The sequence below is a fragment of the Rhizobium sp. Root1212 genome (genome assembly GCF_001424985.1).
Lineage (GTDB): Bacteria > Pseudomonadota > Alphaproteobacteria > Rhizobiales > Rhizobiaceae > Pararhizobium.
This window is the reverse complement of sequence record NZ_LMDA01000014.1, coordinates 1-57,671: the sequence shown is the minus strand read 5'-3', so window position 1 is coordinate 57,671 and position 57,671 is coordinate 1. Positions and strand designations below refer to the sequence as shown.

The 57,671-nt window shown below is 63.3% G+C and carries 46 protein-coding genes and 2 pseudogenes (1 of these 48 running past the window's edge); 29 read left to right on the top strand and 19 right to left on the bottom strand.

The window, feature by feature from the left end; all coding sequences use genetic code 11:
• The 4 genes and pseudogenes from ASC86_RS15510 to ASC86_RS15495 all read right to left on the bottom strand — a co-directional run.
• The coding region annotated (locus ASC86_RS15510; RefSeq protein WP_210170358.1) for a tetratricopeptide repeat protein crosses the window boundary (this coding region is incomplete at its 3' end): on the bottom strand, positions 1-101 show 101 of its 453 nt. The annotated region extends 352 nt beyond the left edge of the window.
• 179 nt (positions 102-280) lie between these two features.
• Complete coding sequence (locus tag ASC86_RS15505) at positions 281-2,779, bottom strand: DNA translocase FtsK (RefSeq protein ID WP_244477622.1); 2,499 nt, start codon at positions 2,777-2,779, stop codon at positions 281-283.
• A gap of 397 nt (positions 2,780-3,176) precedes the next feature.
• A pseudogene (locus ASC86_RS15500) lies at positions 3,177-4,453 on the bottom strand (L-fuconate dehydratase).
• A gap of 63 nt (positions 4,454-4,516) precedes the next feature.
• On the bottom strand, positions 4,517-5,251 hold the full coding sequence (locus ASC86_RS15495) for an SDR family oxidoreductase (RefSeq protein WP_056322934.1): 735 nt from the start codon (positions 5,249-5,251) through the stop codon (positions 4,517-4,519).
• 260 nt (positions 5,252-5,511) lie between these two features.
• On the opposite strand from ASC86_RS15495, the gene ASC86_RS15490 reads away from it, so the two are divergent.
• Together ASC86_RS15490 and ASC86_RS15485 are read left to right on the top strand one after the other, a co-directional pair.
• A complete protein-coding gene (locus ASC86_RS15490) occupies positions 5,512-6,306 on the top strand; it encodes an IclR family transcriptional regulator (RefSeq protein ID WP_056322932.1) in 795 nt (264 codons plus the stop codon).
• A gap of 82 nt (positions 6,307-6,388) precedes the next feature.
• Positions 6,389-7,225 (top strand): amidohydrolase, encoded by an 837-nt coding sequence (locus ASC86_RS15485; RefSeq protein ID WP_056322928.1) that lies wholly within the window; start codon positions 6,389-6,391, stop codon positions 7,223-7,225.
• A 15-nt stretch (positions 7,226-7,240) separates the two neighbouring features.
• Here the strand turns inward: ASC86_RS15485 and ASC86_RS15480 are convergent, their stop codons facing one another.
• Positions 7,241-8,716: a mannitol dehydrogenase family protein gene (locus ASC86_RS15480; protein ID WP_056322925.1), complete on the bottom strand. Its 1,476-nt coding sequence runs from the start codon at positions 8,714-8,716 to the stop codon at positions 7,241-7,243.
• Between the two features lie 225 nt (positions 8,717-8,941).
• On the opposite strand from ASC86_RS15480, the gene ASC86_RS15475 reads away from it, so the two are divergent.
• Together ASC86_RS15475 and pepT are read left to right on the top strand one after the other, a co-directional pair.
• On the top strand, positions 8,942-9,451 hold the full coding sequence (locus tag ASC86_RS15475; RefSeq protein ID WP_056322988.1) for a regulatory protein RecX: 510 nt from the start codon (positions 8,942-8,944) through the stop codon (positions 9,449-9,451).
• Between the two features lie 67 nt (positions 9,452-9,518).
• Positions 9,519-10,751 carry a peptidase T gene (gene pepT / locus ASC86_RS15470; protein ID WP_056322923.1) on the top strand — a complete coding sequence of 411 codons (1,233 nt, stop codon included), beginning with the start codon at positions 9,519-9,521 and terminating at the stop codon, positions 10,749-10,751.
• A gap of 25 nt (positions 10,752-10,776) precedes the next feature.
• Here pepT and ASC86_RS15465 read toward each other — a convergent pair whose 3' ends face one another.
• The 3 genes from ASC86_RS15465 to ASC86_RS25290 all read right to left on the bottom strand — a co-directional run bounded on the left by ASC86_RS15465 (position 10,777) and on the right by ASC86_RS25290 (position 12,966).
• Positions 10,777-11,454, bottom strand: a complete 678-nt coding sequence (locus ASC86_RS15465; protein WP_056322920.1) for an SMC-Scp complex subunit ScpB — start codon at positions 11,452-11,454, stop codon at positions 10,777-10,779.
• A complete protein-coding gene (locus tag ASC86_RS15460) occupies positions 11,451-12,401 on the bottom strand; it encodes a DUF1403 family protein (RefSeq protein ID WP_056322917.1) in 951 nt (316 codons plus the stop codon). Before ASC86_RS15460 ends, ASC86_RS15465 begins: the two co-directional genes overlap by 4 nt.
• A 418-nt stretch (positions 12,402-12,819) precedes the next feature.
• Positions 12,820-12,966, bottom strand: a complete 147-nt coding sequence (locus ASC86_RS25290; protein WP_082510214.1) for a DUF1127 domain-containing protein — start codon at positions 12,964-12,966, stop codon at positions 12,820-12,822.
• Positions 12,967-13,662: 696 nt separating this feature from the next.
• Here ASC86_RS25290 and ASC86_RS15455 point away from each other — a divergent pair.
• The 5 genes from ASC86_RS15455 (at position 13,663) to ASC86_RS15435 (ending at position 19,089) form a co-directional block, all read left to right on the top strand.
• Positions 13,663-13,944, top strand: a complete 282-nt coding sequence (locus tag ASC86_RS15455; protein WP_056322915.1) for a XapX domain-containing protein — start codon at positions 13,663-13,665, stop codon at positions 13,942-13,944.
• Positions 13,944-15,926: an amidohydrolase gene (locus ASC86_RS15450; protein ID WP_056322913.1), complete on the top strand. Its 1,983-nt coding sequence runs from the start codon at positions 13,944-13,946 to the stop codon at positions 15,924-15,926. The genes ASC86_RS15455 and ASC86_RS15450 overlap by 1 nt, the downstream gene beginning before the upstream one ends.
• Positions 15,927-15,936: 10 nt before the next feature.
• Entirely contained in the window at positions 15,937-16,371 is a 435-nt protein-coding gene (locus ASC86_RS15445) for a DoxX family protein (RefSeq protein WP_056322911.1), read from the top strand.
• Between the two features lie 152 nt (positions 16,372-16,523).
• Positions 16,524-17,360, top strand: coding sequence for an alpha/beta hydrolase (locus tag ASC86_RS15440; protein ID WP_200943823.1), 837 nt, complete (start codon positions 16,524-16,526; stop codon positions 17,358-17,360).
• Between the two features lie 82 nt (positions 17,361-17,442).
• Positions 17,443-19,089 carry an MFS transporter gene (locus ASC86_RS15435; RefSeq protein ID WP_056322906.1) on the top strand — a complete coding sequence of 549 codons (1,647 nt, stop codon included), beginning with the start codon at positions 17,443-17,445 and terminating at the stop codon, positions 19,087-19,089.
• A gap of 5 nt (positions 19,090-19,094) precedes the next feature.
• Here the strand turns inward: ASC86_RS15435 and ASC86_RS15430 are convergent, their stop codons facing one another.
• The 3 genes from ASC86_RS15430 to ASC86_RS15420 all read right to left on the bottom strand — a co-directional run bounded on the left by ASC86_RS15430 (position 19,095) and on the right by ASC86_RS15420 (position 23,743).
• Entirely contained in the window at positions 19,095-20,114 is a 1,020-nt protein-coding gene (locus ASC86_RS15430) for a GlxA family transcriptional regulator (protein WP_056322903.1), read from the bottom strand.
• Positions 20,115-20,276: 162 nt separating this feature from the next.
• A complete protein-coding gene (locus tag ASC86_RS15425) occupies positions 20,277-21,902 on the bottom strand; it encodes an ABC-F family ATP-binding cassette domain-containing protein (protein WP_056322901.1) in 1,626 nt (541 codons plus the stop codon).
• 74 nt (positions 21,903-21,976) lie between these two features.
• Entirely contained in the window at positions 21,977-23,743 is a 1,767-nt protein-coding gene (locus tag ASC86_RS15420; protein ID WP_056322898.1) for an SLC13 family permease, read from the bottom strand.
• A 209-nt stretch (positions 23,744-23,952) separates the two neighbouring features.
• On the opposite strand from ASC86_RS15420, the gene ASC86_RS15415 reads away from it, so the two are divergent.
• Together ASC86_RS15415 and ASC86_RS15410 are read left to right on the top strand one after the other, a co-directional pair.
• Positions 23,953-24,630 carry a FadR/GntR family transcriptional regulator gene (locus ASC86_RS15415; RefSeq protein ID WP_056322985.1) on the top strand — a complete coding sequence of 226 codons (678 nt, stop codon included), beginning with the start codon at positions 23,953-23,955 and terminating at the stop codon, positions 24,628-24,630.
• Entirely contained in the window at positions 24,627-25,901 is a 1,275-nt protein-coding gene (locus ASC86_RS15410) for an MFS transporter (protein WP_056322895.1), read from the top strand. Before ASC86_RS15415 ends, ASC86_RS15410 begins: the two co-directional genes overlap by 4 nt.
• A gap of 10 nt (positions 25,902-25,911) precedes the next feature.
• Here the strand turns inward: ASC86_RS15410 and ASC86_RS15405 are convergent, their stop codons facing one another.
• Entirely contained in the window at positions 25,912-27,261 is a 1,350-nt protein-coding gene (locus ASC86_RS15405; protein ID WP_056322892.1) for an MFS transporter, read from the bottom strand.
• Positions 27,262-27,570: 309 nt separating this feature from the next.
• On the opposite strand from ASC86_RS15405, the gene cyoA reads away from it, so the two are divergent.
• The 6 genes from cyoA to ASC86_RS15375 all read left to right on the top strand — a co-directional run bounded on the left by cyoA (position 27,571) and on the right by ASC86_RS15375 (position 33,687).
• The gene (gene cyoA / locus ASC86_RS15400) at positions 27,571-28,743 is read left to right on the top strand and encodes a ubiquinol oxidase subunit II (RefSeq protein ID WP_056322889.1); all 1,173 of its coding nucleotides are present in this window, start codon (positions 27,571-27,573) and stop codon (positions 28,741-28,743) included.
• Positions 28,744-28,766: 23 nt separating this feature from the next.
• Positions 28,767-30,770, top strand: a complete 2,004-nt coding sequence (gene cyoB, locus ASC86_RS15395) for a cytochrome o ubiquinol oxidase subunit I (protein ID WP_056322887.1) — start codon at positions 28,767-28,769, stop codon at positions 30,768-30,770.
• 1 nt (position 30,771) lies between these two features.
• Positions 30,772-31,395, top strand: a complete 624-nt coding sequence (gene cyoC, locus ASC86_RS15390) for a cytochrome o ubiquinol oxidase subunit III (protein WP_056322884.1) — start codon at positions 30,772-30,774, stop codon at positions 31,393-31,395.
• A complete protein-coding gene (gene cyoD, locus ASC86_RS15385) occupies positions 31,392-31,799 on the top strand; it encodes a cytochrome o ubiquinol oxidase subunit IV (RefSeq protein ID WP_056322881.1) in 408 nt (135 codons plus the stop codon). The genes cyoC and cyoD overlap by 4 nt, the downstream gene beginning before the upstream one ends.
• A gap of 97 nt (positions 31,800-31,896) precedes the next feature.
• The gene (locus ASC86_RS15380) at positions 31,897-32,568 is read left to right on the top strand and encodes an SURF1 family protein (protein ID WP_082510222.1); all 672 of its coding nucleotides are present in this window, start codon (positions 31,897-31,899) and stop codon (positions 32,566-32,568) included.
• Positions 32,569-32,664: 96 nt separating this feature from the next.
• The gene (locus tag ASC86_RS15375) at positions 32,665-33,687 is read left to right on the top strand and encodes an LLM class flavin-dependent oxidoreductase (protein WP_056322876.1); all 1,023 of its coding nucleotides are present in this window, start codon (positions 32,665-32,667) and stop codon (positions 33,685-33,687) included.
• Positions 33,688-33,690: 3 nt separating this feature from the next.
• On the opposite strand, the gene ASC86_RS15370 is transcribed toward ASC86_RS15375, so the two are convergent.
• Together ASC86_RS15370 and ASC86_RS15365 are read right to left on the bottom strand one after the other, a co-directional pair.
• A complete protein-coding gene (locus ASC86_RS15370) occupies positions 33,691-34,899 on the bottom strand; it encodes an MFS transporter (RefSeq protein ID WP_056322982.1) in 1,209 nt (402 codons plus the stop codon).
• A gap of 28 nt (positions 34,900-34,927) precedes the next feature.
• Positions 34,928-35,626, bottom strand: a complete 699-nt coding sequence (locus ASC86_RS15365; RefSeq protein WP_056322872.1) for a DUF899 domain-containing protein — start codon at positions 35,624-35,626, stop codon at positions 34,928-34,930.
• A 92-nt stretch (positions 35,627-35,718) separates the two neighbouring features.
• On the opposite strand from ASC86_RS15365, the gene ASC86_RS15360 reads away from it, so the two are divergent.
• The 8 genes from ASC86_RS15360 (at position 35,719) to ugpC (ending at position 45,471) form a co-directional block, all read left to right on the top strand.
• Positions 35,719-36,939: a hypothetical protein gene (locus ASC86_RS15360; protein ID WP_056322868.1), complete on the top strand. Its 1,221-nt coding sequence runs from the start codon at positions 35,719-35,721 to the stop codon at positions 36,937-36,939.
• Between the two features lie 35 nt (positions 36,940-36,974).
• Positions 36,975-37,607: a PQQ-binding-like beta-propeller repeat protein gene (locus ASC86_RS15355; protein ID WP_056322866.1), complete on the top strand. Its 633-nt coding sequence runs from the start codon at positions 36,975-36,977 to the stop codon at positions 37,605-37,607.
• 171 nt (positions 37,608-37,778) lie between these two features.
• A complete protein-coding gene (locus ASC86_RS15350; RefSeq protein WP_280136982.1) occupies positions 37,779-38,846 on the top strand; it encodes a LacI family DNA-binding transcriptional regulator in 1,068 nt (355 codons plus the stop codon).
• 131 nt (positions 38,847-38,977) lie between these two features.
• Positions 38,978-40,246, top strand: coding sequence for a sugar ABC transporter substrate-binding protein (locus ASC86_RS15345; RefSeq protein WP_056322861.1), 1,269 nt, complete (start codon positions 38,978-38,980; stop codon positions 40,244-40,246).
• Between the two features lie 167 nt (positions 40,247-40,413).
• Positions 40,414-41,310 carry a sugar ABC transporter permease gene (locus ASC86_RS15340; protein ID WP_056322859.1) on the top strand — a complete coding sequence of 299 codons (897 nt, stop codon included), beginning with the start codon at positions 40,414-40,416 and terminating at the stop codon, positions 41,308-41,310.
• Positions 41,307-42,116 carry a carbohydrate ABC transporter permease gene (locus ASC86_RS15335; RefSeq protein ID WP_056322856.1) on the top strand — a complete coding sequence of 270 codons (810 nt, stop codon included), beginning with the start codon at positions 41,307-41,309 and terminating at the stop codon, positions 42,114-42,116. Before ASC86_RS15340 ends, ASC86_RS15335 begins: the two co-directional genes overlap by 4 nt.
• A gap of 9 nt (positions 42,117-42,125) precedes the next feature.
• Positions 42,126-44,372 (top strand): glycoside hydrolase family 2 TIM barrel-domain containing protein, encoded by a 2,247-nt coding sequence (locus ASC86_RS15330; RefSeq protein WP_056322854.1) that lies wholly within the window; start codon positions 42,126-42,128, stop codon positions 44,370-44,372.
• A 10-nt stretch (positions 44,373-44,382) separates the two neighbouring features.
• A complete protein-coding gene (gene ugpC, locus ASC86_RS15325) occupies positions 44,383-45,471 on the top strand; it encodes a sn-glycerol-3-phosphate ABC transporter ATP-binding protein UgpC (protein WP_056322851.1) in 1,089 nt (362 codons plus the stop codon).
• A 186-nt stretch (positions 45,472-45,657) separates the two neighbouring features.
• Here the strand turns inward: ugpC and ASC86_RS15320 are convergent, their stop codons facing one another.
• The 4 genes from ASC86_RS15320 to ASC86_RS15305 form a co-directional block, all read right to left on the bottom strand.
• Positions 45,658-50,310 carry a hypothetical protein gene (locus ASC86_RS15320; protein ID WP_056322848.1) on the bottom strand — a complete coding sequence of 1,551 codons (4,653 nt, stop codon included), beginning with the start codon at positions 50,308-50,310 and terminating at the stop codon, positions 45,658-45,660.
• Positions 50,311-50,530: 220 nt separating this feature from the next.
• Positions 50,531-51,820 carry an FAD-binding oxidoreductase gene (locus ASC86_RS15315; RefSeq protein ID WP_056322845.1) on the bottom strand — a complete coding sequence of 430 codons (1,290 nt, stop codon included), beginning with the start codon at positions 51,818-51,820 and terminating at the stop codon, positions 50,531-50,533.
• Positions 51,821-51,832: 12 nt separating this feature from the next.
• Entirely contained in the window at positions 51,833-53,167 is a 1,335-nt protein-coding gene (locus tag ASC86_RS15310) for a glutamine synthetase family protein (protein WP_244477621.1), read from the bottom strand.
• A gap of 118 nt (positions 53,168-53,285) precedes the next feature.
• The gene (locus ASC86_RS15305; protein ID WP_056322839.1) at positions 53,286-54,623 is read right to left on the bottom strand and encodes an aspartate aminotransferase family protein; all 1,338 of its coding nucleotides are present in this window, start codon (positions 54,621-54,623) and stop codon (positions 53,286-53,288) included.
• Between the two features lie 144 nt (positions 54,624-54,767).
• Between ASC86_RS15305 and ASC86_RS15300 the strand changes: the two genes are divergently transcribed.
• The 4 genes from ASC86_RS15300 (at position 54,768) to ASC86_RS15285 (ending at position 56,985) form a co-directional block, all read left to right on the top strand.
• The gene (locus ASC86_RS15300; RefSeq protein ID WP_056322836.1) at positions 54,768-55,316 is read left to right on the top strand and encodes a cupin domain-containing protein; all 549 of its coding nucleotides are present in this window, start codon (positions 54,768-54,770) and stop codon (positions 55,314-55,316) included.
• 127 nt (positions 55,317-55,443) lie between these two features.
• Positions 55,444-55,590, top strand: coding sequence for a hypothetical protein (locus ASC86_RS25865; RefSeq protein ID WP_156387071.1), 147 nt, complete (start codon positions 55,444-55,446; stop codon positions 55,588-55,590).
• A gap of 25 nt (positions 55,591-55,615) precedes the next feature.
• Positions 55,616-55,834: a hypothetical protein gene (locus ASC86_RS15290; protein WP_056322831.1), complete on the top strand. Its 219-nt coding sequence runs from the start codon at positions 55,616-55,618 to the stop codon at positions 55,832-55,834.
• Positions 55,835-55,947: 113 nt separating this feature from the next.
• The gene (locus ASC86_RS15285; RefSeq protein ID WP_056322829.1) at positions 55,948-56,985 is read left to right on the top strand and encodes an Ldh family oxidoreductase; all 1,038 of its coding nucleotides are present in this window, start codon (positions 55,948-55,950) and stop codon (positions 56,983-56,985) included.
• A gap of 204 nt (positions 56,986-57,189) precedes the next feature.
• On the opposite strand, the pseudogene ASC86_RS15280 reads toward ASC86_RS15285, so the two are convergent.
• Positions 57,190-57,671 (bottom strand): annotated as a pseudogene (locus tag ASC86_RS15280) (hypothetical protein); the annotation flags it as partial.

Below are 57,671 nucleotides of genomic sequence, written 5' to 3'. Positions count from 1 at the left end.
ACCGCGCTCTGTTCAACACCCTGAGCATTTGCGGCGAGCACATTGACTGCTCCAAAAGGAAACGTCGCGAGCATGGTTCCGAGAATAAGGAAATTCTTCATTTGCTCTCCTCAAAGATACATAAAAAATAACTAACAATGATCGCGGAAGCTATAGGAGCCTATCTCACCCGTCCAGCTTCCACGCTTCAGTTCAAGTAAAGGTGAAGCGGAAAAGCCTGCCGTTGGTGGACGGCAGGCCTGCAGAGAAAATTAACGGGAAAGATGGTTACGGGCTTCTTTCACATCTCCATATCCGCGCCCGGCACCTCAGCCACATCCCGGCCGCCGGCAATGATCGAGCGTTTACCGACGTGGTTGGCGGGGCCGACGAGGCCTTCCTGTTCCATGCGTTCAACCAGCGAAGCCGCGCGATTGTAGCCGATCGACAGGCGGCGCTGGATATAGGAGGTGGAGCACTTCTTGTCGCGCATGACAACCTTGACGGCCTTGTCATAGAGATCGTCGCCGTCGTCCTCGCCCATCGCGGTCTTGTCGAAGACGGCTGCATCTTCTTCCGCCGCGTCCTCGATTTCGTCGGCATCCTCGGTGACCGTGCCGAGATATTCCGGCCGCCCTTGAGTCTTCAGATGCGCGACAACCTTTTCGACTTCCTCGTCGGAGATGAAGGGGCCGTGGACGCGGGCGATGCGGCCGCCGCCCATCATGTGCAGCATATCGCCCTGGCCGAGCAGATGCTCCGCGCCTTGTTCGCCAAGGATGGTGCGGCTGTCGATCTTCGACGTCACCTGGAAGGAGATGCGGGTCGGGAAGTTGGCCTTGATCGTGCCGGTGATGACATCGACCGAGGGACGCTGCGTTGCCATGATCAGATGGATACCGGCCGCACGCGCCATCTGCGCCAGCCGCTGGATCGCGCCTTCGATCTCCTTGCCGGCCACCATCATTAGGTCGGCCATCTCATCGACGATGACGACGATATAAGGCATCGCCGCGAGGTCCATTTCTTCCTGCTCGTAGATCGGCTCGCCGGTCGAACGGTCGAACCCGGTCTGGACGCTGCAGAGGATGGTTTCGCCCTTGGCGCGGGCGGTTGCCGCACGGGTGTTGTAACCGTCGATATTGCGCACGCCGAGCCGCGACATCTTGCGATAGCGGTCTTCCATCTCGCGCACCGCCCACTTCAGCGCCATGACGGCCTTCTTCGGGTCGGTCACAACGGGCGTCAGCAGATGCGGGATGCCGTCATAGACGGACAGTTCCAGCATCTTCGGATCGACCATGATCAGGCGGCACTCTTCCGGCTTCAGGCGGTAAAGCAGTGACAGGATCATCGTGTTGATGGCGACCGACTTGCCCGAACCGGTGGTGCCGGCGACGAGCAGATGCGGCATCTTCGCCAATTCGGCCACGACCGGCTCGCCGCCGATGGTCTTGCCGAGGCAAAGGGCCAGCTTCTGGCGGGTCTCGGTATAATCACCGGACTCGATCAGTTCGCGGAAATAGACGGTCTCGCGCACCGGGTTCGGCAGTTCGATGCCGATGACGTTGCGGCCGGGCACCACGGCGACGCGGGCCGAGAGCGCCGACATCGAGCGGGCGATATCGTCGGAAAGGCCGATGACACGTGAGGATTTGACGCCCGGAGCAGGCTCGAATTCATAGAGCGTGACGACCGGGCCGGGGCGCACGTCGATGATCTCACCCTTGACGCCGAAATCTTCCAGCACGCTTTCGAGAAGGCCGGCGCTCTGCTCCAGGGCCTCCGGCGACATGGTGGTGGTTTCCTGTATCCGCGGCTCCTGCAGCAGGTCGATCGGCGGAAACTCATATTCGCCTTCGGAAAAGACGACATCGCGATTGAACGGCAGAGACGACTGCGGCTTGATCAGCGGGCGCATCTCGATCTTCGGCTGAGCCTGTTCGACAGGTTCAGGCACGACCGGGAGGACGGTAACCGGCTCGGCAACCGCGACGGCGACTGGCTCGGCAACGGCCGGAGCTTCCACCGATACCAGCGGGCGGCAATCAATCTGACGGTAGAGGGCGGCGACGGACATTTCCGGCGCGGCGAAGACCGGCAACGGCAACGTCGGCTTTGCCGCAACAACGGGTGTGGCGATGATGGGCGTGACGGTAACAGGGGCGGTCAGTATCACCGGCGCGGCGATGGCGGGTGCCGGAACGATCGGGGCCATGGCCTTTGCCGCAACGGGCTCGGGAAGGTCTTCCGCCTCCGGAGTACCGATCGCTTCCCAGAAGGCATAATCGGAGAGATGGCTGCCGACATTCGGAAGGATCGAGGCGGGAACGGAAACCGGCTCCACCTCCGCCTCAAGCGGGAAGCAGGCGATATCGATCTGCTCTTCGACGCTTGCTTGCGGCGGCGTGTCTACCGCAGCCGGAATTTCGGTGGCATGGCCATCAGCCTCGCGGTTTTCTTCGACGGCACGCGCCTCTTCTTCCAGCCGGCGGGCCAGTTCGCGGCGCAGACGGTAGGACAGCGCAAGGGCGCCGACCGGCTGCGGGATGATTTCCGGCTTGGCGATCTGCGGTTCGGCCGGCGGGCGCTTGACGATCAGCGCAGGCGGGCGTTCGGCCGGGACAATGGCCTCCGGCACGATTTCGACGGCTTCTGGCTCGGCCGGCGGCGTTTCCGCGGCTGGGCGCTTGGCAAAGGCGCTTTCGGGCGTGCGGGTAAAGCGCACGTTCGGGCCGAGCACGAAGGCGCTCTGCCAGACGGGCATGTCGCCGCGCCCCTCGATGCTGTTTGCCGCCATAGCGTCGGCATCCTGGCGCATCTGCGGCGCCGGTGCCTGAGTTTGAGACGGCGTTAACGGCCGGCGGGCGACCGCGGCCGGGTCGGGCGCATGGCCCTTATCACCCTGCTTTGCCTTTTCCTCCCCTATGGCATTGACGGAATTATTGAAATTGGACCGGGAAAGATTCATGGCAACCTGTACACTTGACGAAGACGGACAATTGGCACTCCTCTTTTCAATAGAAAATAAAGGTTAACCTCCCCTTGCCAACGCCTCCCGGAGGCTGAAATTTCCCCCGCGACGCGCGCCCGAAAAACGCCAAATCCGCCCCCTGCAGGCCCAAGAGACGGATTCGAAAGAGGAATTTTTTCTTGCGATTTTTTGTAGGTGTGACGGCAAAAGCGTCGCCAATGGCTCAGCCGGCGAAGGTGTAGCCGGCGATCGATTCGGGCTTCATCTCGATCGAGAAGCCCGGCCGCTCCGGCGGCCTATAGGCAGCGTTTTCGATCACGCAGGGATCGACGAAATGCTCGTGCAGATGGTCGACATATTCGATCACCCTGCCCTCCTTGGTGCCGGACACTGCGATATAGTCGATCATCGACAGATGCTGGACATATTCGCAAAGGCCGACGCCGCCGGCATGCGGCCAGACGGGCAACTCATATTTCGCCGCCATCAGCAGCACTGCCAGCACCTCGTTCAGCCCGCCCATGCGGCAGCTATCGATCTGGACGATATCGATCGCGCCTTCGGCGATGAACTGCTTGAACATGATTCGGTTCTGGCACATCTCGCCCGTCGCGACCTTCACCGGGCCGATCGCCCGGCGGATCTTGCGATGGCCGGCGATATCGTCGGGGCTGGTCGGCTCCTCGATGAAGAAGGGATCGGCGAAGGAAAGCTTCTTCACCCAGTCGATCGCCTGATCGACCTCCCAGACCTGATTGGCATCGATCATCAGGTAACGATCCGGGCCGATGACCTCGCGGGCGATGGTGAGGCGACGGATATCGTCTTCGAGATCACGGCCGACCTTCATCTTCACATGGTTGAAGCCGGCATCGACGGCTTCTTGGCAGAGACGCCGCAGCTTTTCTTCGGAATAGCCGAGCCAGCCGGCCGAGGTCGTGTAGCAGGCATAACCTTCGCGCTTCAGCGTGGCGATGCGCCCGGCCTTGCCGGGCTCGGCTTTCTTCAGGATGGCGACGGCCTCATCGCGGGTCAAAACATCCGTCATGTAGCGATAGTCGACGATGTCGGCGATCTCTTCCGGGCTCATCTCGGAAACGAGCTGCCAGACGGGCTTGCCCGCCTGCGTGCCAGAAGATCCCAGACGGCATTGACCACCGCACCGGTCGCAAGGTGGATCGCGCCCTTTTCCGGGCCGATCCAGCGCAGCTGGCTGTCGCCTGTCAGGTGACGCCAGTATTTGCCGGGCGCGGCGCGGACGGTGTCAAGATCGGTGCCGACGACCAGATGTTCCATGGCGCGGATCGCCGTGCAGCAGATGTCGTTACCGCGGCCGATAGTGAAGGTCAGCCCGTGGCCTTCCAGTCCCACCTCGTCCGTGCCGAGGATAACGTAGGCTGCGGAATAGTCCGGATCGGGGTTCATCGCATCCGAACCGTCGAGGCTCTGCGAGGTGGGAAAGCGCAGGTCGAAGACGCGCATGCTGGTGATACGGGCCATCAGGCGAGCTCCGGTTTCAGGCCTGCCGCACAGCGGCAGGCAGACAAATGCGGAATCGGGTGGTCAGAGCGACCAGCCGCCGTCGATATTATAGGCTTGGCCCGTCGTGTAGGTCGCGCCGGCGATATAGACGGCGAGGTCGGCGATCTCCTCCGGCGTCCCGATCCGGCCGATGGGCTGGCGGGCGATGAAGGCGGCGCGGGCGGTCTCGAAATCACCCTGGGCGCGCAGGCGATCCTGCAGTGATGGGCTTTCGACCGTACCGGGGCAGATCGCATTGCAGCGAATGCCCTTGGCGACGTAATCGGCGGCAACCGCCTTGGTGAGGCCGATCACGGCCGCCTTGGTGACGCTATAGGCAAAGCGGTTCGGCACGCCCTTCACGCTGGAGGCGACCGAGGCCATGTTGATGATCGCGCCATCCTTGCGCTCCAGCATGCCCGGCAGCACGGCGCGGATGGTGCGGACCATCGCCTTGACGTTGAGGTCGAAGGCGAATTCGAGGTCCTTGTCCGGCATTTCGAGGATCGAGCCATTGTGGACGACACCGGCGCAGTTGAAGAGCACGTCGATCGCTCCTATCCCGGCGGTGAGCGCCTTGACGGCCGCCTCATCGAGCACGTCCAACTTATGGGTGACGATGCCGTCGGTGCCGGAAATCTCCGAAAGCACATCCATATTGATATCGGTCGCGTGAACCTTCGCCCCGGCTTTCGCGAAGGCGAGCGCCGAGGCGCGGCCGATGCCTTGCGCGGCCGCCGTGATCAGCACCGTCTTGCCCTGCAGATAGTCCGTCATGTTTCCTGTCCTTTGTTGGCCCTGCACATGGCCGCTTCGGATCGCCCTCGTGAAGCGTAAGCGATCATAACCATAAGAATAAGCAACCTGGTGATCCGCGGCGCCTCCTCATCGTCTCCGCGGTGATCGGCTTTCCATCCTACCCCATATGTAAGTTGTTAATTCATATACAGACAACATTTCACTGATCGTCAAGCGTGAACTTCGTTTGAAGTGCGACCGCTATTCGTATACGAATACCAATATTCACGGAGGGGCCAATGACGACAGACAACGACGAGTCCGACCGTTACCGCGCGCCGGCTCTCGACAAGGGGCTGGATATTCTGGAACTGCTGGCCGGCGTCGATGGCGGCTTGACCCAGGCGGAGATCGCCAAGAAGCTTAATCGCAGCCCCAATGAATTCTACCGCATGCTCGACCGCCTCGTGCGGCGCGGCTATGTCACCCGCATCGACGGGGACCGTTATTCGCTGACCCTGAAACTGTTCGGCCTTGCCCAGTTGCATGCGCCGGTGCGCCGCCTCGCCTCCTATGCCACGCCGCTGATGCGCGAGCTGGCGCAGCGCTCGAAGCAGGCCAACCAGCTTGCCGTGTTCGACCGCGGCTCGGCCGTCGTCGTCGCGCAGCAAGAAGCCCCGGATTATTGGGGAATCTCGATCCGCGTCGGCTCGCATATCAGCCTGTTCGATACCGGATCGGGCCACGTGCTGCTCGCCTTCCGCTCGCCGGAAGAGCGCGAGATGATGATCTCGGAGCATGTGAAAAGCCGCAGCGAGGTTTTGCTCCCGCTGGAATTCTACACCCGGCTCGACCAGATCCGCGAGCGCGGCTACGAGATGATGGCGAGCGCCCAGACCGCCGGCGTCTACAACCTTTCGGCCCCGATCCTCGGACCGGATGGCAAGGGCATCGCGGCGCTGACCGTGCCCTACATCACTCTCGTCAACAATCCCGCCGCCCCGGAGATCACCCAAACCATTGCCATGCTGGTGGAAACGGCCGCCCAGCTTTCGCTTCTGGCCGGATCGGATGTGCAGCCGCCGCCGGCATAGGACGGCTTGCAAGGATAAATTCTTATTTGAAGATTTGATTTTCTTGTGAGAGGTTTGATCGCGAGCGAAGAGGAGCCGCGTCATGATCATCGATACCCACCTGCATCTCATCGACAAATCCGCGCTCCGCTATCCCTGGCTCTCCTCCACACCCGCCCTCGACCGCGATTTTCTCTACGGGACCTATGCGCAGGAGGCCCGGCGCGCGGGTATCGGCGCGGCGCTGCATATGGAGGTGGATGTCGAGCCGGCCGACATGGAGAAGGAAACCGGAGAGATAAAGCGGCTCTCCGAAATGCCGGGCAGCCTGCTCAAAGGCGCGATCGCCGCCGGCCGGCCGGAAAACACCGATTTTCCCGAATATCTGGAGCGGCAGCAGGCCAACCCTTTCGTCAAGGGCTTCCGCCGCGTGCTGCACGTCGTGCCGGATGATGTCTCGGAAGGCGCGGCTTTCCGCGAAAACATCAAGCGGCTTGGCGGCTCGCGCTTCACTTTCGATCTCTGCGTCCTGCCACACCAGATCCCGAAGGCCATCGCGCTTGCCGATCTCGCGCCCGATGTGCGCTTCATCCTCGATCATTGCGGCGTACCCGGCATCAAAGAGGGGCAGGATCATCCTTGGCGCGGCCATATGAGCGAGATCGCCCGCCGCCCGAACGTCACGGCCAAGATTTCCGGCGTGATCGCCTATGCGGATGCGGAGAGTTGGGATGTCGAGACGCTGCGCCCCTATGTCGAGCACACGATCGGCGCCTTCGACTGGGATCGCGTCGTCTGGGGCAGCGACTGGCCGGTCTGCACTCTGGGCGGCACGCTTTCGACCTGGGTCGCGGCCACCCACGCGCTGATTGCCGGCTGCTCGTTGGAGGAGCGCACGAAGCTGCTATCGGGCAACGCGCGGCGCATCTGGGGGCTGTGAGGCGGACGCCTTTGGTCAGTCGTGGCCGAAAGATGCCACGACGGCAGCCGCGCCTTCCAGCATCAGGCGCGAAAGTGCCGCCGTCAGCGTATCCCGGAAGGCCGCATCCTTAGCGAGATCATCGCCAAAGACCTCGGACAGGCTGAGATACGCATCGACGATCCGAGCCGGTGCACTCAACGGCTGCGTCATGGCCGCAATCCTGCCGGCCAGCGGATCGCGGACATCGATGGCATTGCCACGCTCATCGAGCCCGCGCGCATAACGCATCCAGGCGGCAACGCCGAGCGCCAGCCGCCCATAGGCCTCGCCCGCCGCAATCCGGTCGCGGATGGTGCCCAGCAGGCGTTGCGGCAGCTTTTGCGATCCGTCCATGGCGATCTGCCATGTCCGGTGCCTGAGCGCCGGATTGTTGAAGCGCGCAATGAGATCGGCGCGGTAATGTGTGAGGTTGATGCTGAGCAGCGGCGGCAGCGTCGGGATCGCCTCCTCGCGCATCAGACCCTCGACCAGCGCCTCCATGCCCGGCAGCCGCATGGCTTCGGACACGGTTTCGGCCCCGGCGAGATAGCCAAGATAGGCCAGGGTCGAATGGCTGCCGTTCAAAAGCCGCAGCTTCATCAGTTCGAAGGCCGAGACGTCTTTGACGAAGACCGCGCCGTCCGCCTCCCAGCGTGGCCGGCCCAACGGAAAATCCTCTTCCAGCACCCATTGTTTGAAGGGCTCGGTGACGACCGGCCAGGCATCCGCAACCCCGAGTGCCGCTGCAACCGCCCCCCGGTCGGCATCCGTGGTCGCCGGCACGATGCGGTCGATCATGGTCGAGGGCGAGGCGATGCCGGCGACATAGGCGCCCAGTTCCGGGCCACGCAGCTCGGCAAACCGCTGGACGACGCGCTTCAGCACATGGCCGTTGGCAGGGAGATTGTCGCAGGAGAGCAGCGTAAAGGGTGAAAGCCCCGCCGCCTGCCGCAGCGCCAGCGCCTCGACGATGAAACCGACAGCGGATTTCGGCCGTTCGGGATGGGAAAGGTCGTGGCGGATATCGGGATGGGCTTCATCCAGCCGCCCGGTTGCGGGATTGTGGCAGTAGCCCTTTTCCGTCACCGTCAGCGAGACAATGCGCGTTGCCGCGGCCGCCATGCGCGAAAGCACCTTTTCGGGATCTTCCGTCGCGACAAGCACCTCCACGATGCTGCCGATGACCCGCAGCCGCTCGCCGCCGCCATCCTGCACTTTCAACGTATAGAGGCCATCCTGCGGGGCCAGCGCATCGCGCGTTTCCGGGCTGCGCAGCGAGACGCCGCAAATACCCCAGCCCGGATCGTTCGAAAGCACGCTATCGGTAAAGACGGCCTGATGGGCGCGGTGAAAGGCGCCGATGCCGAGATGAACGATGCCGACGGAAAGCGCGGCCGGATCATAAGTCGGCCGCTCGACGGAGGCCGGCAGGTGGGCGAGCGTTTCGCGCGACAGCATGTCCCTCACCATATCGCGGCACCGCCAATGGGGGACCTGCGCGGCGGGACGATGGTGCGTTTCATGGGGCGACTCCGTCTTCGATCGACGCCCAGCCTATCGCGCAATGACACTGTCTTCAATCGTATGACAAATGAACAGACTTGCCCTGTTGCTGCCCGATTGCATAGAAAACATGGGCGAAACAATGAGGCTGGCGTGAACGAAAGCGAAGAACCGAAAAGCCTGACGCCGCGCATGCTGAAATGGGCGCAGAATTCGGCGCTCTACCGGGTGAGCCGGCAGATGCTGTCGCGCCGCCAGTTGCACGACGCGGTGCTGCGCAAGGCGCGGGAGAAATTCGAGGATATCGGCAACGACGAGGCGCGCGCACTCGCCGAAGCCGCCGTCGCCTTTGCCGAAACCATCGGCGGGCTGGACGATGAAGCCTTCGCCGAGGTGAAGACGCGCTCTGCCGTCCGCAACGGCAAATCGCGGCGGATGATTGCCGTTTCGCTGGCCCGCAAGGGCATCGACAAGGAAACCGCACAGGCAGCGCTGACAGAGCAGGCCGACGATCTTGCGGCAGTCGTCGCGCTCGCCCGCCGCCGGGCCTTCGGGCCGTTTCGCCGCGCCGACGCCGACGAAGCCCGCAAGGACAAGGAACTTGCCGCCATCCTGCGACAGGGCTTTAACTTCGAGCTTGCCCGGCGGGTCTCGGCCATGTCGCGCGAGGAGGCGGACGATATTCTCTCCGGGCTGCCCTGAGCGGCATTTTCGCCAGAGGGCGAAGCGCCTATAGCTATCGATCAAAACAAGGAATGGAATCAACGTTATGACCGAAACCGTCGTCGACCGCTTCCTGCGCTATGTCGTCATCGACACACAATCGGATGCCGCGTCGTCCACCCAGCCCTCCACCGAAAAGCAGAAGAACCTTGGCCGCATGCTCGTGGAAGACCTGCTGGCGATCGGCGTCAAGGACGCCCATCTCGACGAGAACGGCTATGTCTACGGCACCATTCCCGCCAACACCGACAAGTCGGTGCCGGTCATCTGCTATTGCTCCCATATGGATACGGCGCCGGATTTCACCGGAACCGGCGTGAAGCCGCAGATCCTGAAAAACTACCAGGGCGGCGATATCCGCCCGCCCGGCAGTTCGGGCCTCGTCATCCGCCGCGACGAGCACCCGGCGCTGGCCGACCAGACCGGCAACGATATCATCACCACCGACGGCACGACGCTGCTCGGCGCCGACGACAAGGCCGGCCTCGCGGAGATCGTGACGGCCGCCGATTACCTCTTATCCCACCCGGACATCCCCCACGGCACGATCCGCATCTTGTTCACCACCGATGAGGAGATCGGCCGCGGCGTTGACAAGGTCGACCTTGCCAAGCTCGGCGCCGCCTTCGGCTATACGGTGGATGGCGAAACCGCCGGCCATATCGAGGACGAGAGCTTTTCCGCCGATGGCGCCCGCATCGAGATTTCCGGTGTCGCCATCCATCCCGGCTTCGCCAAGGACAGGATGGAAAACGCGATCAAGATCGCCAGCCGCATCATCGACCGCCTGCCGAAGGACATGGCGCCGGAAATGACCGAAGGCCGCGACGGCTTCCTGCATCCGACCGGGCTTGAAGCCACCATGGAAAAGGCGACGATCAACCTCATCCTGCGCGCCTTCGACGAGGCGGGCCTTGCCGAAAAGCAGAATGTGCTGCGCGGTATCGTCGATGCCGTCATGGCCGATTTTCCCGGTTCGACCGCCACGGTGACGGTCAAGCAGCAATACCGAAACATGAAGACCGTCCTCGACCGCAACCCCGAGATCGTCGAAAACGCGCTGGAAGCGATCCGCCGCGCCGGCATGACGTCGGTTCGCGGCAGCATCCGCGGCGGCACGGATGGCTCGCGCCTCTCCTTCATGGGCCTTCCCTGCGCCAACCTCTTCGCCGGTGGCCATGCCTTCCATTCCCCGCTGGAATGGGTCAGCCGCCAGGATATGGAAAAGGCCGTGGCAACGCTTGTGGAGCTTGCGAGGGTCTGGGAAGAGCGGAGCTGAGACAGGGCCGTTCCCTATACCTCAATCACTCTCCATCCTCATCCGCCGTCGCCTGCCGTTCATCGGCAGAAACGGCCTCCGTCATGCCGCGCCGGCTCAAGAGACCCGCATCCTCCAGCATCTCGATATCCGGCAGGTCCCGCAGGGTGTCGAAGCCGAAGGCCGAGAGGAACTGGCGGGTGGTGACGTAGGTGTAGGGCGCGCCGGGTGTGGGGCTGCGCGGCCCCGAGGCGAGGAAGCCGGCACTGCGCAGGTTCGCCATCGTATCGCGGCTTACCTCCTTGCCGAAGATCTTCGTCAGTTCCGCGCGGGTGACCGGCTGGAAATAGCCGACCGCCATCATGACGGCAGCCTCGTGATCCGAAAGGGATGCCGACACCTGCCGTACCGATGCGGCAGAAGCGCGGATTGCCGGCCCATAGACAGGCCGCGTGCGATGCTGCCAGCCGCCCGCCACCGAAACGATGTCGTAGGGGCGGCGGCGCAGTTCATCGCGGATATCGTCGATCAGCAGATCGATGCTGCATTCCCGGCCGACGACGCGCGCCAAGGTCTCACGGGTCACCGGCTCGGCCGAGGCGAAAATCACCGCTTCCACCCGCAGCATCCATTGGCGCCAGCGCAGCTCCGGCGGCAGATCGTCCAGCTCGCGATCGAACAGGGTTTCGGATTGCTGTCTGCGCCCGGTTTCCGCCATGGTCATAACCCGAAAACACGAAAATTCGGGCGGCCGGACAATTCCCGAATGGCGCCAAAACTTTCCAGCCGTTCGAACAGACGGCGGCTGGCCCAGCGCGAGAGATTGCTGCCGGGGGCGGACGCCGCCACCGCATCGTCCTCCAAAAGCTGCCGGATCACGGCGGCAGCGCCCTTGGTGCGCACTTTCGGCGCCACCTTCACGAGATGCGCCGCCCGCCGCTCGGTTTCCCCGGCAACGCGCAGCGCCTCGTTCGTCGCCTGCACGAGAGCTAGGCAGACCGCGCGGGAAAAGCCATCCTCGCCGGGGCGCAGGCGCCCACGGCCGCCGATGGTGCGAAAGGCCGGGCCATAACGTTCCGCCATCAGCAGCGGCACGGGACGCTCCCAGCCAAGCCGGGCGGCGAGCACCCAATCGGCGAGCCACCAGGCAAGCACCTCGGCATCCGGGCGGGCGGAGACGATCTGCGACACGAGATCGGCAGCGATGAAGGGGGCGGAACGGGCAAGCTGCAGCTGATCGTCGAGCACGGCGGAAAGATCGGCCAGCCGCTCGTCCCAGCCGATGGAAAGCTGCTCGCACAGCGCCTGCAGCGTTTTCGTATCGATCCGGCCGGTTTTCGCGGCCAGCCGGCGATAGGCAAGGAGCACGTTGCCGGCCGGACCGGCGCTGTCGCCGGGCGCCGTCAGCACCACGGCATCCCGCAACGCCGGCTCCTCGTCGGTCCAGCCGAGGAGGCGCACGGCCGAGGCCGCACAGCGTAGTGCAAGCCGCTGGCGCCAGCAGCCCGCCCAAACGGGCTGCGCCCGCACCACGCTATCGAGAAGGCTCAGCGCACAGCCCGCCGCAAAGGCCGCATCCGCCTCGTTGCCACCGCCGCGCGGCATAGCCCAGCCGGGCACGACGGCGGAGGGAAGGATCGAAGGGAGAATGTGAGGCACAGGCGATTCCATCGCCCAAGCATAGAGGAGCGGGGCGCTAGCGCCTATGATTTCGAGGAAAACCGCACAGAATAATAAAAGAGCCCCGAAAACGAAAAAGCCTGCCGCGGGAGGAGGTGCGGCAGGCTTTTCCTAAAGAACCGAGCAGCGACTTGGGAGGAGGAGTGCCGCTGCTCCTACAGACGCCCCTGGGAGGAGGAGTGGGCCGTCTGAAACTCGAAGCACCGCGGGAGGAGGAGCAGTGCTTCGATGAAAATGATCATACAGGAAGATCCTCCGATTCCTAGGCTTTATGTTGCAGTGCAGCTATGCAGGAAATGCATGGCCCGCTTGCGAGGCCGAAAGGAACGGTCACGAGCCGTAAAACAGGCCATGAAACGCAAAAACGCCCGCGGATGCGGGCGTCTGCAATCAGTTCGCTTTGAAGCTCTTAGCGAGCCAGCGAAGCGCGGGCAACGCTGCGGATGTCTGCACGGTCGATGCCGAGGTCCTGCAGTTCGCGGTTGCTCATGCGGCCAAGCTCGTTGATCGTCTGACGATACTTGCGCCAGTTGTTGAGAGCACGTGCTACGTTCATGATAAATCCCCTTTCCTGAGGCGTACCCGACGTCAGCGCCCCTTGCGCTTCCGTCGTTTTTCATGAGGGCGATATAATCGTTTGAAGGTGGTGCAAAAAGCGACAATGTCTCACACCACCCATGCGCTCTATGCAATGGTAAGCGAAATTTTACGAACCAAAATCAGGCCAATTCCTTCCGTTAACGTCAATTGCCGCCAGGTTTCTACCGCAACTGCACACAACCGCCACGGAACAACCTTCAAAATCCTTTTGAGGGGTCGAGGGAACCGCGAAAGTGCCGGAGGTAGCATCACGCCGCTATCGGCAACTTTCGGAAATCGCTTGTGACGGCATCCCACGGCTTCGATTCACATCGAAAGGGATTTTGTTCAAAAGTGCCTCTTTTGCGACAAGACCGCCCCGCCCGGCTGAGCGATCTTTGCCGGGATCGAACAGCGCTGTGCTGACATTTCGGGGGGAAGGCATGCCTATCGACAACCTCGCCGCATTTCATGTCGGCAGCGCCGTATTTCCTGTCGACGCCGCGCGCCTGACGCTGCGGCACAAGCGTAGGTCTCGCCAAAATGCCCGGCCTCGCCTATGGTTTCGGCATCCTCTACGCCCAAACCATGTTCGAGACCCGCAAGGGTCGATGCCGGTGCAACGGCGGCCGTTTCGGTCGCCGACGTTTCAACCGCAGGCGAGGTTACGCCGATGAAGATCTATGTCGTATCGCTGGCTGTCGGCCTCCTGGTCGGGGTGATCTACAGCCTTCTCAATGTCCGGTCCCCGGCGCCGCCGGTCGTCGCGCTCGTCGGTCTGCTTGGCATTCTCGTCGGCGAGCAGATCCCGCCTTTGATCAGGCACTTGTGGAACAGAGAGCCCGTCACCGTTTCCTGGCTGCATCAGGTCAAGCCTCATATGTTCGGCCATCTGCCGAAAGCCACCCGGCCCGAGGCTGACGAGAAGCCGGCAATCGAGCGAGGGCAGAGCTGATGCCGACACGCCGCCATTTCCTCGGGGCCGCCGCTTCCGGCCTTGCCTTCCCCGGCCTGTTTTCGCCCGTCCTTGCCAATGATCCGAACACCGGAGCCAGCACCATGACCCCCGACCTCATCCTCCACAACGGCCGCTTCACCACGCTTGATCGCACCAACCCGACCGCATCCGCCGTCGCGATCAAGGACGGTACCTTCCTCGCCGTCGGGCGCGACGAGGAGATCTTGCCGCTGAAAGCCGCCTCGACGAAGGTGATCGACCTTCAGGGCCGCCGCGCCCTGCCCGGCCTCATCGACAACCACCTGCACATCATTCGCGGCGGCCTGAACTTCAACATGGAACTGCGCTGGGACGGCATCCGTTCGCTGGCCGACGCGATGGAGATGCTGAAGCGGCAGGTGGCGATCACGCCGCCGCCGCAATGGGTGCGTGTCGTCGGCGGCTTCACCGAGCATCAGTTTGCGGAAAAGCGCCTGCCGACCATCGACGAGATCAATGCCGTCGCACCGGATACGCCGGTCTTCCTGCTGCATCTCTATGATCGCGCCCTGCTCAATACCGCGGCCTTACGCGCTGTCGGCTATGACAAAAATACGCCGGAGCCGCATGGCGGCGAGATCACCCGCGATGCCAACGGCAATCCGACCGGCCTGCTGATCGCCAAGCCCAACGCCGCCATCCTTTATGCGACGCTCGCCAGGGGGCCGAAGCTGCCCTTCGACTATCAGGTCAATTCTACCCGCCATTTCATGCGCGAACTCAACCGCCTCGGCGTGACCGGCGCGATCGATGCCGGCGGCGGCTTCCAGAACTATCCCGAAGATTACGCCGTCATCCAGAAGCTTTCGGACGAAGGCCAGATGACCATCCGCCTCGCCTACAATCTCTTCACCCAGAAGCCGAAGGAAGAGAAGAACGACTTCCTGAACTGGACCAAGACCTCGAAATATAAGCAGGGCACCGACTATTTCCGCCATAACGGCGCCGGCGAGATGCTGGCGTTTTCGGCGGCCGATTTCGAGGATTTCCGCCAGCCGCGGCCGGATATGCCGGCCGAGATGGAGGATGATCTGGAAGGCGTGGTGCGCGTTCTGGCCGAAAACCGCTGGCCCTGGCGCATGCACGCCACCTATGACGAGACGATCTCGCGGGCGCTCGATGTCTTCGAGAAGGTGAACAAGGACGTCCCGCTTTCCGGCCTCAACTGGTTCTTCGATCATGCCGAGACGATCTCGGATCGATCGATCGACCGTATCGCGACGCTTGGCGGCGGCGTCGCCGTGCAGCACCGCATGGCCTTTCAGGGCGAATATTTCGTCGAGCGTTATGGCGCGGGGGCGGCCGAAGCCACGCCGCCGATCGCCCGCATGCTGGACCGGGGCACGAAGATTTCCGCCGGCACGGATGCGACTCGCGTCGCCTCCTACAATCCCTGGGTCTCGCTCTCCTGGATGATCACCGGCCGCACGCTGGGCGGCATGCGGCTCTATCCCGAACGCAACTGCCTCGACCGCGAAACGGCGCTTCGGATGTGGACGGAAAACGTCACCTGGTTTTCCAACGAGGAAGGCAAGAAGGGCCGGATCGAGAAGGGCCAATTCGCCGATCTCGTCATTCCTGACCGCGATTTCTTCTCCTGCCCGGAAGACGAGATCAGCCATATCAGCTCGGAACTGACAGTGGTTGGCGGCAAGGTGGTCTGGGCCGCCGACAGCTTCTCCAGCCTCGACGAAGGCCAGGTGCCGCCACCCATGCCGGACTGGTCGCCAGTCAGAACCTTCGGCGGCTATGCCGGGTGGGGCGAACCACAGGGGGCCGGCAAGAATTCGCTGCGGATGAAGGCGGCGTCGCTCTGCGGCTGCGCCTCCAGTTGCGGTGTGCACGGCCACGACCATGCTTCGGCCTGGTCGAGCAAGCTGCCGATCTCGGATTTGAAGGGCTTCTGGGGCGCGCTCGGCTGCGCCTGCTGGGCCGTGTGAGGACCTGAGCATGATGGAACTGGAACGGAAACTCGCCGGCATCGCCCGACCGCTCCTGCAATCGAAAGCCGTTTACTGGGTCGCATTGCTCGGCCTTTGCTCCGCCTATCTGCAGGGCAGCCTGATGAAGCTGTTCGATTTCCAGTCGGCGATCGGCGAGATGGACCATTTCGGGCTGTCGCCGGCGCCGGTCTTCGCCGTCCTCGTCATCGCCTTCGAGCTTGTCGCCTCCACCATGATACTGGCCGGCATCTTCCGCTGGCTGGGGGCGCTCGGCCTTGCCGGCTTCACTCTGATGGCGACCTTCGTCGCATTGCGTTTCTGGGAAATGCCTGATGGCATGGACCGGATGATGGCGACCAATGCCTTCTTCGAGCATCTCGGCCTCGCCGGCGCCTTCATCATCGTCGCGGGGGTCGATCTTTCCGCCCCGGCCAACCGATAGGAGTAACCATGTCGTCTGCCGATCCATTCGATTTCAGTCTGTCGCGGCGCGACACGCTGCTTGCCGGTGCGGCCCTTGCCGCCGCCGCGGCGCTTCCCATGTCCCATGCGGAGGCGCAGGCCTCCCCCACCCCGCAAAAAGGAGAAAGCAACATGAGCTACGTTACCACCAAGGACGGCGTCGATATCTTCTACAAGGACTGGGGTCCGAAGGACGCGCAGCCGATCGTGTTCCATCACGGCTGGCCGCTGAGCGCCGACGACTGGGATGCCCAGATGCTGTTCTTCGTTTCCAAGGGCTTTCGCGTCGTCGCCCACGATCGCCGCGGCCACGGCCGCTCATCTCAGGTTTCCGATGGCCATGACATGGACCATTATGCCGCCGATGCCTTCGCCGTCGCCGAGGCGCTCGACCTGAAAAAAGCTGTCCATATCGGCCACTCCACTGGCGGCGGCGAAGTCGCCCGTTATGTCGCCAAGCACGGCGAGCCGGCCAGCCGGGTCGCCAAGGCGGTGCTCGTTTCTGCCGTTCCGCCGCTGATGCTCAAGACCGACGCCAACCCCGAAGGCCAACCACTGGAAGTCTTCGACGGTTTCCGTTCCGCCCTTGCCGCAAACCGCGCCCAGTTCTTCCGCGACGTTCCCGCCGGCCCCTTCTACGGCTTCAACCGCGAAGGCGCCACGGTGCATGAAGGCGTTATCCAGAATTGGTGGCGACAGGGCATGATGGGCAGCGCCAAGGCCCACTACGACGGCATCAAGGCCTTCTCGGAAACCGACCAGACGGAAGACCTGAAGGCGATCTCGGTTCCCACGCTGGTGCTGCACGGCGAAGACGACCAGATCGTGCCGATCGCCGACGCCGCGCTGAAGTCGATCAAGCTCTTGAAGAACGGCACCCTGAAGACCTATCCGAAGTTCTCGCACGGCATGTTGACCATCAATGCCGACGTGCTGAACGCCGATCTGCTGGCTTTCATCCAGTCCTGATGCTTGAGACCGCCGCAGGCGTCACGCTTGCGGCGGTTTTTCCGATGACGTGAAAGCGGTATCCGGCCGCGGGAGGCCAGCCATGACCCAGCACCACGCGGAACCCGAAACCGCGCCTCCACGGCCCGCTTCCTCCAGCGGCTTTGCGCCGCTTGCCCAACCGGTCTTCGCGGTGCTCTGGGCCGCGACCGTGCTCGGCAATACCGGCACCTTCATGCGCGATGTCGCAAGCTCCTGGCTGGTGACGGATCTTTCGGCCTCGCCGGCCGCCGTTTCGCTGATCCAGGCGGCGGGCACGCTGCCGATCTTCCTGCTCGCCATTCCCGCCGGCGTGCTGTCGGATATTCTCGACCGACGCAAATTCCTGATCGGCATCCAGCTGCTGCTCGCCAGTGTCAGCATCGCGCTGATGATCCTTTCCCACACCGGCATGCTGAATATCGGCCTTCTCGTGGGCCTGACTTTCATCGGCGGCATCGGTGCGGCCCTGATGGGGCCGACCTGGCAGGCGATCGTGCCGGAGCTGGTGCCGAAGAAGGACATCAAGAGCGCAGTGGCGCTCAATTCGCTCGGCATCAACATCGCCCGCTCGATCGGCCCGGCCGCCGGCGGCCTGCTGCTGGCCGCCTTCGGCGCCGCACCCACCTATGGCGTCGATGTCGTGAGCTACGTCTTCGTCATCTCGGCGCTGATCTGGTGGCCGCGCGCCAAGGACGCCGACGACGCGCTATCGGAACGTTTCCTCGGCGCCTTCCGCGCCGGCCTGCGCTACACCAAAGCCAGCAAGCCGCTGCATATCGTGCTCATGCGCGCGGCAATCTTCTTCGTTTTTGCCAGCGCCGTCTGGGCGATGCTGCCGCTTGTCGCCCGCAACCTGCTCGGCGGCGATGCCGGCTTCTACGGCATTCTGCTTGGTGCTGTCGGCGCGGGCGCGATCCTCGGCGCGATCGTCATGCCGAAGCTGCGCGACCGTTTCGATTCCGATACTCTGCTGCTTGGCTCCGCCGTGCTGACGGCGATCGTCATGGCGGCACTTTCGGTGGCACCGCCGCAATGGGTCGCGATCCTGCTTCTGCTCGTGCTCGGCGGCGCGTGGATCACTTCACTTACCACCTTCAATGGAGCCGCCCAGGCGATCCTGCCCAACTGGGTGCGCGGCCGGGCGCTCGCCGTTTATCTCACGGTGTTCAACGGCGCGATGACGGTCGGCAGCCTCGGCTGGGGCGCCATCGCGCAGGAGATCGGCGTGCCCATGGCGCTCCTCGTCAGCGCCGCCGGCCTGCTCGTCGCCGCCGTCCTCATGCACCGGATCAAGCTGCCCGGCGGCGATGCCGATCTGGTGCCCTCCAACCACTGGCCGGAACCGCTGACCGCAGCCCCCGTCGCCCATGATCGCGGCCCGGTGCTGGTGCTGATCGAATATCGCGTTGCGCTGGAGAACCGGCGGCCGTTCATCGATGCGCTCGTCCGCCTTTCGGAAGAGCGGCGGCGGGATGGCGCCTATGGCTGGGGCATGACGGAGGATTCCGCCGATCCGGAAAAGATCGTCGAATGGTTCATGGTCGAATCCTGGGCGGAACACCTGCGCCAGCACAGGCGCGTCTCCAAGGCCGATGCCGACCTTCAGGCCGAAACGACCCGCTATCATATCGGGCCCGAAGGCCCGGTCGTGCGGCACTTCCTGACTATCGAGCATCGTCGCCACCCGGCAGAGCCGGACGCGGGCTGAGTGCCCTATCGCTTGTGAACGCCCTGCCGCCGCGCCTGCGACGGGGTCTGACCGAAGCTCTGGCGGAACCGCTTGGTGAAATGCGACATGCCCTCGAAGCCGACCGCAAGGGCGATATCGATCAGCGGCCGCGTCGGCTGCGCCGTCACCATGCGCATGGCCGCCTCCATGCGGATTTTCGTATAGGCTTCGCTCGGCGACATCCCCATCGTCTCGCGAAACAACCGCTCCATCTGCCGGCGCGACAGCGAGATCAGCGACGCGATGCTTTCGATCGGCAGCAGGTCCTCGACATGCTGCTCCATCAGCATCAGTGCGACATGGACGCGTCGGTCGCTGGCCTCAAGCCCGAGCGGCGAACGGGCCTGCGTGTCCGTGCCGTCGCGGCGATGGGAAATCTGCAGGATTTCCAGCGCATTGCGTTCCGCCTGCTCGCCGATATGGTGGCGCACCAGCGTTGCCGCGAGATCGGCCACCGCACTGCCGCCGGCGCAGGTCGCCCGCTTGCCGTCGAAATGGAAGATTTGTGCCGAGGTCGCCGGCTGGCCCGGAAAGCGGGCGCGGAACTCGCGGTGGTGCAGCCAGCTGACGCAGGCGCAGTGCTCCTTCAGCAACCCGGCATCGGCCAGCACGAAGCTGCCGGTGCAAAGGCCGATCAGCCCGACGCCTGCCGCATCCGCCTTGCGCAGATAGGCAAGCGAGACTGCGTCCAGCGGCTCGTCCACGCTGAGCAGCCCGCCGACGACGGCGATATAATCGTAATTGCAGGGATCGGCGAAGGGCGCGGTCGGCGCCACCTGCACGCCGCAGCTCGACATGACGAAATTGCGCGAGCCATTCAGCACGTCCCAATCGCAATGCACCCGGCGCGAGCGATCCTCGTAGTCGCTGGCAAGCCTGAGCGTATCGACGAACAGTGCGAAGGCGGAAAGCGTGAAATTCTTCGACAGGATAAAGCCGACCCTGAGCGACTTGGCGACGCCCGCCTGCGAAACCGTGCCCTTGGCTTTCACTTCCGCGGTCATATCGCGTCCTCCCAGAAACGCAGGCGTATTTCCCTGCGGTTCAGGAGACCAGAATTTTCACGATGCCAAGAGCGGTGTCGCGACATCTATCCCATCAGATACGACAAACGCGCCGGCCGGAGTGCTCCATTGCGACACGCCCGGCCGGCTCTCTCTGCCGTATCAGTGGTGGTGCAGACCCGGTGCCTCATGACCGGTGCGGGCGACATATTCGGTATAGCCGCCGCCATACTGGTGGATGCCCTCCGGCGTCAGCTCCAGCACCCGGTTGGAAAGCTCGGCCAGAAAGTGGCGGTCGTGCGAGACGAAGAGCATTGTGCCTTCGAAATCGGCGAGCGCCTTGATCAGCATTTCCTTGGTGTCGAGGTCGAGGTGGTTGGTCGGCTCGTCGAGCACCAATAGGTTCGGCGGATCGAACAGCATGATCGCCATGACCAGACGCGCCTTCTCGCCGCCCGACAACACCCGGCACCGCTTCTCCACATCGTCGCCCGAAAACCCGAAGCAGCCGGCAAGCGCCCGAAGCGGCCCCTGGCCTGCCTGTGGGAAGGCATCCTCCAGCGACTGGAACACGGTGCGCTCGCCGTCCAGCAGGTCCATGGCATGCTGGGCGAAATAGCCCATCTTGACGCTGGCGCCGATGGTGACATTGCCGGTATCGGGCTCGGTCGCGCCGGCGACGAGTTTCAGCAGCGTCGATTTGCCGGCCCCGTTGACGCCCATCAGGCACCAGCGCTCACGCCGACGGATCATGAAATCAAAGCCTTCATAGATGACGCGGCTGCCGTATTTCTTATGCACGTTCTTCAATGAGACCACGTCTTCGCCGGAACGCGGCGCGGGGCGGAACTCGAACGCCACCGATTGCCGGCGCTTCGGCGGCTCGACGCGGTCGATCTTTTCGAGTTTTTTCACCCGGCTCTGCACCTGCGCGGCATGGGAGGCGCGCGCCTTGAAGCGCTCGATGAACTTGATTTCCTTGGCAAGCATCGCCTGCTGGCGCTCGAATTGCGCCTGCTGCTGCTTCTCGTTTTGAGCGCGCTGCTGCTCGTAGAAGCCATAGTCGCCGCCATAGGTGGTGAGCGTGCCGCCGTCGATCTCGACGATCTTGTTGACGATGCGGTTCATGAACTCCCGGTCGTGGGAGGTCATCAAAAGCGCGCCGTCGTAGCCTTTGAGGAATTCCTCCAACCAGATCAGACTTTCGATATCGAGGTGGTTGCTCGGTTCGTCGAGCAGCATCACGTCCGGGCGCATCAACAGGATGCGGGCCAGCGCCACGCGCATCTTCCAGCCGCCCGACAGCGCGCCGACATCGCCGTCCATCATTTCCTGGCTGAAGCTCAGGCCATCCAGCACCTCGCGGGCGCGGCCGTCGAGCGCGTAGCCGTCCAGTTCCTCATAGCGTGCCTGGACCTCGCCGTAGCGCTCGATGATCGCGTCCATCTCGTCAATGCGATCAGGGTCGACCATGGCGGCTTCGAGTTCGCGCAGTTCGGCGGCAACTTCGCTGACAGGGCCGGCACCCTCCATGACGGCGGCAACGGCGCTCATGCCTTCCATCTCGCCGACATCCTGGTCGAAATAGCCGATGGTCACGCCCTTTTCGACGGCTACCTGACCTTCATCCGGCAGTTCCCGGCCGATGATCATGCGGAAGAGCGTCGTCTTGCCGGCGCCGTTCGGGCCGACGAGGCCGATCTTCTCGCCCTTGTTCAGGGCGGCCGAAGCCTCGATGAAAAGCAGCCGATGGCTGTTCTGCTTGCTGATGTTTTCAAGTCTGATCATGATATCCGGGCCGTGCGGGTAAGCGTTTCGGCTGCGCCCATAGCACGCACGCCCCGCCCTGTCGCAGGCTTTTGTCAGATCGGCCAGAAAAGCAGCAGAAGCGGAACGCTGACCAGCACGACGATGATCGACAACGGAAAGCCGAGCCGGCCGTAATCGCTGAACCGATAGCCGCCCGGCCCCATGACCAGCGTGTTGCACTGGTGGCCGATGGGGGTGAGGAAATCGCAGCCCGCGCCGATGGCGACAGCCATGAGGAAGGCCTCCGGCTGAAAGCCGAGTTTCTGGGCGAACGTGGCCGCGATCGGCGCCATCACCAGCACCGTCGCCGCATTGTTGAGAAACGGCGTCACGGCCATGGCGGCAACGAGGATCAGCGCCAGAGCGCCATAGGCCGGCAGCATCGCCGCCGTGCGGGACAGGATATCGGCGATGACGTCCGTCGTTCCCGTCGCGGCAAGTGAGTCGCTGATCGGGATCAGGGCGGCGAGCATGATCAGGATCGGTGCATCGAGGGTATCATAGACATCCCGTAGCGGAATGGAGCCGGTGACCACCATCATGAAGGCGGCGGCGAAAAAGGCGACCGCCACCGGCACGCCGCCGAAGGCCGTCGAGGCCATGGCCGCCAGCAGGATCAGCGCCGGCACGATGCGGTTGCGGATGCTGCCGAGCTTCACGTCGCGCTCGATCAGCGGTAGGCAGTCCCATTCGCGCAAAAGCTCCGGCAGCCGGCGCATATCGCCTTGCAGAACCAGCACATCGCCGTTGCGGATTTTGATCTGGCTCAGACGCTCGACGAAGCGCTTGTCGCGGCGGCTGACGGCGAGCAGGTTGAGGCCGGTGTTGTGGAACAGCGCCAGGTCCTTGGCGCTAAGCCCGATCAGCCGCGAATGCTCGCCGACGATCGCCTCCACCGAGCCGATGTCCGTGCCCTTTTCCTTCTCGTGGATGTGGACGGAAAGCTCGAGCTTGCCGTGACTGACGATCTTGTCGAGCGCCGCCTGCTCGCCCTCGATGATCAAGAGGTCGCCTTCCTTCACCATCATGTCGGGCAAGGGTGTGCGCCTGGCGCCCTTATCGTTGATAATCGCGGTGACCATGGCCTCGCCATCGGCCGGCTGCTGCAACCAGCTCACCGTCTGCTCTGAGGCTGCCGATTTGGCGGCGACTCTGGCTTCCGTCGTGTAGTTCTTGATCTTCAGCGCCTCATGCATCGAGGCGTCCTCGCGCACCCGTTCCGGCAGCAGCCAATAGAACAGCGTCAGGAAAAGCACACCCGCCACCGTCAGTCCCGCGCCGACGGGCGTATAATCGAACATGGTGAAGGTCTGGCCGGTCATCTCCTCACGCACGCGGGAAACGATGATGTTCGGCGAGGTGCCGATCTGCGTCATCAGGCCGCCGAGCAGCGAGGCAAACGACATCGGCATCAGGAACATCGACGGCGAAATGCCGGATTTGCGCGCCATCTGCACCGCGACGGGGATCATGATGGCCAGCGCGCCGATATTTTTGACGAAAGCCGAGAGAACCGCGACGATGGCGATCAGGATCAGCAGTTGGGAGCGCGGCCCTTGAAGCTGCGGCGCGAATTTGCGGATGGCAATATCCATGATGCCGGAGCGAGAGATCGCCGTCGAAACGAGCAAGGCGCTGCCGACGATGATGACGATATCGTCGGAAAAGCCGCTGAAAGCCTTATTTGCCGGTACGACCCCCAGCAAAATCGCAATGAGAAGCGTGCCGGCGGCAACGATATCATAGCGATAACGCCCCCAGACGAAGGCCGCCATCATAAGAAGGATGATGCCGAGTGAAAGCCATTGATCGAGCCGCATGAATGTTTCCTGGTGGGTGCCGATCAACGCCTGAACTGCCGTTTCGATCCGCCGTCGCGAACCGATTTTTAGAAGCATGATATGGATGTGAAAAGGCCTGCGGACGCCTCTATCGCGGCGAAAACGACGCTTTCCCGAAATTCTGCCGTTGACCTCCAGCCATGAAATATCTACTCATAAAGTCATCAGATGACTTTATGAGTATGACGATGCAGGCACTTGAACGTACCAATCTCGCCGACACCGCCGTTGAGGCGATACGGCAGGAGATCATCGCAAAGCGCTGGCCTGTCGGGGAAAAACTCCCGAACGAGGCGGGCTTGAGCGCGATGCTTTCCGTCAGCCGTGGAACGATCCGAGAGGCCGTGCGGGTGCTGGTCTCACAGGGTTATCTGGAAACCCGGCAGGGGTCGGGAACCTACGTGCTGTCGACGACGGACACGAAGCGGCCGCTTCTTCTCGCCCGCCGGGCTAGCCTGCTCGATCAGTTCGAGGCGCGGCTCGCGCTCGATGTCGAAGCCGCCCGTCTCGCCTGCCGCCGCCAGACCCCCGAAATCGTCGCCCAGCTGCGGGCGCTGCTTGCCGCCCGTGGCAACTACGAGGGCGGCGATGCCAAGGCCTTCGTGGCTCGTGACCTTGCCTTCCACAAGGCGGTCATCGCCGCCTCCGGCAACCGCGCGATGATCGGCATCTACGATTTCTTCTCCGCCTCGATCACCGAAACCATCGAAGCGACCCTTGGCGAAGACCTTCCCGAGCCGGACATGAAGGCCCATGCCGACATCGTCGACGCCATCGAAACCGGCGAACCTGAAAAGGCCGACGCCGCGGTACGCCGTTTCATGGCGCCCGTCCTTGCCGCACTCAACCGGATGCTTGCCTCATGACTGCCCTCCCCTCCCGCGCCAACCATCTCCTGGAAGGTATCGAAGCCGAGATCGAAACAGAACTGGAGCTGCCTCCCGCCCCCGAGCCGCCCTCGACGGCGACCCGCGTGCTGCTCGGCATCAGCCTGGTGCTGATCGCCTTCAATTTGCGCCCGGTGTTTTCCAGCGCCTCGGCGCTCCTGCCGGAAATCCGCACGGAATTTGCGCTTTCGCCCCTCGGCGCGAGCCTGCTCACCACGCTGCCGGTCGTTTGCCTCGGTGCTTTCTCGCCCTTTGCGCCGCGACTTGCCCAGCGTTTCGGGGCGGAACGCACGCTGCTCGGCGTGATCTTTCTGCTGGCGCTCGGCACGGCGCTGCGCGGCCTTTCCTCGATCCCCACCTTGTTCCTCGGCACGACGATCGCCGGCGCCTGCATCGCCGTCGGCAATGTGCTGCTGCCGGGTCTCGTCAAACGCGATTTTGCCGATCGCGCCGCGCTGATGACCGGTGCCTACACGATGGCGCTCTGCGCCGGTGCAGCGAGCGCGGCCGGCCTTACCTTGCCGATCGAAGCGGCGCTGGGCGGTTCGCCGCAAGCGGCGCTGGCGGCCTGGGCCTTGCCCGCCGTCATCGTCGGGCTGATCTGGCTGCCGCAGGTTCTCGGCCGCAAGAGCGCGGCCAGAAAAAGTACCGTCCGTGTCGAAGGCCTGTGGCGCGACCGGCTGGCGTGGAACGTCACCCTGTTCATGGGCCTGCAATCGGCGCTCGCCTATTGCGTCTTCGGTTGGCTGGTGCCGATCCTGCGCGAACGCGGCATCGATGGCGTCACCGCCGGCGGCATCGTCTCGCTCTCCGTCATGGTGCAGGCCGCCGCCTGCCTCGTCGTGCCGCATATCGCCGTGCGCGGCCGCGACCAGAAGGTCATCAACGTCACACTGATCGCCTTTGCGGTCGTCGCGCTGATCAGCCTGTTGTTTGCGCCGCTCTGGAGCGTCTGGTTCTGGGCAGTCATCCAGGGCATCGGCCAGGGCGGGCTGATTGCGGTGGCGATGATGGCGATCGTGCTGCGCTCGCGCGACAGCCATGTCGCGGCGCATCTTTCCGGGATGGCGCAATGCGTCGGCTATCTGCTCGCCGCCATCGGCCCGCTGGTCGTCGGCATGATCCGCAGCGCCACAGGAAGCTTTGCCTGGTGCGCCGTGCTCTTCGTTCTTCTGGGGGCAGGTGCAGCCTATAACGGCTGGAAAGCCGGCCGCGCGGCGCATGTGAACGCCCGCACGACCGACACGTGAGAAAACGCCGTTACTTCGAGGCGGAAGGACCCGGCTCGCTGCTGGCATCCAGCGCCCGGCTGACGCTGAGCGCAACGAACGAGACGATCGCGCCGGAGATCAGATAGCCGCCGATGAAGATGATGCCGAAATTGCTGGCAAGGCCAAGCGCCACCAGCGGTGCGAAGGCAGCACCGACCAACCAGGCCAGGTCGGAGGTAAGGGCCGCGCCGGTATAGCGGTAATACTGGCCGAAGCGCGAGGAAACCGAGCCCGATGCCTGGCCGAAGGACAGGCCGAGAATGCCGAAGCCGATGATGATGAAGGCATCCTGCCCGGTACGCCCTGCATCCAGCAGGAAGGGAGCGGTGAACGAGAAGATCGCGATGATGACCGCGCCGATCATCAGCTGGCGGCGGCGGCCGATCCGGTCGGCGATAAGGCCCGACAGGATGATCGCAACAAAGCCGACGGCCGCACCCGCGACCTGAACCCAGAGGAACTGCGCCGCCGTCTGGCCGCCGTAAAGCGTGACCCAGCTGAGGGGAAAGATCGTGACGAGGTGGAACATCGCGAAGCTTGCGAGCGGCACGAAAGCGCCGAGCACGACGTCCTGCGCATGTTTGCTCAGCATCTCGAAGACCGGGCGGGCTTCCAGCTCCTTGTTTTCCAGCGCCTCGCCGAATTCATGGCTGGCGACGATACGCAGGCGGGCAAACAGTGCCACGACATTGATCGCAAAGGCCACGAAGAACGGATAACGCCAGCCCCAGGAGAGGAAATCCGCCTCGGACAGGTTGGAGACAAAGAAGCCGAACAGACTGCTTGCCAGAGCAAAGCCGATGGGCGCGCCAAGCTGCGGGATCATCGCATACCAGCCGCGGCGGTTTGCCGGGGCAGAAAGGTTGAGAAGCGAAGCGAGACCGTCCCACGCGCCACCGAGCGCAAAGCCCTGCCCTAGCCGGAACAGCGCCAGAAGCGCGACCGCCCACAGGCCGATCGTTTCATAGCCCGGCAGGAAGGCGATCGAGGCCGTCGAACCGCCGAGGATGAAGAGCGCGATCGTCAGCTTCGTGCCGCGGCCGTAATTGCGGTCGATCCACATGAAGACGAAGGAGCCGACAGGACGGGCGAGGAAGGCAAGCGGGAAGAGCGCGAAAGAGGCGAGGGTCGCGGAAACCGGATCAGCGATGAACGGGAAGATCAGTCGCGGGAAGACAAGCACCGAGGCGAGGCCGTAGACGAAGAAATCGAAGAATTCCGACATGCGACCGATGATCACACCGATGGCGATGTTCCCGGCCGAGACCGGCCTGTCGTCGTGAAGCCCGCGTGCGTCCTTCTCGAGCCCCGACGATGAGGGATTTGCGACCGTGCTCATGAACAAACCTCCTGGCGACATGCGCCCACTCTGCGAAATGTTGATCAACCAGCCGACAAGATCAAGCGATCAACGATAAAAAGCTCGATTTCAGCGACGCATCGCCGCGCAAACCGCCGGACCCTGTGAAATTCCGGGTTGGCAGATCGGGCGACGCATGGTTCATTGGGCGCTAATACTAGCCCAAGACGGCGCGAACGGCAGTTCCTGTTGTGCGACACATTGCTGCACTGCGACGAGCGACCGCATTCCGATGAGGGCCTCGCAGCGATTAGTGCATATTAGACAGACTCAAATTTCGAGCTTGAGATGCCCAATCTTGTGAAATCTGCCGGACGGCTGTCCGTTCTCCTGCCCCTGCTGCTGCTTGCCGGCTGCGACCTGGTCGTCATGTCGCCGTCGGGCGATATAGCGGTGCAACAGCGAGACCTGATCGTCGTCTCCACCGTGCTGATGCTTTTGATCATCGTGCCGGTGCTCTTCCTGACGCTCTATTTCGCGTGGCACTACCGCGGCTCCAACACATCGGCGGTCTACGATCCCGAGTGGCACCATTCGACCCGGCTCGAAGTGGTGATCTGGTCGGCGCCGCTGGCGATCATCATCGCGCTCGGCGCGGTGACCTGGATCAGCACCCACAAGCTCGACCCCTACCGGCCGCTCGACCGCATCGATGCGAGCCGGCCGGTCACACCGGAGATGAAGCCGATCACGGTGGAAGTCGTGGCGCTCGACTGGAAGTGGCTGTTCTTCTACCCGGAATACGGCATCGCCACCGTCAACGAGATGGCCGCGCCCGTGGATGTGCCGATCAACTTCAAGATCACCGCGTCCTCGGTCATGAACTCCTTCTACGTGCCGGCGCTTGCAGGCATGATCTATGCCATGCCCGGCATGGAGACGAAGCTCCATGCCGTCATCAACAAGGAAGGCGAGTATGAGGGCCTGTCCGCCAACTTCTCCGGCGACGGTTTCTCCCACATGCGCTTCAAGTTCCACGGCCTGACTCAAGCTGGTTTCGAGGAGTGGGCGGCACGGGTGAAATCCCAGGGCACGGCGCTCAACCGCGACGCCTACCTGAAGCTCGAAAAGCCGAGCATCAAGGACCCGGTGCGTTACTACGCCAGTGTCGATGACGACCTTTATACCGCCATCCTCAACATGTGCGCCCACCCCGGCAAGATGTGCATGAGCGAGATGATGCACATCGACATGATGGGCGGCGGCGGCGTCGAAAGCCATGAGAACAAGGCGAAGCTGGAATATGACGGCCGCCACGCCGACGACGAGGCGCCCGCCGCCACCCATCCGGCCACCGGCAATCCGGCCCGCAGCGACGAGCCTGCCGAAGGCGTCGACGGCGGCGCATCCGGCGAAGGCCAGATGAACCACGACATGCATCAGGGCCATACGATGCCCGCGGACGACCAGGGTGGCGCGGCTCCCGCGCAGCTCAACACCAACGGCAGCACGCAGCCGTAAGGCCGCAATTCAGGACTTTGGATATGTTCGGCAATACTTCTTGGACACAATTCCTATTCGGCCGGCTGACGCTGGAGGCAATCCCCTATCACGAGCCGATCCTCGTCGCGACCTTCGCCGCCGTCGCCGTCGGCGGCCTGGCGGTGCTCGCGCTGATCACCAAGTTCAGGCTCTGGGGCACCCTCTGGCACGACTGGCTCACATCCGTCGATCACAAGAAGATCGGCATCATGTACATCATCCTCGCCATCATCATGCTGCTGCGCGGCTTTGCCGATGCGGTGATGATGCGCATCCAGCAGGCGATCGCCTTCAATGGCAGCGAGGGCTATCTGCCGCCACACCATTACGACCAGATCTTCACCGCCCATGGCGTGATCATGATCTTCTTCGTGGCGATGCCCTTCGTCACCGGCTTCATGAACTATGTGGTGCCGCTGCAGATCGGCGCGCGCGACGTGTCCTTCCCGTTCCTCAACAACTTCTCCTTCTGGATGACAACGGCCGGGGCGATCATCATCATGATGTCGCTGTTCGTCGGCGAATTCGCCCGCACGGGTTGGCTCGCCTATCCGCCGCTGTCGGGCTCCGACTATAGTCCGGGCGTCGGCGTCGATTATTACATCTGGGGTCTGCAGGTGGCAGGGGTCGGGACGACGCTTTCGGGCATCAACCTGATTGCGACCATCGTGAAAATGCGCGCACCGGGCATGACCTTCATGAAGATGCCGGTTTTCACCTGGACGTCGCTGTGCACCAACATCCTGATCGTCGCAACCTTCCCGATCCTGACCGCGACGCTCGCCCTGCTGACCCTTGACCGTTACGCCGGCACGAACTTCTTCACGAACGACCTCGGCGGCAATCCGATGATGTACATCAACCTCATCTGGATCTGGGGCCACCCGGAAGTCTACATTCTCGTACTGCCGGCCTTCGGCATCTTCTCCGAAGTGGTCGCCACCTTCTGCGGCAAGCGCCTGTTCGGCTATGCCTCGATGGTCTATGCGACCTGCGTGATCATGATCCTGTCCTATCTCGTGTGGCTGCACCACTTCTTCACGATGGGTTCGGGCGCCTCGGTCAACGCCTTCTTCGGCATCACCACCATGATTATTTCGATCCCGACGGGCGCGAAGATGTTCAACTGGCTGTTCACCATGTATCGCGGCCGCATCCGCTTCGAAGTGCCGATGTACTGGACGGTCGGCTTCATGGTCACCTTCGTCATCGGCGGCATGACCGGCGTGCTTCTCGCCGTTCCGCCGGCGGATTTCGTGCTGCACAACTCGCTGTTCCTAATCGCCCACTTCCACAACGTCATCATCGGCGGCGTGCTGTTCGGGCTGATGGCCGGCATCGTCTACTGGTTCCCGAAGGCCTTCGGCTACAAGCTCGATCCCTTCTGGGGCAAGATGAGCTTCTGGTTCTGGCAGATCGGCTTCTTCTTCGCCTTCATGCCGCTCTATGTGCTCGGCCTGATGGGCGTCACCCGCCGCGTCTCGCAGTTCGAGGACCCTTCCCTGCAGATCTGGTTCATCATCGCCGCCTTCGGCGCCTTCCTGATCGCGCTCGGCATCGCCTCCTTCATCATCCAGCTGATCGTCAGCTTCCTGAAACGCGACGAACTGCGCTGCGACACCGGCGATCCCTGGGGCGGCCGCACGCTCGAATGGTCGACGTCTTCGCCGCCGCCGGATTACAACTTCGCCTTCACCCCGGTCGTGCACGATCACGACGGCTGGTACGACATGAAGAGCCGCGGCTACGAACGCCCACTCACCGGCTTCAAGCCGATCCACATGCCGAAGAATACCGGCGCCGGCATCATCCTGGCAGGGATCAGCCTCGTCTTCGGCTTCGCGATGATCTGGTACATCTGGTGGCTGGCGATCGTCTCCTTCATCGGTCTGCTTGCGGTCGCAATCGGCCATACCTTCAACTACGACCGCGACTTCTACATCCCCGCAGAGACCGTTTCCGCGACGGAAGATGCGCGCTCGAAGCTGCTTGCGGAGCGGACCTGACATGGCACACGACATCCAAATCCAGGACGGCGAAAAGCCGGTCTTCTACCTGACGGAAGATCATCATCCCGAAGGCAGCACCAATCTGGGCTTCTGGCTCTACCTGATGAGCGACTGCCTGATCTTCGCCGTGCTGTTCGCCACCCATGGCGTGCTCGGCCGCAATTATGCGGCCGGCCCTTCGCCGGCCGATCTCTTCGACCTGCCGCTGGTGGCGCTCAACACCGCGATGCTTCTGTTCTCCTCCATCACCTATGGCTTCGCCATGCTGCAGATGGAGCGCAACGCCAAGGCGGAAACGCTGTTCTGGCTCGCCGTCACCGGCCTGTTCGGCGCAGCCTTCCTCGGGCTGGAGCTTTACGAGTTCGCGCATCTCATTCATGAGGGCGCCGGCCCGACGCGCTCGGCCTTCCTGTCGTCCTTCTTCACGCTGGTCGGCACCCACGGCCTGCACGTTACCTTCGGCACGATCTGGCTGATCACGCTGATGGTGCAGGTCGCCAAACGCGGCCTGATCCCGGAAAACCGCCGCCGCCTGCTGTGCCTGTCGATGTTCTGGCACTTCCTCGACGTCGTCTGGATCGGCGTCTTCTCCTTTGTCTATCTGATGGGAGTCCTCGGATGAGCCCGCACGCCCAAGCGCCCCTGCACGAAGACGCTGCAACCACCCACCACGCCCACAGCCACGGCCATGAGGCTGGCCACGGCTCGTTCAAGGGCTACATGCTCGGCTTCGGCCTTTCCGTCGTCCTGACGGCCATTCCCTTCTGGCTGGTCATGAGCGGCGCGTTCGACAGCAAGCTGCTCACCGCCTTCTTCGTCATGGGATTGGGCCTGGTGCAGATCGTGGTGCACATGGTCTACTTCCTGCATATGAACCCGCGCTCGGAAGGCGGCTGGACGATGATGGCGCTGCTCTTCACGCTCGTCCTCGTTGGCATCACGCTCGCCGGCTCGCTCTGGGTCATGCACCATCTCAATACGAACATGATGCCCATGTCGCCGGAGATGATGAAGAACATGCCCTGACGGGGCGCATTCCGTGAGCGAAAATCCTGACAGATCGGCAGGTGCTTCCCTCGAAGCGCCTGCCAAAGGTCACGGCAGCCGGGTCTTCATCGCCGGCATGGTGCTGCTGACCACGGTGTTTCTGGCGCTCGGCACCTGGCAGGTGCAGCGCCTGTTCTGGAAACTCGACCTGATCGAGCGGGTCGAGGCGCGGGTGAATGCCCCCGCCGTGCCGACACCGGCGGAGGCCGATTGGCCGAGCTTCAAGCCCGATGAACAGGAATATCGCCACGTCACGGCGTCCGGCCGCCTGCTGCATGACAAGGAAACCCTCGTTCAGGCCGTGACCGAACGTGGCGCCGGCTTCTGGGTGGTGACCCCGCTGGCCGAGGCGGATGGGACCACCATCCTGATCAACCGCGGCTTCGTACCCTCGGAGCGGCGCGATCCTGCAACACGGGCCGAAGGGCAGACGCCGGGTGACGTCACCATCACCGGCCTGCTGCGCCTCACCGAACCCGGCGGCGCCTTCCTGCGGTCGAACGATCCCGCCGGCAACCGCTGGTATTCCCGCGATATCACGGCCATTGCCAAAGTCCGCGGACTGCGGCGCGTAGCACCCTATTTCATCGATGCGGACGGCACGGCCAATCCCGGCGGTTATCCGGTCGGCGGCCTGACCGTCGTGCATTTCCGAAACAGCCATCTCGCCTATATCTTCACCTGGTATGCGCTGGCTGTGATGACGATCGTAGTCACCGTGGCCTTGCGCCGGCGAAGGCTCGTTTAGGGAAACAGTCTGTCGCTTTCCCGCATGCTATGTTTCAAGCCCGAAAACGTGCGATGAAGGCCTATCAACGGTTTCAGAACATGAGGCGATAAAGCCATGAAGAAAATCGGTTTCCTCTCCTTCGGCCACTGGTCGCCCTCGCCGCAATCGGGCACGCGCTCGGCTGGAGACGCCCTCCTGCAATCCATCGACCTTGCGGTCGCGGCGGAAGAACTCGGCGCTGACGGCGCCTATTTCCGCGTCCATCACTTTGCCCGCCAGCTCGCCTCGCCCTTCCCGCTGCTCGCGGCAGTCGGCGCGCGGACAAAGAACATCGAGATCGGTACCGCCGTCATCGACATGCGTTACGAAAACCCGCTCTACATGGCGGAGGATGCGGGTGCAGCCGACCTCATTTCCAACGGCCGCCTGCAGCTCGGCATCAGCCGCGGCTCGCCGGAGCAGGTGATCGATGGCTGGCGCTATTTCGGCTACCAGCCGGAAGAGGGCAAGACAGAAGCAGACATGGCCCGCCATCATGCCGAAGTGTTTCTCGACGTGCTGCGCGGCGAAGGTTTCGCCCGGCCGAACCCGCGTCCGATGTTTCCGAACCCGCCCGGCCTTTTGCGGCTGGAGCCGCATTCGGAAGGCCTGCGCGAGCGCATCTGGTGGGGTGCAAGCTCGAACGCCACAGCCGTCTGGGCTGCCAAGCTCGGCATGAACCTGCAAAGCTCCACCCTGAAGGACGACGAGACTGGCGAAGCTTTCCACGTGCAGCAGGCGGCACAGATCCGTGCCTATCGCGAGGCCTGGAAGGAAGCCGGCCACACCCGCACACCGCGGGTTTCGGTCAGCCGCAGCATTTTCGCACTCGTCGATGATCGTGACCGGATGTATTTCGGCGAGCGTTCGGAAGGCGAGGATACGATCGGCTTCATCGATGAAAACACCCGCGCCATCTTCGGACGGAGTTACGCGGCGGAACCGGACGACCTGATCCGGCAGTTGAAGGAAGACGAAGCCGTCGCCGAGGCCGATACGCTGCTGCTCACCGTACCGAACCAGCTCGGCGTCGACTACAACGCTCATGTCATCGAGTCGATTCTGAAGCATATCGCGCCAGCCCTCGGCTGGCGCTAAGTCTCAGGCAGGCACAGCTTCAAGCCGTTCCTTCGGCATCGGCTTGAACAGCATGGCGATCAGGAACGCCCCGATGCCGATGCCCCAGGAGCCGACATAGAGCCACGTATAGCTGGCGAAGGTATCGTAGATCAGCCCGCCAGCCAGCGGGCCGGTTGCCATGCCGAGGCTGCCGGCCATGGCCGTTCCGCCGATCACCGTTCCCATCATCTTCAGCGGAAAGTTTTCCCGCGCAATGACCGCGTAAAGCGGCATCACGCCGGCGTAGATGAAGCCGAATAGCCCCGCCACCGCATAGAAACTGCCAAGCCCCTGCGCAAAGACATACGCCAGCGCGCCAAAAGCCTGGGCCAGCAGGCCGAGCACCAGAATATGCTTGGCTCCGAAGCGATCCCCCAGCAGGCCGAACACGACGCGTCCCCCCATGCCTGCCAGCCCCTCGACGCTGTAGATCGTCACGGCCGCGATCATCGGAATGCCGCAGGTGATCGCATAGCTCACCGTATGGAAGATCGGCCCGGAATGAGTGGCGCAGCAGAAGAAATTGGTGAGCAGCAGAATGATGAACTGCGGCGACCTTACTACTTCACCAAGTGACATCGACGGTTCCGCCGGGCCGTTCGCCTGTATCGCCGCACTTTCCAGAGCCGGTGCCCGGCGCACGAGCAGCGACACCGGGATCATCACCACGGCGACGAGCAGCGCGATGATCTGCATCGAGGTGCGCCAGTCGTGCATCGTGACGAGCCAGGCGGCAAAGGGCGACATGGTCATCGGCGCCATGCCCATGCCGGCGGAAACCAGTGACACGGCAAGGCTTCGATGGGTATCGAACCAGCCGGTGACGCAGGCCATCATCGGCGCAAAGATCGCCGCTGCGGCCACTCCGACCAGCAGGCCGAACACCAGCTGAAACGCGATGAGCGAGGTCGTTCGGCTCGCCAGAAACAGGCTCACCGCCAGAAGAACGGACCCGGCCAGCACGATCGGCCGCGGCCCCCAGCGATCCGACAGGCCGCCCCAGGCGATGCTGGCAAAGGCCATGGCGAGAAAGCCGATGGTCATGGCGCTCGAAACGCCGGTCACCGACCAGCCGGTCTCCCGCGAAATCGGCAAGAGGAAGACAGGCAGGGAAAACATGGCGCCGATGGCGAGGCAGCCCAGAAGGCCGCCCGCGGCAACGATCACCCAACGGTATCCGGAATTGATCATGTCCATCTCCCTTTGCCGCGATATCCGTTCAATACTGGTCATGGCGCTGGACCCATGCCATCGGGGAGCTCAAGGCGTCCTCGTCACGACCCTTCGGCACGAGATCGAGGAAATGATAGGTGCCGTTGACCATCTCGACGCCGCGCCCGTAGCAGGAATAGGTGTGAAACACCGCATTGTCGTCATTCCGGTAGAAAACACTGATCCCGACCATGTCGGAGGGCAAATTCGAGTGGGCCGTATAGTTGTAATTGGCTCTCCCCTCGGCCAGCTCCTCCGCCGAGAATGAGGCATGATAATCGAAATTGAAATCGCTGCCACCGGAAGAAACCCAGGGGAAGCTCCAGCCGAGGCGTTTTCTGTAGGCTTCAAGCTTGGCGAACGGCGCCCGCGAGACCGCGACGAAGCTCACGTCGCGATGATTGAGATGGACCGGGATGCCGTTGAAATTGTCCGCCCAGAAGGAGCAGGACTTGCAGCCCTCCTGCCAGTCGGGGCCGAACATGAAGTGATAGACGATGAGCTGGCTTCGCCCTTCGAACAGATCGGCGAGCGAAAGAGTGCCCTGCGGCCCCTCGAAGCTGTAGCTCTTTTCCACCCGCTCCCATGGCAGGGCCATGCGCTGGCGCGTCAGCGCATCGCGCTTTCGGGTGAATTCCTTTTCCTGTGCGAGCAGGTCGAGACGTGCCGCCAGCCAATCCTCATGCGAAACGACGGGGTTAAGCATCATGAACTCCTTGTCTGTTGCCGGTTCGGAATGGCGATATAGATAAAGCCGGAAGGCCGGCGGGTGGGAGTTACAAGTGTGACGGGATTTCCATGGATTCGATGATCACGGCGGCAGCGCGCGCCCTTTCGGCCGGCGATCCGCTCGGCGCGCTGAAGCGCGTGGCGCTGCGCGAAGATGCGGCGGCCATGGCGCTGCGCGGCATCGCGATGGCCCAGCTTGGGGATCTCAGCCGCGCCAAAACGCTGTTGAAGCAAGCGGCCCGCGCCTTCGGGCCGAAGGAGGCGCTTGCCCGCGCCCGCTGCATCGTCGCGGAAGCGGAAATCGCGCTTGTGTCGCGGGATCTCACATGGCCGGTCAAGGCGCTGGAAACCGCGTGGACCGTGCTCCAAGCCCATGGCGAACATATGAATGCCGCCCATGCCCGCAACCTGACGGTTCGCCGGCTGCTGTTGATCGGGCGGCTGGACGAGGCCGGGCGGTTGCTCGCCGGTTTCGATCCCTCGCCGCTGCCGCCTCTCGCCCGCGCCGCCCATGAGCTTGCCGTCGCCAATATCGCCGTCCGGCGTCTGAAGATAAAGGACGCCCGAGAGGCCTTTTCGCGGGCACGGCAGGCGGCCGATGTGGCGCGGGTTCCGGCGTTTTCGGCCGAAGTCGAGGAGGCCGCCCGCGTTTTGGAGCGGCCGGCGGCCCGGCTGGTTTCGGGCGGTGAAAGCCGACCGCTCCTGCTCGACGAGGTCGAGGCGCTTTTGGCCGCGGGCGACCTCGTCATCGACGCCTGCCGCAACGGGTTGCGGATCGCGGAAACCTCCCTTTCGCTCACCACCCGCCCGGTCCTGTTTTCGCTGGCCCGCACGCTCGGCGAGGCCTGGCCGGGCGACGCCCCAAGAACCCGGCTGCTGGTCAATGCGTTTCGCGCCCGGCATGTGGACGAATCCCACCGCGCGCGGCTTCGTGTGGAAATCGGCCGGCTGCGTGTGGCGCTCCAGCCTTTCGCAGACATCCGCGCCACACGCGACGGCTTTGCCCTCATCCCGCGTGGCAGCAGCCGGGTCGTCGTCATCGCCCCGCCGGTCGAGGAGGATCATGGCGACGTGCTGGCATTGCTCTCCGATGGCGAGGCCTGGGCGAGTTCGGCGCTTTCCATCGCGCTTGGTGCCAGCCCGCGCACGGTGCAGCGGGCGCTGGAACGGCTTGCCGAAAACGGCAAGGTGCAGGCGATCGGCGAAGGACGGGCGCGGCGCTGGATGGTGCCGCCGCTCACGACATTCCCGACAATCTTGTTACTCCCAGGTCCCCTGCCGAGCGGCTAGGCTCAAGGCATCGAAACACCAGACAGGAGATGGCAATGACCCACTCGCAAGCAGAAATCGTCAAGGAATACGGCCCCTTCCCCGATGTGGAGCAGGTGCACGGCGTCACCTATGACGGGACGTCCGTCTGGTTCGCGGCCGGAGACACGCTGAATGCCTTGGACCCGAAAACCGGCAAGACCCTGCGCGCTCTCGATGTCGCCGCCCATGCCGGCACGGCCTTCGACGGAACACATCTTTTCCAGATCGCCGAAGACCGCATCCAGAAGCTCGATCCGGCGTCCGGCCGCGTGCTGTCAACCATTCCGGCGCCGGGAGAAGGCAGCGATTCCGGGCTTACCTGGGCGGAAGGCTCGCTCTGGGTCGGCAACTATCGTGGCCGCAAGATCCACCGGATCGATCCCGAGACGGGCGATATCCAGAACACCATCGAATGCAGCCGCCTCGTCACCGGCGTCACCTGGATAGACGGCGAACTCTGGCACGGCACCTGGGATGGCGATGACAGCGACCTCAGACATATCGACCCTAAAACCGGCGCCGTGCTCGACACCGTCACCATGCCGCCCGGCACCGGCGTTTCCGGCCTCGAATCCGATGGTGCCGATCTCTTCTATTGCGGCGGCGGCCGCAGCGGCACCGTTCGCGCCGTGCGCAAACCGGCGTGACGCAGGCTGCCGGCTTTCCTTCTCTTCAGTGGAAGCGGATAAAGCCGGCGGCATTTCCTTATCGTCCCCCCTGCTTGAGAAGCCCGCCCGGCTTGTCTATAAGCCGGAAATCTCAGTATCTGCCGGCCGTTCCGCAATGCGGACTTGATCTCCGAGTAAAAATTTACTGAAATAGACGCTCGGGAGGAAGGCATGGTCACGATCAAGGAAATCGCCAAGGCGGTCGGCGTCTCGCCGGCCACGGTGTCGCGTGTCCTGAATTACGATCCGGCTCTCTCCATCTCCCCGGTCAAGCGCCAGGCGATCATCGAGACGGCGGAAGCGCTGAACTACGAGACGCCGCGCAACCGCAACCGGACCAACGGCCAGGCCGCTTCCACGCTCCTGACCAAGCTGGTGATCGTGCATTTTCTCGAACCCTCCGACGAGATCGCCGACCCCTACTACATCGGCGTGCGGCTCGGCATCGAAAACCGTTGCCGCGACCTGAAGACGGAGATCGTCAAGGCCTTCCACTCCGACGACCTGCCGGAAGCCGGACTTCTCGAAAGCGCCTCCGGCGTCATCGTCATCGGCAAGCATTCCGACAACGAAATCGAGTGGCTGGCAAACCATGCCCGCCATCTGGTCTTTGCCGATTTCGACCCGCGGAACGACCGCTTCGACAGCGTCTTTGCCGATGTCGGGCTTGCCACGCAAAAGATCCTCGAAAGCCTGAAAACCGCCGGATACAGCCGGATCGGCTTCATCGGCAGCCATGAGAACCTGAACGGCGCGGTGCAGCAATTCGCCGAACGCCGCTGCGCCGCCTATATCGACTGGCAGACGAAAAACGGCAGCTTCGACCCGGCCTTGCTGGCGCTTTCCGATTGCAGTTCCGGTCAAAGCCTCAGGCTCGATACCGGCTACCAGCTCGCCCGCGATCTGCTGTCGCTGCCGGAGCGCCCCGATGTCGTCGTCACCTCCAACGATAACATGGCGATCGGCACCTACCGGGCGGTCCGCGAGGTCGGGCTCACCATTCCCGACGATATCGCCGTTGTCTCTTTCAACGACATTCCCGTTGCGCAGTTCCTGACACCGCCGCTCTCGACCGTGCGCATCCACGGCGAGCACATCGGCGAAGTCGCGGTCGATCTGCTGCTGGAGCGCCTTTCCGGCCGCAGCTACGGCAAGCAGGTGCGCATCGCCACCGAACTCATCTGGCGCGACAGCTGCCGCAAGCCCATGGAATCCTGAGAGATTCAGCCACTCATCGCAGCGCAATAAATATTTACTAAATTTCTGTTGCGTTGCCCCTCATTTTGGGTAAATCTTGCGCAGCCGGTGGAGAGGAGAACCCGTCGGCGGCCATTCCTTGGGAGGAACCAATGTTTAACAGGACCATTCTGTCGCGCTTCGCGGCAGCCGCTCTCGGCGGCGTCAGCCTTTTCGCATCCACCGCCGCCTTTGCCGGCGAAATCACCGTCTGGTGCTGGGACCCCAATTTCAACGTCGCCATCATGAAGGAAGCCGGTGCGCGCTACACCGCCAAGCACCCTGAAACGACCTTCAACATCGTCGATTTCGCCAAGGCCGACGTCGAGCAGAAGCTGCAGACGGCCCTTTCCTCCGGCACCACCGATGCACTGCCGGATATCGTCCTGATCGAAGACTACGGTGCGCAGAAATACCTGCAGTCCTTCCCCGGTGCCTTTGCCGAGCTTTCCAGCAAGATCGATTTCTCGGGCTTCGCGCCCTACAAGGTGCAACTGATGACGCTCGATGGCGCCGTCTACGGTATGCCCTTCGATTCCGGCGTCACCGGCCTCTATTACCGCAAGGACTATCTCGAACAGGCCGGCTTCAAGCCGGAAGACATGCAGGACCTGACCTGGGACCGCTATATCGAGATCGGCAAGGCTGTCGAGGAAAAGACCGGCAAGAAGATGCTCGGCCTCGACGTCAACGATGCCGGCTTCGTGCGCATCCTGATGCAATCGGCCGGCGGCTGGTATTTCGACAAGGACAACAATCTGTCGATCGAGGGTAATCCGGCGCTGAAGGCCGCGCTTGAAACCGAGCAGAAGATTTTGCAGGCCGGCATCTACAAGCCAGCCGCCGGCTGGACCGAATGGGTCGGCACCTTCACATCAGGTGATGTCGCATCCGTTACGACAGGCGTCTGGATCACCGGCACCGTCAAGGCGCAGGCTGATCAGTCCGGCAAGTGGGGCGTCGCGCCCATTCCGAAGCTGAACGTCGAAGGCGCTTCGAACGCCTCGAACCTCGGTGGCTCCAGCTGGTATGTGACGTCTGGCTCTGCCGAAAAGGATGAGGCCATCGACTTCCTCAACGAGGTCTATGCCAAGGATATCGATTTCTACCAGAAGATCCTGACCGAGCGTGGCGCCGTCGGTTCGCTGCTCGCCGCTCGCACGGGAGCTGCCTATTCGGAAGCCGATGCCTTCTTTGGCGGAGAAAAAGTCTGGCAGAATTTTTCCGATTGGCTCGCCAAGGTTCCGGCCGTGAACTACGGCGTCTTCACCAACGAGGTGGATACGGCCGTGACGGCGCATCTGCCGGAACTCGGACAGGGCAAGCCGGTGGATGAGGTGCTGAAGGCGATCGATAGCCAGGCCCAGGGGCAGATTCAATAATCTAGCCGCCCCGCTCCACACACTTCGTCATCCTCGGCCTTGTGCCGAGGATCTACCAGCCTGTCCTCATGCGCGGAGGGGCTGGAAGATGGTCGGGTCAAGCCCGACCATGACGGAGTGAGAGATGCTAGCCTCGTAAAATGCAGCCCTCCCACGAAAGTTATTCCATGGCAGCCGGCAGAACAGGTGGACTGAAGCGCTATTACGATCTGAACGGTTGGCTGTTCATCGCCCCGTCCGTCGCGCTGATCTCGATCTTCCTCGTCTATCCGATCTTCCGTTCGCTCTATCTGTCCTTCTTTACCGGCAAGGGCATGATGATGAAATTCGGCGGCACGGCCAATATCGTGCGCCTCTGGAACGACCCGGTTTTCTTTCAGGCACTGAAAAACACCGTCACCTTCTTCGTGGTGCAGGTGCCGATCATGATCCTGCTGGCGCTGTTGCTGGCATCGGTGCTCAACAATGACCGGCTGAAATTCATCGGCTTCTTCCGCACCGCGATCTTCCTGCCCTGCGTTGCCTCGCTGGTCGCCTATTCCGTGCTGTTCAAGAGCATGTTTTCCGTCGATGGCGTCGTCAATCAGGCGCTGATGGCGATCGGCCTGATCGGCTCGCCGATCGGCTGGCTGACCGAACCCTTCTGGGCCAAGCTGCTCGTGATCCTTGCCATTACGTGGCGCTGGACCGGGTACAACATGATCTTCTATCTCGCCGCCCTGCAGAACATCGACAAATCGATCTACGAGGCCGCACGGATCGACGGCGTTCCGGCCTGGGCGCGGTTCGTCTACATCACTATTCCGATGCTGAAGCCGGTGATCCTGTTCACCACCATCATCTCGACCATCGGTACGATCCAGCTATTCGACGAGGTCTATAACCTGACGGAAGGTCGCGGCAGCCCGGCCAATTCGACGCTGACGCTGTCACTCTACATCTACAACCTCACCTTCCGTTTCATGCCGAGCTTCGGCTACGCGGCGACCCTTTCCTATGTGATCGTGATTATGGTGGCACTGTTCTCGTTCCTGCAATTCTATGCCGCGAGGGACCGGTCATGAACCGCCTCTTCAGCACCGGCCTGCAATATGCCTTCCTTGGCGTGGCCGCCTTCCTTTCGCTGTTTCCGTTCTTCTGGATGGTCATCAGCTCGACCAACAGCTCGATCGACATCATCGGCGGCAAGACGAGTTTTGGCGCGGCTTTCGCGACAAATGTCGCGAATTTCTTCACCCAGGTCGATGTGCCCCTGGTTTTCTGGAATTCCGCCAAGGTTGCAATTGTCGCGACGCTGCTCACCATCGTCTTTTCGTCGCTTGCCGGTTACGGCTTCGAGATGTTCAAGTCGAAGGCGCGCGACCGTATCTATACGCTCGTGCTGTTGACGCTGATGGTGCCCTTCGCGGCGCTGATGATCCCGCTGTTCATGATGATGGCGAAGACCGGGCTCATCAACACCCATATCGCCATCATGCTGCCGACCATCGCGTCCGCCTTCATCATCTTCTACTTCCGCCAGTCGACCAAGGCTTTCCCGACCGAGCTGCGCGACGCCGCCAAGGTGGACGGCCTGAAGGAATGGCAGATCTTCCTCTACATCTACGTTCCCGTCATGCGCTCCACCTATGCGGCGGCGCTGGTCATCGTTTTCATGACCAACTGGAACAACTACCTCTGGCCGCTGATCGTGCTGCAATCCAACGAGACCAAGACGATCACCCTCGTCGTCTCCTCGCTCGCCTCGGCCTATTACCCCGATTACGGCGTGGTGATGATCGGCACCATTCTCGCCACGCTCCCCACCCTCCTCGTCTTCTTCGTCATGCAGCGCCAGTTCGTGCAGGGCATGCTCGGCTCAGTGAAATAGGAAATTCCCATGCGCATTACCGAGAGTTTCAATGGAAACTGGATCTTCAGCCACGGCTTCGATGCCGCAAAGGTCGCAAGCCTGCAGCCGGGCGAGACCGTGCGCCTGCCGCATAGCGCCATCGAACTGCCCTACAACTATTTCGACGAGACCGAATACCAGAAGCCGTTCACCTACCAGAAGCGTTTCGACTGGCGACCGGAATTCGAGGGCCGTGAAGTCTCCCTCGTCTTCGATGCGGCGATGGCCGATAGCGTCGTCTATCTCAACGGCGAAAAGATCATCGCCCACAAGGATGGCTATACCCCCTTCGAAGCACGTCTGACGCCGCACGTGAAGCACGGCGAAAACCTGATCACGGTGAAGATCGACGGTTCCGAAAACCCCGAAATCCCGCCCTTCGGCGGCCAAATCGACTATCTCTGCTACGCCGGCATCTACCGCGATGTCTGGCTGAAGGTCGCAAGCCCGATCTCGATCGCCAATGTGAAGATCGAGACGCCGGACGCCCTTGCCGAGAAGAAGACAGTGACGGCGCGCGTCTTCCTTGCCAATCCGCAGGGCCTCGCCGTGTCCGGCACGCTAGCCGCCAAGATTCGCAAGCAGGGCGGTGGTGAAATTGGTTCGGCATCGGTTTCCGTCGAGGGCAACGAAGCCTTCTTCACCTTTTCCGATCTGACCGATGTCCATCTCTGGGATATCGACAATCCCGCCCTCTACGCCCTATCGCTGAAGCTCGAAACGCCACACGGCGAAGACGTCCTTACCCAGCGCTTCGGCTTCCGCACGGCGCAGTTCACGCCGGATGGCTTCCTGCTCAACGGCAAGCCCCTGAAGCTGCGCGGCCTCAACCGCCATCAGGCCTGGCCGCACACCGGCTATGCCATGGGCCGGCGGGCGCAGGAAAAGGACGCCGATATCCTCAAGCACGAACTCGCCTGCAACATCGTGCGCACCTCGCATTATCCGCAGTCGAAGTGGTTCCTCGACCGCTGTGACGAGATCGGCCTGCTCTGCTTTGAGGAAATCCCCGGCTGGCAGCATATCGGCGGCGAGACCTGGCAGCAGGAATCGATCGAAAACGTCCGCCGCATGATCGAGCGCGACTGGAACCATCCGTCGATCATCATCTGGGGCGTGCGCATCAACGAAAGCCAGGACAACCACGCCTTCTACGCCGAGACCAACCGTCTCGCCCGCGAACTGGACCCGACCCGCCAGACCGGCGGCGTACGCTTCATCACCAACTCCGAACTGCTCGAAGACGTCTACACGATGAACGACTTCATCCTCGGGCAGGAGGAAATGCCCGGCAACAATCGCGGCCGCGTCGTGTTGCGCGATCGGGTGGAGACGACCGGCATCACCCGGCCGATCCCCTACATGATCACCGAATATAACGGCCATATGTACCCGACCAAGCGCTTCGACCAGGAGCAGCGGCAGGCCGAGCACGTCACCCGCCACCTGCTGATCCTCAATGCGGTGGCCGGCGACAGCAATATTTCCGGCTCCACCGGCTGGTGCATGTTCGACTACAACACTCACAAGGATTTCGGCTCCGGCGACCGCATCTGCTATCATGGCGTGCTCGATATGTACCGCATTCCGAAACTCGCGGCTTACGCTTATGCCTCGCAGGGCGAACCATCAGAGAAGGTCGTGCTGCAGCCGGTCACCTTCTGGGCGCGCGGCGAGCGCAATATCGGCGGGGTGCTGCCGCTGATCGTGCTGACCAACTGCGACTACGTAGAAGTGAAGTTCGGCGAATGGGCACCGAAGCGCATTTATCCCGACAAGGAGAATTATCCGCACCTACCCCACCCGCCGGTCGTGCTCGACCTGCGCACAGTGACGCCGGAGGAATTCGGCACCTGGGGCCGCGTCTGGCGCGAAGGCACGATCACCGGCTTCGTCGATGGCAAGGCGGTGAAATCGATCACCATGCCAGCCGATCCGGTTCCGGCCACGCTCGAAGTGACGCCGGACGACACGGTGCTGCGCAGCGGCGAGAAGGATGCGACCCGCGTCGTCGTGCGCGCGCTCGATCAATGCGGCAATCTGCTGCCTTTCTTCGAAGAGCCGGTATCGCTCGTTCTGGAAGGACCGGGCCGCATCATCGGACCGGCAGAGCATACGCTGAAGGGTGGGGCGACCGGCTTCTGGATCGAAGCGGGCGATGAGACCGGCAGGCTCAGCCTCACGGTCAAGAGCCGCCGCTTCGACACCCAGACCGTCACCTTCACGATCAACTGAGACGCGACCCATGACCGATGTTCGCCTGACCGACATACGCAAGAGTTTTGGCGCGGTGGAAATCATCAAGGGCGTCGATCTCAAGATCGATACCGGCGAATTCGTGGTTTTCGTCGGCCCTTCCGGCTGCGGGAAATCGACGCTTCTGAGGATGATCGCCGGGCTTGAAGACATCACCTCCGGGGAACTCACCATCGGCGGCAAGGTGATGAACGATGTCGATCCGTCGAAACGCGGCATCGCCATGGTATTCCAGTCCTATGCACTCTATCCGCATATGACGGTGCGGGAAAACATGGGTTTTGCCCTGCGTTTCGCCGGCGCTGCGAAAGAAGAAGTGGACGCCCGTGTCAACGAGGCCGCCCGCATTCTCGAACTCGGACCGCTGATGGACCGCAAGCCCAAGGCGCTTTCCGGCGGCCAGCGCCAGCGGGTGGCGATCGGCCGCGCCATCGTGCGCGATCCCGATGTCTTCCTGTTCGACGAGCCTCTGTCCAACCTCGATGCCGAACTGCGCGTGCACATGCGCGTCGAGATCGCCAAGCTGCACAAGACGCTGAAATCGACGATCGTCTACGTCACGCACGATCAGGTCGAAGCGATGACGCTCGCCGACAAGATTGTCGTGCTGCGCGCCGGCATCGTCGAACAGGTCGGCGCCCCGCTTGATCTCTACGACGACCCCGACAACATGTTCGTCGCCGGCTTCATCGGCTCGCCGCGCATGAATTTTCTGAAGGCGCGCATCGTCTCTACGGGTAATGGTTCCGCCCAGATCGCACTGACCAATCAGCCGGACGTGCGGCTTGATCTTCCTATTACGTCAACATCTGTCAAAGCCGGCGATGATGTGAGCCTCGGCATCCGGCCCGAACATTTCCGCGCCGCTGGCGAAGGCGATACCGACATGATCGTCGATATCGACGTTGCCGAACATCTCGGCAATACCAGCTATGTCTACGCCCATGTCTCGCCGGAAGAACGGATCATCATCGAGCGCGAGGATTCGCGCAGCGTCGGCAACCGGGAAAAGCTCGCCGTGGGACTTTCCGCAGCCCGCGCCTATCTTTTCGACAAGGATGGGATGCGCATGCGGTAGCCCTTTCCAAACTCTCCCCTTGTCATGCTCGGCCTCCGAGCCGAGCATCCATTAGCCTCTCAATTCGACGAGAGGCTGTAAGATCCTCGGGTCAGGCCCGACCGAGGATGACGACGGAGAGAGTGGTGCCATTGCCGACAGGACAGCCCGGTCAATGCCGGGCTGTCTGCGTTTGTAGGAGGCCGATTAGAAGTTCTGATAGGCCGTAATGATCGCGGCGATCTGGTCGCCGGTCATCGCTTCGATCTGGCTTGCAGTGATGGCCTGCAGCTGGGTGCTGCTGAGGCTGGTGATGTCGCCGCTCGACAGGCCGGCAATGGCCGCTGCGGTGATCGCCGCGATATCGCCGGTCGAGAAGGTGGCAAGGCCGTCCGTCGTCAGCGCTGCGATCTGGGCCGAGGTCATGCCCGCCACCTGTGCCGGCGTCAGCGCCTCCACCTGGGCGGTGGAAAGCGCCACGATCTGGGCGGTGGTCAGGCCGACGATCGCCTTCGGGCTCATCGCCGCGATCTGATCCGTCGACAGCAAGCCGATATTGGCGGTTCCGAAGGCTGCCAGATGCACGGCGTTGAGCGAGCCGACCTGTTCGCTCGTCAGTCCGCCGATCTGGGTCGTGGTCAGCGCCCGGATGTGGTTGTAGGTCAGGGCCGCGATCTGCGTCGTCTTCAACGCCGCCGTCTGCTCGGAGCTGAGCGCCGCGATATTGCCGGTGGACAGGCCGGTAAAGGCGGAGGCGCTGATCGCGGCGATATCGGCGCTCGAGAAGACAGCGATATCATCCGTGCCGAGGGCTGCGATCTGCGTCGAGCTGAGCGCGCCGACCTGGGTCGTCGTCAGGGCTTCGACCTGCGTCGTCGACAACGCATTGATCTGCGTCGTCGTCAGCCCGCCGATCGCCTTGGTCGACAAAGCCGCGATCTGGTCGCTCGACAGCGCGCCGAGGCTTGCACCCGCAAGGCCGGCAACGCCGCCCGCGCTGAGGGCCGCAATCTGCGTCGTGGCGAGATTGGCGATCTGGGCCGAGGTCAGTGCCCCGATCTGGCTCGACGATAGCACGCCGATCTGGGCGGCCGAAAGTGCCGCGATCTGGTCGGAGCCGAGGGCGGACACGCCATCCGAGGTGAGGCCGGCAAGGGCGCCCGTGGTGATCGCGGCGATATCGGCCGTCGAGAAAACAGCGAGATTGGCGCTGCCAAGGGCCGCGATCTGGGTGGAGGTGAGGCTTGCGACCTGCGCCGTGCTCAAGGCTTCCGCCTGCACCGTCGAGAGTGCGCCGACCTGCGTCGAGGTCAGCCCGGCGAGCGCCTTGGTGGTGAGCGCACCGACCTGCTCCGTCGTGAGCGAGCCGATACTGCCGGCGAGCGCTGCCGCCTGCATGGCGCTAAGCGCTGATATCTGGGCGGTGCTCATGGCGGCGATCTGGGCCGAGGTCAAGGACGCGATCTGCCCGGCATTCAGCACACCGACCTGCGCCGCGGTCAGGGCCGCGACCTGATCGGGATCCAGCGCGCCGATGGCATCGCCCGAAAGTCCGGAAAGAGCGGCTGTGCCGATGGCGGCGATCTCGTCTTCGGAGAAGGTGGCGATATCCGCCGCACTCATCGCCCCGAGCTGCGCGCCGGTAAGGGCCGCGATCTGGGTGGAAGTCAGTACGTCGATCTGGCTTGCCGAAAGCGCATCGATCTGCGCGGTCGATAGGCCGGGAATCGCCTTGACGCTGAGGGCGGCGATCTGGTCAGCCGAAAGCGCTGCGATGCTCTCCGTCGAAAGCCCCGAAAGCGCAGCCGATCCGAGCGCGCCCATCTGCGCCGTGCTGAGAACGGCAAGCTGCGCCGAGGTCAAGGCTCCCGAGTGAGCGGAGGACAGGACCGCCAGTTGCGCCGAGGTCAGGGCGGAGACCTGATCCGGCGTCAGGGTCGCGACCGTTTCGCTGGAAAGCCCAGCAAGCGCCGCCGCGCTGATCGCGGCGATATCCGCCGTCGAGAAGGTCGCGAGATCCGCCGAGGTCAGGGCTGCCATCTGCGCCGAGGTCAGAACGCCGACCAGCGCCGAGGTCAGCGCCTCCGCCTGCACCGTCGAGAGCGCGCCGATATGGGAGCTCGAAAGGCCGCCGATGGCGCCGGTCGAAAGCGCCGCGATGTGATCGGCCGAAAGGCCGGTGATGCCGGCGGTCGTCAGCGCCGCCAGTTGCAGGGAGGTCAGCGCCCCGACCTGCGCCGTCGAAAGTGCGGCGATCTGGCTGGACGTCAGCACTTCGATCTGCGCCGATTTCAGGGCGGCGATCTGGGTCGTTTTCAGAAGAGCGGCCTGATCGGGCGTCAGCGCCGCGATATTGGCGGTGGAGAGGCCGGAGATTGCGGCGGCGGAGATCGCCGATATTTCGTCATCGGAGAAGGTCGCAAGGGCCGCCGTGCCGAGCGCACCGATCTGCGAGGCGTTCAGGAGAGCTACCTGCGCTGCGGTCAGCGCCTCAACCTGCGTGGTGGAAAGCGCGGCGACCTGCGCCGAGGTCAGGCCGGAAACCGATTTCGTGCTCAGCGCGGCGATCTGGTCTGCCGTCAGGGCCGCAATGCTGTCGGTCGTCAGCACCTTAACCTGCGCGGAACTGAGCGCTGCAACCTGCCCAGTGCCGAGGGCGGCAAGCTGGCTGGAGGTTAGGGCGGCGATCTGCGCCGTCTTCAAGGACGCGATCTGGCTGGTTTTCAGCGCGGCCGCCTGATCGGCGCTGAGGGCGGCGATATTGGCGGTCGAAAGGCCGGCGATCGCAACGACGCTGATGGCGGCGATCTCGTCTTCGAGGAAGGTCGCCAGCGCTTCGCTGCTGAGCGCCCCGATCTGCGGCGAGCCGAGGGCGGCAACCTGCGCCGTGGTCAGCGCCTCGACCTGCGTCGTGGAAAGAGCGGCGACCTGGGCCGAGGTCAGCCCCACCACCGCCTTGGCGGTGAGGGCTGCCACCTGATCGGCCGAAAGCGCCGCAAGGCTGCCGCTCGAAAGGGCGGCGACCTGCGCGGAACTCAGAGCCGCGATCTGGGCTGTGGTCAGCGCGGCGATCTGCGCCGAGGTTAAGGCGGCGATCTGGGCGGTTTTCAGGCCGGCGATCTGCGTCGTCTTCAGCGCCCCCGCATGCTCGGACTTGAGCACGGCGATGTTGGCAGTGGAAATGCCGGAAACGGCACTGGTATTGATCGCGGCGATTTCGGCTTCGGTGAAGGTCGCGAGGTCTTCGGTGCTCAGCGCCGCGATCTGTGTGGACGTGAGAGAGGCGATCTGCGCCGAATTCAGGGCCTCGACCTGCGTCGTCGAAAGCGCTGCGATCTGGGAGGAGCTGAGGCCGGCGATGGTGCGCGCGTTGACGGCGGCGATCTGATCGGCCGAAAGCGCCGCCATGGCGTCGCTCGACAGCGCCTTGAGCTGCGCGGAGGCGAGCACGGCGATCTGGGCGGTGTTGAGGGCGGCGATCTGGCCGGAGGTGAGCGCGGCGACCTGCCCCGTCTTCAAGGCCGCGACCTGGCTGGTCTTCAGCACGGCCGCCTGATCGCTGCTGAGCGCCGCGATGGCGGCGGTGGAAAGGCCGGAAATCGCCGACGCGCTGATCGCCGCGATATCGGCGGTCGAGAAAGTCGCGAGTTCGGCGGAGCCAAGAGCTGCAAGCTGGTTTGCGCTCATGGCGCCGACCAGCACAGAGGTCAGCGCTTCGGCCTGGGCCGTGCTCAGGACGCCCATCTGGGCCGTCGTCAGGCCCGGAACGGCGCGGGTGCTGATCGCTGCGATCTGGCCGGTGGAGAAGGCCGCGAGGTTTTCCGTGGAGAGAACCTTCAGCTGGGCGAGGCTCAAGGCCCCGATCTGCGCCGTGGTCAGCGCCGCGACCTGGGCCGAGGTGAGCGCGGCGATCTGCGTGGTCTTCAGGGCCGCGATCTGGGTCGTCTTCAGCACAGCCGCCTGTTCGGAGCTGAGCGTTGCGAACAGGGACGCCGGAAGGCCGGCAAGCGCGGCGGTGCTGATCGCGGCAATGTCGTCCGTCGAGAAGGCCGCGAGATCTGCGGAGCTGAAGGCGGCAAGCTGGGTGGAGGACAAGGCGGCGACGAGGGTCGTGGTCAGCGCCTCGGCCTGCTCCGTCGTGAGGACGGCGATCTGGGTGGTGGACAGGCCCGGAACGGCCTTGGCGCTCAGGGCCGCGATCTGCGTCGAGGAGAGCGCAGCGATGCTTGCGGTCGGAAGCGACTTGACCTGTACTGCGGTCAGCGCCGCGACCTGCGTGGTCGAAAGCGCTGCCACCTGATCCGGTGTCAGCGCCGCGATCTGGCCGGATTTCAGCGCCGCGATCTGGTTCGTCCTGAGGGCCGCGACCTGTTCGCTGCTGAGCGCTGCGAGGCTTGCTGAGGGGAGACCCGGAAGCGAGCCAGCCTTGAGGGCGGCGATTTCCTCGGTCGTGAAGGTGGCGATCTCATCGGGCGCCAGCATGGCGAGCTGCGAAGACGTCAGCGCCGCGACCTGCAGGGCGCTCAGGGCTTCGATCTGATCCGAGCCGAGGGCGCCGATCTGCGTCGTCTTCAGCGCCGCGATCTGTCCCGTCGCCAGACCGGTGATCTTGTCCGTCGTCAGGAGAAGCAACTGGTCGATGCTGAGGCCGACAATCGCCGCCGGCGCGATGGCGCTGACCTGCGTCTTCGACATCGCCGCGAAATCTTCCGTTTCCAGCGCTGAGACCTGACCGGAGGAAAGGGCCTTGATCTGCGTGGTCGACAGCGCAGCGATGTCTTCCGTGGACCAGGCGGCGATTGCCGCGGTCGACAGAGACCTGATCTGGCTGACGCTCAGCGAAGGAATGGTCGAAGTCATAAACGAAGCCCTTTGGTATCTGATCACGGAGGCGCCGGCGCGCAAGGCATGGCCGCGTGCATCGAAGGGCTTCGAAAGCTGTCAAGAAAATGCAGTATAAATAAGTACTTGACTACAATTTCAGAGAGAATCGGCACACCCGCTTCTGCGCGCAGTGTGCCATTCATGCGCGAAGAGGCTTGCCTGAGGCTGATAGGAAGAGCGAATTTCGCCGGGCGGTTCAGCGGAATTTTTCGCGCTGCTGGAAATACCACATGCCGATCGCCAGCGCCTGATTGCCGAGGAAACGGCCGACCGGCAGCCGCCAGTGACGGGCGCTGGCGAAGATATCGAATTCGCGTGGGTTCCCGGTCAGCGCCGAGGTCATGATCTCCCCGACGATATGGGAGGTGGCGACGCCATGGCCGGAATAGCCCTGCGCATAGAAGACATTGTCGCTGAGGCGGCCAAACTGCGGGATGCGGTTGATGGTGATGCCATCCTGCCCCTGCCAGGCGAAATCGATGCCGATGCCTTTCAATTGGGGAAAGGTCTTTTCCAGTGCCGGGCGAAGCTCCCGCTCGACGCTGCCGCTCTCCCGGCCGGTATAGTTGGTGCCGCTGCCGAACAGCAGGCGACGATCGGCGGTCAGGCGGTAGTAGTCGAGCACGAAGCGGGTATCGTAGACGGCCAGATCCTGCGGGTTAAGGCGGCGGGCCATCTCTTCGGAGAGCGGTTCGGTGGTGATGATGCCGAGCGTTGCCGGGAAAAGCAGCCCGGCGAGCCTGCCGCGCGCCAGCCTGTGCGAGGCATTGCCGGCCAGCAGCACCTTGTCCGCCCGCACCCGGCCGCCATTGGTCATCAGCTCCACGCGGCGGCCATGGCGGATGTCCTGCACTCGCGTATCGGCGAAGATACGGGCGCCGAGGCTTCGGGCCGCATCCGCCTCGCCGAGGCAGAGGTTCAGCGAATGGACGTGCATGTTGCGCCGGTTGACGAGCCCGGCGACGTAGAGATCGGTATCGACGATGTCCCGTACCGCATCGCCCCGAACCAGCTCCACCTCATCGCCCATGCCGTGGGCAAGCGCCAGCCGGTGCATCTCCTCCAGCTCGCCGACATGGGAGGGCTTGAAGGCGGCGTGCATGTGGCCGAATTTCAGGTCGCAGGCGATGCCGTATTTTTCGACCCTATTGCGGATGATTTCGTGACCGCGCCAGCGCAGGTTCCAGACGAAATCATCGACGCCATCGCCCAGTACGCGGCGGAACTGCTTCAGCATCGCCCGGTCGCCGGAAAGCGAGCCGGTGATCTGGCCGCCATTGCGGCTCGATGCGCCCCATCCGATCAGATTGGCTTCGAGAAGCGCCACAGAGACGCCCTTTTCCGCCAGTCCGAGCGCCGTCGAAACGCCGGTGAAGCCGCCGCCGATGATCGCGACATCGACATCGAGGTCGCCTTCCAACCTGGCGAAGGGCGCGACGGGGTTGGCGGTCGCGGCATAATAGGATTTGCAGTAGGGCTCGGCCATGCCTGATCTCGGTTAGACGGAATGGCGGTAGGTGGCGATTTCGAAATCGGTCACCTTCGAGGCGAAGACGTCCTGCTCCTGCTGCTTGCAGGCGGCGAAGCAGGCGACGAATTCGGGATCGAGAAGGCGGCCGGTGCTCTCGGCGGTCTCGAAACGCTCCAGAGCCTGCCGCCAGTCCTTGGCGAGCATCGGCAGTTCCAGTTCGTGCGAATTGGTGCCGACCGGCGCTGCCGGCGTGAGCTTGCGGACAATGCCGTCGAGCGCGCCGGCGAGGATTGCCGCGAGCACGAGTAAGGGATTGGCATCGATGCCGGCGACGCGGTGTTCGATGCGGCGGGCGGCATTGGGCCCGCCGGGAATGCGCAGCGCCGCGGTGCGGTTTTCATAACCCCAGCCGACCGTGGTCGGTGCGAGCCCGCCACGGCAAAGCCGGCGGTAGGAATTGAGATGCGGCGCAAAGATCAGCGTCATATCGGCCATGCTGTCGAGCAGGCCGCCGACCGCGCCGAGCATGATATCCGATCCACGCGCCGTGCCGTCGTCGAAGACGTTGCGCCCCTGCGCATCCAGCATCGAAAAATGCACATGCAGGCCGCTGCCGGCGAAATCCGGGTAGGGCTTGGCCATGAAGCAGGCGAGGAAGCCATGACGGCGGGCGATGTTGCGCAGGATATGCTTGAAATAGAGCGTGTCTTCCGCAGCCTTCAGCGCATCGGCCTGATGCACAAGATTGAACTCGAACTGGCGCCCCGCCCCTTCGGCAATCGCCGCATCGACGGTTATGCCGCAGGCTTGCGCCGTGGCATAGACCTCGTCGAGAAACGGGCCGACCTCGTTCAACTCTTCCAGCGAATAGATATTGTCGAACTCCCGCGGCGGGCTGCCAGGGCCGCCATGGGCCGGTGCCGGACGCTCCGAGTGCGGATCGATCAGGAAGAACTCGACCTCGGTCGCCACCATCGGCGTCAGACCGACCTTCTTGTAGCGCGCCAGAATATCGGCGAGCAGATGGCGGCCATCGGCGAAATAGGGCGTGCCGTCTTCCTTCGTCATCCACATCGGCAGGACGGGTCCGCCGAAGCCGAGATCGAGAGGCCCGCGCCCGGTCGGCATGCAGATGCCATCGAGATCGCCCCGCTCCAGCGTCAATTTCGTTCCGGCGACATCGGTGCCCCAGACATCGACGCCGATCGAGGAGAGCGGCATGCGGATGCCCTCCTTCTCAAGCTTCGAAAGCTTTTCGGCCGGAACCCGCTTGCCGCGAAAAATGCCGTTCATGTCGGTGATCGCCGCAAACACATGCGCCCCCATTGCCGCCGAGGTTCTGGGGGACTGGTCTGCATTCATGACGGGCGCTCCATCGGGCATTGAAAATCCGGCCGCAAAGCCTTGAGAAGACAATTCCCTAGGCTTTGCGGCAAAAAGCCGGAGAAGTCCAGCGGCGGACAATCCACCGCCGGCGGTGTCAGGCGGCGCGTTTCAACGCGTCGCCGAAGATCGAGACGAGCTGCTCGATATGGGATTTTTCCGCGATCAGCGGCGGCGAGAAGGCGACGATATCGCCGGTGACGCGGATCAGCAGACCCTTTTCGAAGCAATCGACGAAGACGTCATAGGCCCGCGCTCCCGGCGCACCGTCGCGCGAGGCAAGCTCGATGCCGGCGATCAGGCCGATGGTGCGGATGTCGATCACATGCGGCAAGCCCTTCAGCGAGTGCAGGGCGGCATGCCAGTCGTCCTGCAATTCGGCGGCGCGGGTGAGCAGCCCCTCGTCGCGGTAGATATCGAGGGTGGCGATACCGGCGGCGCAGGCAGCCGGATGGCCGGAATAGGTGTAGCCGTGGAACAGCTCGATCACGTTTTCCGGGCCGTGCATCAGCGCGTCATGCACCTTGCGGCTGGCAAAGACAGCCCCCATCGGGATTGCGCCGTTGGTGAGGCCCTTGGCGGTCGTGACGATATCCGGCGTCACGCCGAAATAATCGGTGGCGAAGGCAGCCCCGAGGCGGCCGAAACCGGTGATGACCTCATCGAAGATCAGAAGAATGCCGTGGCGGTCGCAGATCGCGCGGAGGCGATCGAGATAGCCCTTCGGCGGAATGAGCACGCCGGTCGAGCCGGCGACCGGTTCTACGATGCAGGCGGCGATGGTTTCCGCGCCATGCAGCGCCACCAGCCGCTCCAGATCGTCGGCCAGTTCGGCGCCGTGTTCTGGCTGTCCCTTGACGAAGGCGTTGCGGGAAAGGTCATGGGTGTGGCGCAGGTGGTCGGAGCCGGGAAGCTGCGGGAAGACGCGGCGGTTGTTGACGATGCCGCCGACCGAAATGCCGCCGAAGCCCACGCCATGATAGCCACGCTCGCGGCCGATGAGCCGGGTTCGCGTGCCCTGACCGATGGCGCGCTGGTAGGCGATGGCGATCTTCAGCGCCGTATCGACCGATTCCGAGCCGGAGCCGGTGAAGAACACCCGGTCGAGCTTGTTGCCCTCCGGTCCCGGCGCGATCTCGGCCAGACGCTCGGCGAAGTCGAAGGCGATCGGGTGGCCCATCTGGAAGGAGGGCGCAAAATCCATCTGCGTCAGCTGACGCTCGACGGCGGCGGCGATCTGGCGGCGGCCGTGGCCGGCATTGACGCACCAGAGGCCTGCGGTGCCATCCAGAACGGTACGGCCGTCGGTGCTTGTGTAATGCATGCCCTCGGCAGACGCGAGCAGCCGCGGGGCAGCCTTGAACTGGCGGTTGGCGGTAAACGGCATCCAGTAACTGTCGAGCACCGGCGCATTGGGCTTGTTGTGAACGTTCATGGCAAATCTCCTCTGATGGCCGATTGACGCCATGCTTTCGATTTCCGAACAAGTCCTTTTCTTGTTGACATCAACACATTGAAATTATTGAACTGGCGCAGTGGATGTTTCGATATTTCGAACAAGGAAAACAGGAGGAACGCCATGTCGGTGGATATCGGAGGCAGGCTCAGGCACCTGCGCATGGCGCGCAATATGTCGCAACGCGAACTCGCAAGACGCGCGGGCGTGACCAATTCGACGATCTCGCTGATCGAATCCAACGCCGCAAATCCCTCGGTCGGGGCGTTGAAGCGCATCCTTGACGGCATCCCCATCGGCCTGGCGGAATTCTTCGCCTTCGAGCCCGACCGGCCGAAAAAGGCCTTCTATCAGGCGGACGAACTGACGGAGATCGGCAAGGGGCCGATTTCCTACCGGCAGATCGGCGAAAACCTGTTCGGCCGCAGCCTGCAGATCCTGAAGGAGTGCTACCAGCCCGGCGCCGATACCGGCAAGGTGCTGCTGGCCCATGAGGGCGAGGAAGGCGGCATCGTGCTTTCCGGCCGCATGGAGATCACCGTCGGCGACGAGCGGCGCATCCTTGGTCCAGGCGATGCCTATTATTTCGAAAGCCACCGTCCCCACCGTTTCCGCTGCGTCGGGCCGGTAGCTTGCGAGGTCATCAGCGCCTGCACGCCACCGAGTTTCTGATCACGGCAAAATCACCGATTGCTCAATTTTGAATGTCTTGGATAGCGAAATCGTGAAGTCTGCCGGCCTATTCATGCCACACCGGATGTGCAGGTGTTGCCGCCCGAGAATGACCCAGGACCTGTTGATGACGATTCGCTTGCGTGGACTGATTGTTGCGATACTGATTTCCCTGACCTGCTGGGCGGGGATCATCGGAGCGGCCCGCGGCCTTCTCTCCAATGACCGCCAACTGGAAGCCAACTCGCAATTCGACGGCAGGCAAGATGTCTGACCTGCCGTCCTGAACGGATCACAGCATGGGCGAAGATGCCAAGGATATGATCGCCCTGATGCAGGCGATGGCCAATAGCCCGCGACGCGACAACAGCAGCTATCATAAGGCCATGGCGGAGGCCCGGCGCGCTTTCGCGGATGCGGAACGGGAACTCGGCGGCCCCGTCGTGGTCAAGACGAAAACCAAAAGAAAGCGCAACGGCAATTATGTCGTGAAGTGGACGTTCAAGCCCGCGCCCTGAAGCCCATTTGGCGCTACGCATCAACCTATGACAAGATCACGGTTTGCGTCGGCTCCAAGTTTGTATACGCTGTGTATGCAACACAAAATCGGCCGCCCAGCAGAGAGACGATCATGACCCAGACGACCACCTTGACGATTGAGGCGCTGCATCAGCGCGTCGAAACGATCTTCCGCAAGAGCGGACTGAACGACATCCAGGCCGGCGCGCTGGCGCGCGTCATCGTCGCGGGCGAGCGCGATGCCTGTAAATCCCACGGCATCTACCGCATCGAGGGTGCGCTGCGCACCGTCAAGGCCGGCAAGGTCAATCCGCTTGCCGAGCCCGAGCTGGTGCAGCAGCCGGCCTCGGCCATCGTCAAGGTCGATGCCAAGGGCGGTTTTGCCAATCCGGCGTTCGAGCTTGGCGTCTCGGCGCTTGCCGAGCGGGCGCGCACCTGCGGGCTTGCCGCACTGGTGATCAACGACTGCACCCATTTCTCGGCGCTGTGGCCGGAGGTCGAGGCGGTGACGGAACGTGGCCTAGCTGCCCTCGTCATGTGCCCGAGCTATGCCACGGTCGCCCCCTCCGGCGGCACCAAGCCACTGCTCGGCACCAATCCTTTCGCCTTCGGCTGGCCCCGTTCGGGCAGCTCGCCTTACGTCTTCGATTTCGCAACCTCGGTCGCCGCCCGCGGCGAGATCGAACTGCATCGCCGCGCCGGCAAATCCCTGCCGGAAGGCTGGGCGATCGATGCCGACGGCAAGCCGACGACGGAGCCGGAAGCCGCGCTCGCCGGCGCCATGCTGCCCTTCGGCGGCCACAAGGGTTCCGCCATCTCGACGATGATCGAGCTTCTGGCCGGCATCATGATCGGCGACATGACGAGCCCGGAAGTACTCGACTATCTCGGCACCACGACACTTGCGCCGCGCCATGGCGAACTCATCCTCGCCTTCTCGCCGCAGGCCTTTGCCGCCGGCCGTGACGGTGATCCCTTTGCCCGCGCCGAAACCCTGTTCGAGGCGATCGCCGGCCAGGGCGCACGCCTGCCCTCGCAGCGTCGATATGCCGCCCGCGCGGTCTCGACGGACAAGGGCGTCACGCTGACGGCCGACGAGATGAAGCAGCTCGACCGGCTGGAGGAGTTGGGGCTCGACGCCATCGCTTGATGGGACTTTCGAACGGCCTCTCTCCGTCATGCTCGGGCTTGTCCCGAGCATCTGCCGGGTCTCCGCGACTGTGGAGAGGCTGGAAGATCCTCGGCACGAGGCCGAGGATGACGATAGAGAGGGAGGTGGACCTGCCATCCCATTGAAAAGGGGCCCTTTCGGCCCCTTTTGCACATCTCGGTTGTCGCATTTTGCGACGGCGGCTTACGCCTTGTACTTCTGGACGGCGCCGGGGAGCTTGCTCCATTCGGCATACCAGGTGTCGAATAGCTTGAGCTGGGCTTCGACATAGCCGCGCTGGCTGTCGGAAAGYGCGTCGTCGGCATTGAAGTGCAGCGCGTATTCGGCRTCGCCCTTCAGCACCATCATGTGCTTGAAGTAGAGCACCAGATCCGGACCTTCGTCGAAGGAGGAGAGCACGCCGAGCGCGGCTTCCAGCTCCAGCGCGCGGGCGCGGGCATCGACGTCGCCCTCGGCGGCCGCCTGCGACAGGTTGCACATGTGGATGACTTCCTTCGGCAGCACGCAGCCGATGCCGGTGATCGCGCCGACGGCGCCGCAATTGACGAAGCCGTGGAAGACGCAGGTATCGACGCCGATCATCAGCGAGACGTCGTCGTCGCRATAGTTTGGCGTGTTCTTCGGCCATTCCGCATAGCCGACGACGGTCGCCGGGATGAAGTCGT

Excerpts from the sequence above, each read along its gene's own strand:
- ASC86_RS15505 (WP_244477622.1), bottom strand. The coding sequence starts at position 2,779 with ATGGCGGCAAACAGCATCGAGGGGCGCGGCGACATGCCCGTCTGGCAG.
- ASC86_RS15495 (WP_056322934.1), bottom strand. The coding sequence starts at position 5,251 with ATGACGGACTATCTGCAGGGCAAGACGGTGCTGATCACGGCGGCCGCG.
- ASC86_RS15490 (WP_056322932.1), top strand. The coding sequence starts at position 5,512 with ATGACGACAGACAACGACGAGTCCGACCGTTACCGCGCGCCGGCTCTC.
- ASC86_RS15485 (WP_056322928.1), top strand. The coding sequence starts at position 6,389 with ATGATCATCGATACCCACCTGCATCTCATCGACAAATCCGCGCTCCGC.
- ASC86_RS15480 (WP_056322925.1), bottom strand. The coding sequence starts at position 8,716 with ATGGTGAGGGACATGCTGTCGCGCGAAACGCTCGCCCACCTGCCGGCC.
- ASC86_RS15475 (WP_056322988.1), top strand. The coding sequence starts at position 8,942 with ATGCTGAAATGGGCGCAGAATTCGGCGCTCTACCGGGTGAGCCGGCAG.
- pepT (WP_056322923.1), top strand. The coding sequence starts at position 9,519 with ATGACCGAAACCGTCGTCGACCGCTTCCTGCGCTATGTCGTCATCGAC.
- ASC86_RS15465 (WP_056322920.1), bottom strand. The coding sequence starts at position 11,454 with ATGACCATGGCGGAAACCGGGCGCAGACAGCAATCCGAAACCCTGTTC.
- ASC86_RS15460 (WP_056322917.1), bottom strand. The coding sequence starts at position 12,401 with ATGGAATCGCCTGTGCCTCACATTCTCCCTTCGATCCTTCCCTCCGCC.
- ASC86_RS25290 (WP_082510214.1), bottom strand. The coding sequence starts at position 12,966 with ATGAACGTAGCACGTGCTCTCAACAACTGGCGCAAGTATCGTCAGACG.
- ASC86_RS15455 (WP_056322915.1), top strand. The coding sequence starts at position 13,663 with ATGAAGATCTATGTCGTATCGCTGGCTGTCGGCCTCCTGGTCGGGGTG.
- ASC86_RS15450 (WP_056322913.1), top strand. The coding sequence starts at position 13,944 with ATGCCGACACGCCGCCATTTCCTCGGGGCCGCCGCTTCCGGCCTTGCC.
- ASC86_RS15445 (WP_056322911.1), top strand. The coding sequence starts at position 15,937 with ATGATGGAACTGGAACGGAAACTCGCCGGCATCGCCCGACCGCTCCTG.
- ASC86_RS15440 (WP_200943823.1), top strand. The coding sequence starts at position 16,524 with ATGAGCTACGTTACCACCAAGGACGGCGTCGATATCTTCTACAAGGAC.
- ASC86_RS15435 (WP_056322906.1), top strand. The coding sequence starts at position 17,443 with ATGACCCAGCACCACGCGGAACCCGAAACCGCGCCTCCACGGCCCGCT.
- ASC86_RS15430 (WP_056322903.1), bottom strand. The coding sequence starts at position 20,114 with ATGACCGCGGAAGTGAAAGCCAAGGGCACGGTTTCGCAGGCGGGCGTC.
- ASC86_RS15425 (WP_056322901.1), bottom strand. The coding sequence starts at position 21,902 with ATGATCAGACTTGAAAACATCAGCAAGCAGAACAGCCATCGGCTGCTT.
- ASC86_RS15420 (WP_056322898.1), bottom strand. The coding sequence starts at position 23,743 with ATGCGGCTCGATCAATGGCTTTCACTCGGCATCATCCTTCTTATGATG.
- ASC86_RS15415 (WP_056322985.1), top strand. The coding sequence starts at position 23,953 with ATGCAGGCACTTGAACGTACCAATCTCGCCGACACCGCCGTTGAGGCG.
- ASC86_RS15410 (WP_056322895.1), top strand. The coding sequence starts at position 24,627 with ATGACTGCCCTCCCCTCCCGCGCCAACCATCTCCTGGAAGGTATCGAA.
- ASC86_RS15405 (WP_056322892.1), bottom strand. The coding sequence starts at position 27,261 with ATGAGCACGGTCGCAAATCCCTCATCGTCGGGGCTCGAGAAGGACGCA.
- cyoA (WP_056322889.1), top strand. The coding sequence starts at position 27,571 with ATGCCCAATCTTGTGAAATCTGCCGGACGGCTGTCCGTTCTCCTGCCC.
- cyoB (WP_056322887.1), top strand. The coding sequence starts at position 28,767 with ATGTTCGGCAATACTTCTTGGACACAATTCCTATTCGGCCGGCTGACG.
- cyoC (WP_056322884.1), top strand. The coding sequence starts at position 30,772 with ATGGCACACGACATCCAAATCCAGGACGGCGAAAAGCCGGTCTTCTAC.
- cyoD (WP_056322881.1), top strand. The coding sequence starts at position 31,392 with ATGAGCCCGCACGCCCAAGCGCCCCTGCACGAAGACGCTGCAACCACC.
- ASC86_RS15380 (WP_082510222.1), top strand. The coding sequence starts at position 31,897 with ATGGTGCTGCTGACCACGGTGTTTCTGGCGCTCGGCACCTGGCAGGTG.
- ASC86_RS15375 (WP_056322876.1), top strand. The coding sequence starts at position 32,665 with ATGAAGAAAATCGGTTTCCTCTCCTTCGGCCACTGGTCGCCCTCGCCG.
- ASC86_RS15370 (WP_056322982.1), bottom strand. The coding sequence starts at position 34,899 with ATGATCAATTCCGGATACCGTTGGGTGATCGTTGCCGCGGGCGGCCTT.
- ASC86_RS15365 (WP_056322872.1), bottom strand. The coding sequence starts at position 35,626 with ATGCTTAACCCCGTCGTTTCGCATGAGGATTGGCTGGCGGCACGTCTC.
- ASC86_RS15360 (WP_056322868.1), top strand. The coding sequence starts at position 35,719 with ATGGATTCGATGATCACGGCGGCAGCGCGCGCCCTTTCGGCCGGCGAT.
- ASC86_RS15355 (WP_056322866.1), top strand. The coding sequence starts at position 36,975 with ATGACCCACTCGCAAGCAGAAATCGTCAAGGAATACGGCCCCTTCCCC.
- ASC86_RS15345 (WP_056322861.1), top strand. The coding sequence starts at position 38,978 with ATGTTTAACAGGACCATTCTGTCGCGCTTCGCGGCAGCCGCTCTCGGC.
- ASC86_RS15340 (WP_056322859.1), top strand. The coding sequence starts at position 40,414 with ATGGCAGCCGGCAGAACAGGTGGACTGAAGCGCTATTACGATCTGAAC.
- ASC86_RS15335 (WP_056322856.1), top strand. The coding sequence starts at position 41,307 with ATGAACCGCCTCTTCAGCACCGGCCTGCAATATGCCTTCCTTGGCGTG.
- ASC86_RS15330 (WP_056322854.1), top strand. The coding sequence starts at position 42,126 with ATGCGCATTACCGAGAGTTTCAATGGAAACTGGATCTTCAGCCACGGC.
- ugpC (WP_056322851.1), top strand. The coding sequence starts at position 44,383 with ATGACCGATGTTCGCCTGACCGACATACGCAAGAGTTTTGGCGCGGTG.
- ASC86_RS15320 (WP_056322848.1), bottom strand. The coding sequence starts at position 50,310 with ATGACTTCGACCATTCCTTCGCTGAGCGTCAGCCAGATCAGGTCTCTG.
- ASC86_RS15315 (WP_056322845.1), bottom strand. The coding sequence starts at position 51,820 with ATGGCCGAGCCCTACTGCAAATCCTATTATGCCGCGACCGCCAACCCC.
- ASC86_RS15310 (WP_244477621.1), bottom strand. The coding sequence starts at position 53,167 with ATGAATGCAGACCAGTCCCCCAGAACCTCGGCGGCAATGGGGGCGCAT.
- ASC86_RS15305 (WP_056322839.1), bottom strand. The coding sequence starts at position 54,623 with ATGAACGTTCACAACAAGCCCAATGCGCCGGTGCTCGACAGTTACTGG.
- ASC86_RS15300 (WP_056322836.1), top strand. The coding sequence starts at position 54,768 with ATGTCGGTGGATATCGGAGGCAGGCTCAGGCACCTGCGCATGGCGCGC.
- ASC86_RS25865 (WP_156387071.1), top strand. The coding sequence starts at position 55,444 with ATGACGATTCGCTTGCGTGGACTGATTGTTGCGATACTGATTTCCCTG.
- ASC86_RS15290 (WP_056322831.1), top strand. The coding sequence starts at position 55,616 with ATGGGCGAAGATGCCAAGGATATGATCGCCCTGATGCAGGCGATGGCC.
- ASC86_RS15285 (WP_056322829.1), top strand. The coding sequence starts at position 55,948 with ATGACCCAGACGACCACCTTGACGATTGAGGCGCTGCATCAGCGCGTC.